This is a genomic window from Streptomyces sp. NPDC059499 (genome assembly GCF_042749285.1).
In the GTDB taxonomy this organism is placed as follows: domain Bacteria; phylum Actinomycetota; class Actinomycetes; order Streptomycetales; family Streptomycetaceae; genus Streptomyces.
Genome location: NZ_JBHYTT010000005.1, coordinates 69,074 through 126,744 on the forward strand (window position 1 = coordinate 69,074; position 57,671 = coordinate 126,744).

Here is a 57,671-nt window from a genome sequence, read left to right on the forward strand (position 1 = left end):
CGCGCGTGTTGTTTTTTTTTTTTAAGCTCCCGGGGTCTATCTCCTCCCCCCCCTCCTGGGGGTCCGCCCCGCGCGCCGAGGGGGGCGCCCCCCCCCCCCCCCCCCCGGCCGGCCCCCCCCCGCCACGGGCCCGGTCGTCCGGTACGCCTTCACCTGCTTACCCGCGGGCCCGCCGCGCACCGCCCAGTCGGTGCGCACCCAGTACAGGACGTCGTCCCGCTGCTCCCGCCGCCCGATCCGCACGGCCTTGGCCCAGAGCCCGGCCCCGGCCCCGGCGAGCAGGAGCCCGCCGGCCCCCGGCACGAGGAAGCCACTGGCCACGGCAGCGACGAACGCGCCCAGCAGCCACCACCGGTGCGCCCGCCGCCAGTTCCGCACGGTCACGGCCCGGTCCTGCAGAAAGTCGCTCCGCCCGGCCCGTGCGGCCCCTTCGGCGAGCTGCGCGTACCGCCCCGTACGCAGCAGAGCCACCACCACGGCGGCCACGAGGAAGAGCACCGCCCCGGCCGGGAGCCCGACCCGCCGCCCGGTGAGCCCCGGTACGAATACCCCGACTGCCGCCGCCAGCAGGCCCGGCCACCACAGAGGTGCCGCCCCGGCCCGCACGATCACGGCCACCCTCGCCAACGACTGCGCTCCGCGCCCCACGTCCGTACCCCTCTCCACGACTCCCTGAGGACCTTCCTGGGCGCGGAGATTAATAGGCACAGATGAGCGACACCTGAGAATCGTCAAAAAATGAGGGCGCCGTCCGAAGACCCCTACTCGACGAACAGCCCCCGCGCCGCCGCCCGCGCGTCGAACTCCTCCAGCCGGGCCTGCGCCTCCGGCAGCCCGTCGCACATCGCCTCCAGCAGCACCCGCCCCAGCAGCATCGGGGCGCAGGCGGTGTCGAAGGCGAGCCCCGTCCCGACGGCGGCCGGAATCAGCACATCGCTGTGCTTGGCCACCGGGGCGAAGGCCGAATCGGCCACGGTCACGACGGTCAGTCCCTGCGCCTGCGCATACGCGAGCGCGTCCACGACCTCTCTCGGATGCCGGGGCAGCGCGAAACACATCAGCGTGGTGGCCCCCGCCCGCCGGGCGGCGTCGATCCGGTCGTGCAGCATGGTGCCGCCCTCGTCGAGCACGCGGACGTCCGGGTGCACCTTGGCGGCGAAGTACCCGAACCCCCGAGCCTGCGACGAGGCCGCCCTCAGCCCCAGCACGGGCAGCGGCCGCGATGCGGCGAGCAGCCGGCCCGCCCGCTCCACCGGGCCCTGATCGGCGAGGAGTCCGGCCAGGTGCTGCAGGTTCTCGATCTCCGCCCGGACGGCCTGCTGGTACTCGTTGAGGGTCTCCTCCACCGCGCCCCCGGCCACCGCTCCGTCCGGTGCGACCTCTCTCAAGTGCTTGCGGAGAGCCGGGTACCCGTCGAAGCCGAGCGCCACCGCGAACCGGGTGACCGACGGCTGGCTGACCCCGGCCAGCTCGGCCAGCTCCACACTGGACAGGAAGGGAGCATCGGCGGCCCGCCGGACCATGGAGTGGGCGATGCGCCGCTGGGTGGGCGTGAGCCGCTGCCCCTCGAAGAGCCGCTGCAACCGCGCAGCCGGGCTGCTCCCGCTCATGCTGGTCCCTCCAGGATCCGTCGCACCGCACGGCGCCGACGGATCCATTCAGCCAGCATGCGGACTGTATGTCCATATACAGTCCCGCCATCCGGGACGGCCACCGCACGAGGGCCATGGCTCCTTGAAGTCCTGCGCGCAGCCTGCGCAGCCGCGTTGTCACGCACGGGGGTCAGAACACGACACGTGCCGCCATGAGCGCCGCCTGCGCGTCGTCGTCGCCGTCCAGCTCCAGCGGCCCGCGCGGAGGGCGGCCCGCCACATGGCGGGCGAAGACGATCGCGTCCGCGCGGAGCCTCGCCGCGGGGTTGCCGATGCCCAGGAGAAGGCAGTTGCCGCCTGCGGGGCCGTGGAGGTCGATCTCCACCGCGGGGCCGGTCCACGCGAGCGCGAGGTCGAGCACCACCTGGTCCACGATCTCGCGGTCGTGCCCGTCCAGGAGCAGCTCGGCTCCCGTCGCGTCGCTGAGGTCCACCCGGTGCATCCAGGTGTCCCTGGCGATGAGGACGCGGTTCAGATAGTCCATCGAGTCGTCGGGAAGGGCCTTGGCCTCCGGGTAGAGCAGGCTGAGCCGCGTCTTCCTGCGGACGGGCACGGGCACGCGGCGCAGGGCGCGCAGGGCCTGGGGGGCGTAGTGGGCGAGAGCGCCGATGAGTTCCCTGCCCGGCACGGCCCGCCTGTCCTCGATCTGACTCTCGTTGTGACCGTCGAGCCGGCCCAGGTGCGGATGCGTCCGCCCCGCCTGCCGGATCCGCCGTACGGAGACCCAGGGCCGGGGCACCTCCTCGTACTGGCCGACGATGTGGGCGAGCATGTCGCGGACCGTCCAGCCCGTGCAGGTCGTCGGACGCTCCCAGTCCTCGTCGGACAGCTCCCGGAAGGTGGACAGGGTGGCGCGGAGCTCTGCCTCGTTGACCTCCCGGGCCCGCTCCTCGGAGGTGCGGGGGATGGTGCGGGCGGAAGGCGTCGCGGTGGTCATGAACCGGCTCCCCTCTTCGCCCGGTCCACGCTACGCCGGTGCGCCCTGCCCCGCCCGGCATGCGACGGGCCGTCCCGCCCGGCACGGAAACGGGCGGAAACTGGGGGGCTAACCCCCCTGACCCGGGCGCCCGCGATTCGTACCGTAGGGGCATGGAAGCCCGTGACTCCGAGCTCAAGCAAGAGCTCGACGCGACCCTGCAGGCCCGCAGCGAGCTGGGACCCGAATACGAGTCCGCACTCATCGACTCGTTCCTGGAGAAGGTCGAGCAACGGCTCGACGGCACCTTGGACCGGCGGGTGCGGCGGCATTTCGCCGAGCAGCAGATGGTGGTCGCCCGGGGCGGTACGCAGCCTGTCCGGACGGGCGGGACCTTCGGGGAGCGCTTCGGCTTCGGGGTCGTCTCGTTGGTTCTGGCCATCCCGCTGTCGGCGATCGGCGTCGCGAATGCCGGGATCGACGGGCTCGTCGTGGCCTGGCTCGGGATCGTCGGCGTGAACGCGGTGCACGCCGCCCGTGGGTTGCCGTGGTTCCGGGACAAACAGCGTGAGAGGACCTCGTCCGACTGGGAGGCCTGAGGCCCCGACGGGCGGGCCGCGGGGGCGGGTGCCGCCGCTCCGCGCGCATCCGCGTGCCACGGACCGCGGCGATCTCCGCGCATAGATATGTCGCGGGGACCGCCGCACCCCCGGTTTCCCGGAGGGCGGGACGACGGCGGTCCCCGCGAGGGACGCGCTCCCGGGTCAGGGCCGGGTATCGCGTCCTGGCGACGGTGGAGGTCCGGGAGCCGCTCCGTAGTCCGTGTCGCCGTATCTGGTGCCGGCGGGGTTTCCCCTGCCGACACCCACTACTGTGCCGGAGCCGTGTTAAGCCGGTGCTGCGCGCACGTGACGCGCTCGTACCGGTTTCGCGAAGCCCGGAAATCCGGCCTACGCCTTCGGGGTCGCGTCCTTCGCGAGGAAGGCCAGCAGGTCCTGCCTGCTCACCACGCCCTTCGGCTTGCCCTCGACCAGCACGATCGCCGCGTCGGAGCCGTCCGCACCGCTGAGCGCGGCCATCAGGTCCTCGACCGGTTCACCGGAGCCGACCTGCGGCAGCGGCGCCGACATGTGCTTGTCCAGCGGGTCGGAGAGCGAGGCGCGCTGCGTGAACAGGGCGTCCAGGAGCTGGCGCTCGACCACGGACCCGATGATCTCGGCGGCCATCACGTCCGGGTGGCCCGCGCCGGGCTTCACGATCGGCATCTGCGAGACGCCGTACTCGCGGAGTACGTCGATGGCCTCGCCGACCGTCTCGTCCGGGTGCATGTGGACGAGAGAGGGGAGCGGGCCCTCCTTGAAGTCGAGCACGGCACCGACCGGGGCGGAGGTGCCGGTGGCCTCCAGGAAGCCGTAGTCGGCCATCCACTCGTCGTTGAAGATCTTGCTCATGTAGCCGCGGCCGCTGTCCGGCAGCAGCACGACCACCACGTCGTCGGGGCCGAGCCGCGCGGCGACCTCCAGAGCCGCGACGACCGCCATGCCGCAGGAGCCGCCGACCAGCAGGCCCTCCTCCTTGGCGAGGCGCCGGGTCATCTGGAAGGAGTCCTTGTCGGAGACCGCGACGATCTCGTCCGTGACCGTACGGTCGTAGGCGCTCGGCCAGAAGTCCTCGCCGACACCCTCGACCAGGTACGGGCGTCCCGATCCGCCGGAGTACACGGAGCCCTCCGGGTCCGCGCCGATGACCTGCACGCGGTTCTCGCTGATCTCCTTGAGATAGCGGCCGGTGCCGGAGATCGTGCCCCCGGTGCCGACGCCCGCGACGAAGTGGGTGATCCTCCCGTCGGTCTGCTCCCAGAGCTCCGGACCCGTGGTCTCGTAGTGCGAGCGCGGGTTGTTCGGGTTGGAGTACTGGTCGGGCTTCCAGGCACCGGGCGTCTCACGGACCAGGCGGTCGGAGACGTTGTAGTACGAGTCCGGGTGCTCCGGGTCGACGGCAGTGGGGCAGACGACGACCTCCGCGCCGTACGCCCGCATGACGTTGATCTTGTCCGTGGACACCTTGTCCGGGCACACGAAGACGCACTTGTAGCCCTTCTGCTGGGCGACGATGGCCAGGCCGACGCCCGTGTTGCCACTGGTCGGCTCGACGATGGTGCCGCCGGGCTTGAGTTCACCGCTCTGTTCGGCAGCCTCGATCATGCGCAGCGCGATGCGGTCCTTCACCGACCCGCCGGGGTTGAAGTACTCGACTTTGGCCAGGACCGTCGCCTGAATGCCTGCCGACACATTGCGCAGCCTCACCAGCGGGGTGTTGCCGACAAGACTGATCATCGAATCGTGGAATTGCACCGTGTACTCCGGGGTCTCCGAGATGGTCAAGCAAGACTATGCGTACGGGGAGGACATTGGACGAAGCGATTGGGCTACGCCCCGTACGGGGCAGGTAGTGCTGTGTACAGCTGCACAGCAAGGAGGAGGTGGACCGGACTGTGTCGAGGGCGAGGGTGGCACGGCGGATCGCAGCGGGCGCGGCCTACGGCGGCGGCAGCGTCGGGCTGATCGGTGCGGCGACGGTGGGCCTGGTGCTGGCGGAGGTACAGCTGGCGAAAAGGCAGGTGGGCGGCGGTACGGCGCCGGTCCCGCCGAGTGCGAACGGACGGTACGGGGTGGCCTTCGCGGGCCCCACCGATCCGTTGCGGTTCGTGATGCTGGGTGACTCCACGGCGGCCGGGCAGGGGGTGCGCAGGGCGGGTCAGACACCGGGGGCGCTGCTCGCGTCCGGGCTGGCGGCGGTGGCCGAGCGGCCGGTGGATCTGCGGAACGTGGCGTTGCCCGGGGCCCGGTCGGACGATCTGGACCGGCAGGTGTCGCTGGTCCTGGCCGATCCGTCGGGGGTGCCGGACGTCTGCGTGATCATGATCGGCGCCAACGACGTGACCCATCGGATGCCGGCGACGCAGTCGGTGCGCTGCCTGAGTACGGCCGTACGGCGGCTGCGCACGGCCGGCGCCGAGGTGGTCGTGGGCACCTGCCCGGACCTGGGCACGATCGAGCCGGTCTACCAGCCGCTGCGGTGGCTGGCGCGGCGGGTGAGCCGCCAGTTGGCGGCGGCCCAGACGATCGGTGCGGTGGAGCAGGGCGGGCGGACGGTGTCGCTGGGCGACCTGCTGGGGCCCGAGTTCGAGGCGAATCCGCGGGAGCTGTTCGGCCCCGACAACTACCACCCTTCGGCGGAGGGGTACGCGACGGCGGCGATGGCGATGCTGCCGACGCTCTGCGCGGTGCTGGGGCTGTGGCCGGAGTCCGACCACCTGGACGGGTCGCGGCGCGAGGACATGCTGCCGGTGGCCAAGGCGGCCTCCCAGGCGGCACGGGAGGCCGGTACGGAGGTCACGGGGGCCCGGGCGCCGTGGGCCCTGCTCAAGCACCGCCGGCGGCGGCGGCTGCCCGCGCACACGGAGCCGGCGAGGCGGCACGGCGTGGACGCCGCGGACGGCGCGGACGGCGGGCCGCCGCCGTCCGGGTCGGGGGCCACGTGGCGGCCGGCGCGGGAGCGGCCCTGACGGACCGGGCGTGAGGGTGGCCCGGCGGTGGCGCGGACCGGCGGTCCCGCACGGGAACAACCCGGGCGACTGAGCGGTTGCTTAGAAAAGAGGTCCGCATCACACAGCCTGTTGGGTGACCTCAGCTATACGTCCGGGTAACTTCCAAGTCAGCCCAGTCTTCCAGCCCTCATGGAGCCGCGTGATGCCCGAAGCCGTGATCGTTTCCGCCGCCCGCTCGCCGATCGGCCGGGCCTTCAAGGGGTCCCTCAAGGACCTGCGCGCGGACGACCTGACCGCCACCATCATCCAGACCGCGCTGGCCAAGGTCCCCGAGCTGGACCCCAGGGACATCGACGACCTGATGCTCGGCTGCGGCCTCCCCGGCGGCGAGCAGGGCAACAACCTGGGCCGCATCATCGCCGTGCAGATGGGGATGGACCACCTCCCCGGCTGTACGGTCACCCGCTACTGCTCGTCCTCGCTGCAGACCAGCCGCATGGCGCTGCACGCCATCAAGGCCGGTGAGGGCGACGTCTTCATCTCCGCCGGTGTCGAGATGGTGTCCCGCTTCGTCAAGGGCAACTCCGACAGCATCCCGGACACGCACAACCCCTTCTTCGCCGAGGCCGAGGCCCGTACCGCCGCCCGCGCCGAGGAGACCGGTGCGAGCTGGACCGACCCGCGCGAGGACGGCATCGTCCCGGACGCGTACATCTCCATGGGGCAGACCGCGGAGAACCTGGCCCGCACCAAGGGCGTCACCCGCCAGGACATGGACGAGTTCGGCGTCCGGTCGCAGAACCTCGCCGAGGCGGCCATCAAGAACGGCTTCTGGGAGCGCGAGATCACCCCGGTGACGACGCCGGACGGCACGGTCGTCTCGCAGGACGACGGCCCGCGCGCGGGCGTCTCCCTGGAGGGCGTGCAGGGCCTGAAGCCGGTGTTCCGCCCCGACGGACTCGTCACCGCGGCCAACTGCTGCCCGCTCAACGACGGCGCCGCCGCACTCGTGATCATGTCCGACACCAAGGCGCGCGAACTGGGCCTGACCCCGCTGGCCCGGATCGTCTCGACGGGCGTCTCCGGCCTGTCCCCCGAGATCATGGGCTACGGACCGGTCGAGGCCAGCAAGCAGGCGCTGAAGCGCGCCGGCCTGACCATCGACGACATCGACCTGGCCGAGATCAACGAGGCGTTCGCCGCCCAGGTCATCCCGTCCTACCGGGACCTCGGCCTGCCGCTGGACAAGGTCAACGTCAACGGTGGCGCGATCGCCGTCGGCCACCCCTTCGGCATGACCGGCGCCCGGATCACCGGCACGCTGATCAACAGCCTGCAGTTCCACGACAAGCAGTTCGGCCTGGAGACCATGTGCGTGGGCGGCGGCCAGGGCATGGCCATGGTCATCGAGCGCCTCAGCTAGGACGGACCCAGGGCCCGGAGAGCGCCTCGCCCTCCCTCGGAGGGGCCGTTTCGAACCCGGCCGAGCCCCGAACGTGACCGAATCTCCCCCAGGATGTGATCTGCGTCCCGGGGGAGAGTCGTTTTCGCAGGTCACACCAGCCACAGGGCTAAACACCAGGCACAAAGACCTGTCCAATTCGTGACGTAATGCACTGACAGCAGGCACGAGTACAGGACAAGCTGATGTAGGAAGTCGGGGGTGTCGATTGAAACCGGGAGTATGTCAGTGAGCGCCATGTCATTTGCCCTGTTGCTGACCACCGCCGCTGCCACGGCTGTCGGCGCCGCTGCTCTGCACGCCGCTCACGGGCTGCGCAAGCAGGTCGCGGCCCTGCGGACGGAGCTGGCGGAGGGACGGAGCCTCAGCGCGTCCGTGCCCGAACAGCAGAACCGGAGTGCCGCCGTCTCCGCCTCCGCCGAGGAGATACGCGCCGCGGTCGCCGACGCACTCGCCGAGGAGCGGGAGCGGGAACTGGCCGAAGCCCGTGCCTTCTGGGCCGCCCAGGAGGCGCGCGACGCCGCCGACGCGCCGTCCCTGCTGGGCGGGCTCGCCGGTCTGGGCGAGGACGCCCCGTTCTTCATGCCCCGCCAGGCCGATTTCGCCGGCCTCGAGGCGATGGACCTCGAAGCCACCGAGGCCATGGAGGAGCTGATCGAGCTGACCGATCTGCCCGAGGTCGCCGAGGTCTCCGAATTCGTGGAGTTCGCCGAGGACTCTCCCGAGCTGGCGGCGGCACGTCGCCGCCACCCCTCACACCCGGACTTCGTCCCGGTGCAGACACCGGTTGTCACTGACCATGAGCGTACCGTGAACCGCCTGGAGCGGCTCGCCGACACCGGTACCGAGCTCACGGACGTCCGCCCCGGCCCGCTCGGCACGCTCGACGTCTACGTCTTCGCCGACGGCACCACGCTCTGTATGACCCCCGGGCACCGCGAGACCGCCGAGCGGCTCTCCGATTCGCTGCGCGCCGGCGAGCAGCCGGTGCTGCTGGGTGGTTCCGGTGTCTCCGGCGCCTACGCGCTGACGTTCTCGTGCGGCAAGGAGAACGTCTACATCCTCGCCGACCGCGTCATCGCGTCGTTCTAGTACGCACACCCGCTCCGGCCCGCGCGGGCTCAGGAAAACGCCCGCGCCGCCGCTGCGTCGACGAATCGCACGGCCTCGTCCAGCTCCGCGGACGAGGCCGTTTCCAGTGCCACGGCCAGATCGCGGCCCGCGACGGCCAGCTGGTCACCGACCGCGAATATCCCGGCGTCCGGCATGATGCGCGGCTCCCGGTCCGGCGCCTCGGCACGCTGGGCCCGTGCGGTCAGCTCCCTGGCCGTGGCCAGGGCCCCGGCCGCGGCACCGCGCTGCAGCCGGCTCTGCGGGGCGCTGCGCAGACGGTCGGCGAATCGGTCCACGGCGGTGATCAGAGGCGTCGTATCGAGCACGCCGTGACCCTACGCGCCCCCGCAGGATGGTTGCCAACGGGCCGACGGTCGGGCACGGTGTCGGGAAGGACCAGCAACGCGCACTGCGTCGGAGGCGCCGATGTCTCAAGTCTTCTCCGAAGAAACCCATCGCAACCTGCTCTCACGGATCCCTCAATGCACCGGTCGTGACATCGCCGACTGGCTTCGCACCGTCGACGACGGCCCCTCTCTCTTCCGTTTCGAGGAGAAGGTCAGCTGGCTGCGGAGCGAACACGACCTCACCTACGGCCACGCCAAAGCGATCATCCACGAGTACGACCTGAGGCGGGCAGCCAGACGGCTCCTGTGACCCCGCAGCACCCCGACAACAGACGGAACGGCCCGCAGGCAGTGCCTGCGGGCCGTTCCGTCTGTTCGATCCCGGAGGGATCCCCGGGGATCCTGCGGGTCAGTCGTCCCCGTTGAGGATGGAGAGCAGACGCAGCATCTCCAGGTAGATCCACACCAGGGTCAGGGTGAGGCCGAAGGCCGCCAGCCAGGACTCCTCGCGCGGCGCTCCGAAGTTGACGCCGTCCTCGACCTGCTTGAAGTCCAGCGCCAGGAAGCACGCGCCGAGGATGATGCCGATGACTCCGAAGAGGATGCCGAGGCCGCCGCTGCGGAAGCCCAGGCCGTCACCGCCGCCGAACACGGAGAACAGCAGGTTGACCATCATCAGGAGCACGAAGCCCACGGCTGCGGCCATCACGAAGCCGTAGAAGCGGCGGGTGACGCGGATCCAGCGCATCTTGTACGCGATGAGCACACCGGCGAAGACACACATGGTGCCCATCACCGCCTGCATCACCGTGCCGGGGCTGATGTAGGTGCTGACCGCGCTGGAGATCACTCCGAGGAAGACACCCTCGAAGGCCGCGTACGCGAGGATCACCGCGGGGGACGGCTTGCGCTTGAAGGACTGGACCATCGCCAGGACGAACGCCACCAGGGCGGCGCCGATGGCGATGCCGTAGGACTTGCCCAGGTTGGCCTCGTCGACCGGCAGAAGGGCCCAGGAGAGCGCGGCGGTGAGCACCACGGTGCCGAGCGTCATCGCCGTGCGCGTGACGACGTCGTCGATCGTCATGGCGCCGGAGCGCGCGGGCGCCTGCGGGGCGCCGTACTGGGTGTCCGGCTGGGCGTAGGGGTTCGTGGCGTACGGGTTGGCGGCGGCGCCCTGCGCGTACGGGTTGGCACCCGCTGCGGGGGCCCCGGCCTGCGGTGCCGCGTTGAAGCCCGCGGAGCCGTTGTCGCGGCTGAAGCCCCGTCGCGAGAAGACCGGGTTGCTGCTCCTCATTTCACTCCTCCATGGCCACCCTGCGTGGCCTTGCCACAAGAGTAATGGGTAGGCAAAACAATGACCCTAGTGCCAGAGGAGGATCTTTGAGAGAAGTTGACCACTGAAGTACTGTGCGCCCGATCGGGCCCCACCCGCTATGCGGTGGTGCCCGGAGCCGGACTCGAACCGGCACGCCCCCGAGGAGGCAGCGAGGTTTAAGCTCGCCGTGTCTGCATTCCACCACCCGGGCGTGGGCGCGCGGCTCCGCGTTGGCACAAGACCCTATCCGGGGGCATCCCTCGAACAGCGGAACACCGGCTCGATGTTGTCTTATTTTATTGACCGTTTGAGGGTCCGTCAGACGGTGCGTACTGCATCAGCACATGCCCGGACGGGGTAACGGGAGCGAAGCCCCGCAAACCGGAATGACGGAAACTCGCCGCACCCCAACGGCCGATCAGCCACGGCCGCGCCACCGATCGCCAGGGCATCGCCACCTCAGGGCGTGACGGTGTCGTTGACGCACCTCAGAACCGGCCCGTGTCCCAGTGCCTCCGGGTCCTTCAGGACCGCCCCCGTGACATGGAACACCGCGCTTTCGCCGGGCAGCAGGGTGACGAGCATGTCGTCCACCTCGGCCGCCGGATCCAGCCGGTCGGGGAAGAGGGCGAGGTCGCGCAGGAGTGTCCGCGCCGTCACCGTGACCCTGTATCCGATGCCCGACTCGTCACCCTGTGTGACCGACACGTCGTACCGCGCCGGCGCAAGCTCGAGCCGGGTGTCCTCCTCGTAGAACTCGACCGCCCTCACCTCGCCCAGCCGCGCCACCAGCACCTCGCGGGTGCTGTCCCCCGGAAGGGCGACGGACGGCGGGAGGGGTACACGGGTGACGCCGCGCGCGGCCGTGCTCACCGCGATCTCCTCCTCGGCCAGGACCGCCCCGTCCAGCCCGTGCCGGGTCAGCCGCAGGTCTCCCTCCCAGACGCGGGCCGAGTCGTTGACCAGGTGCAGGGCGCCGTCCCGTACGGCCAGCAGACGGTCCGCGTACACCTTGCGCAGCGCGTACCAGAGCGGCTTGCGGCGGCCGTCGCCGTCCACGGCGGCCCAGGACACGACCGGCCAGCAGTCGTTGAGCTGCCACACGATCGAGCCCGCGCAGTACGGGGTGTGCGAGCGGAAGTGCGTGATGCCGAAGGCGACGGCACGGGCCTGGTTCAGCTGCGTGAGCCAGTGCCAGTCGTCGAAGCCGGACGGCTGCGGGAGGTGGTCGCCCAGGCCGCGCAGCAGCTTCGCGTCGCCGTCCTGCGCCTTCTGGTGGTGGGCGACCAGCGGGGCGTCCGCGGCGAGGGGGCCGCTGACGGCCCGGCGCAGGGTGGCGTACGCGGGCGGGCCCTGGAAGCCGAACTCGGCGACGAAGCGGTGGGCCGTGTCGGCGTAGTGGCGGTAGTCGACGCGGTTCCAGACCTCCCAGAGGTGGACCGTGCCCAGGGCGGGGTCGTTCGGGGGGAGCTCCGGAGAGCCCGAGTAGGGCGACCCCGGCCAGTACGGGCGGGTGGGGTCGGTCTCGGCGCACAGGGCGGGCAGCAGCTCGTGGTAGTAGCCGTGACCCCAGGTCCGGCCCTGGAGCTCGTCCTGCCAGCCCCAGTCGGCGTGGCCCTCCAGGTTCTCGTTGTTGCCGCACCACAGGACCAGGGAGGGGTGCGGAGCGAGCCGTACGAGGTTCTCGCGGACCTCGGCGGCCACCTCGTCGTACAGCGGCTGCTCCTCGGGGTAGGCGGCGCACGCGAACGGGAAGTCCTGCCAGACCAGCAGCCCCTTCTCGTCGGCCAGCTCGTAGAAGTCGTCGCTCTCGTAGAGTCCGCCGCCCCAGACCCGGACGAGGTTGACGCCCGCCGCGATCGCCTGGTCGAAGCGGTCGGAGATCCGCTGCCGGGTGACGCGGGCCGGGAAGCAGTCGTCGGGGATCCAGTTCACCCCGCGTACGAAGACGGGCTCCTCGTTGACGGAGAGGCGGAACGCCTCGCGTTCCAGGGTCACGCCCCGGAAGCCGGTCCTGCCGGTCCAGGCGTGGCCGCCGAGGCGGACGGTGACGTCGTACAGCGGCTGCTCGCCGTGGCTGTGCGGCCACCATCGCCCCGCCCCGGGGACGGGCAGGGTGACGGCCGCGCGGTCCTCTCCCGCCGCGACGGTGAGCACGGCCCGTTCGCCGGCCACCTCGACCGACGCGTCCAGCGGCCCGTCCCCGGCCCGGTCGACGTCGAGGGTGAGCGCGAGGCGCGGCACCCCGTCGCCGTCCAGGTCGGCGAGCACCTTCACGCCGGCGATGCGCGGGCCCGTCCAGGACTCCAGCGCCACCGGGCGCCAAATGCCGGAGGTGACCAGGGTCGGCCCCCAGTCCCAGCCGAAGTTGCAGGCCATCTTGCGGATGAAGGCGTACGGCTCCGTGTACGCGCCCGGCCGGTCGCCCAGCTTGTCGCGCAGGGCCTCGGCGTACGTGTACGGGGCGGTGAAGCGTACGTCGACGGTGTTGGCGCCCTCGCGCAGCAGCGGCCGGACGGGGAAGCGGTAGCTGCGGTGCTGGTTCGCGGTGCTGCCGGCCTCGGTGCCGTTGACGAGGACGGTGGCGACGGTGTCGAGACCGTCGAAGCACAGGTCGGTGAACGTGTGCTCGTCGGCGGACCAGTCGAAGGTGGTGCGGTACGTCCAGTCGGTGCGGCCGATCCAGCCCAGCCGGGTCTCGTTGTCGTCCAGATAGGGGTCGTCGATCAGTCCGGCGGCCAGCAGGTCGGTGTGGACGCAGCCGGGGACGGCCGCCGGAACGCCTCCTGTGGGGAGCCCCACGGGCACGGGGCCGTCGGCGTGAAGCGTCCAGCCTTCGTGCAGGGGCAGATGGCGCAGGGTCACGTGAGGGTCCTTCCGCAGTCGGGGAGCCCGGCGCAGGCGACGAAGTGGCCCGGTTCGGTCTCGTACAGGTCGTCACCGGACGCCGGGCCCTCGTGGTAGGCGCAGGTCTCCACGGGGACGGCGGCCGTCCAGGGCCGGTCGAGGCGGGGCACGGCGGCCAGGAGGGTGCGGGTGTAGGGGTGCAGCGGGTTGCCGAAGACCTTCTGCGTGTCGCCGCGTTCGACGACACGGCCGTTGCGGAGCACCACGGTCTTCTCCGCGAGGTAGGTGCCGAGCGAGAGGTCGTGGGTGATGTAGAGGACGCCGAGGCCGCGTTCCTTGAGGCCGGCCAAGAGATTGAGCACGTCGATGCGGGTGGAGGCGTCGAGCATGCTGGTGATCTCGTCGGCGACCAGGAAGCGCAGGTCCAGCAGGAGGGCGCGCGCGATGAGCAGGCGCTGCAGCTGGCCGCCGCTGAGCTGGTGCGGGTAGCGGCCGAGGACCTGTCCCGGGTCCAGGCGTACGTCGCGTACCGCGCTCTCGACGCGGTCGGCCCACTCCTTGTCCGAGAGGCCGGGGTGGTAGGAGCGGCGCACGAGCGCGAAGACGCGGTCGGCCTTGAAGACCGGGTTGTAGCAGCTGAAGGGGTCCTGGAACACGCCCTGGACGCGGCGGTAGAAGTCCTTGCCGGGCTTGACCTGTTCGCCGTCGAGGGTGAGGCTGCCGCCGCTGACCCCGGTGAGGCCGAGGACCATCCGGCCGATGGTGGACTTGCCGCTGCCGCTCTCGCCGATGAGGGAGACGAGCTCACCGGGTGCCGCTTCGAAGGACACCCGGTCGACGGCGGTGACGGAACCACCGCCGAAGGCACCGGCCCGGAAGGTCTTGGTGACACGGTCGAGGGTCAGCATCAGGCCGCCTTCCAGCATGCGACGGTGTGGCGGGGGGCTATCTCGACGACGGGCGGCTCCTGCTCGCACCGGCTGTCGGCGAGGGGGCATCGGTCGCGGAAGCGGCAGCCGGCAGGCGGGTTCAGCAGGGAGGGCGGCGATCCCTCGATGCCGCTGAGCGGCTTGTCCTTGTACCGGGCGCCCACCTGGGGCAGCGAGCCGATCAGCATCTTGGTGTACGGGTGGCGGGGCTCGGCCGTGAGGGACTTCGTGGGCGCCTTCTCGGCGAGTTTGCCCGCGTACATCACCATGATCGAGTCGGCGATGTGCGAGGTCAGTCCGAGGTCGTGGGTCACGAAGATCATGCTGGTGACCAGCCCCTTGTCGCGGAGCCCGGTGAGGGCGCCGACGACGGCCTGCTGGTTGGAGACGTCCAGCGCCGAGGTGACCTCGTCGGCTATCAGGACCGAGGGGTCCAGGAGCGTGGAGATCACCATGACGGCGCGCTGCTTCATACCGCCGGAGAGCTCGATCGGGTAGCGGTCCAGGACATCGGGCTCCAGGCCCACGAGGGCCAGCCGGCGGTGCAGTTCGCCGGTGTCCACGCCGACGCCCCGCGAGGCGAGGAGCTCGCGGATCATGCGGCCGATGCGACGGGTCGGGTTCAGCGCGCTCATCGAGTACTGCGGGACGAGCGAGATCTTGTGGAAGCGGTAGGCGTTCATCGCGCGGTCGTCGGACAGCGGCAGTTCGTCGCCGTCCAGGGTGACGGTGCCGCCCGCGTGCCGCATCCGGCCGTCGAGCCGGATCAGGGACTTGCCGAGGGTGGTCTTGCCGCAACCGGACTCGCCGGCCAGGCCCAGGATCTCGCCGTCCGCCAGGTCGAAGCTGACACCGTCCAGGGCCCGGACCTCGCCACGCAGCGTGCGGTAGTGGACCCGCAGGTCGTTGACGGTCAGGGTCATGCGTTCACGACTCCCTCAGCTTCGGGTTGAAGACCTCGTCGAGGCCGACGTTGGCGACGTAGAGCGCGCCGACGATCGCGGTGATCCCGGCGCCCGGCGGAATGAACCACCACCACATGCCGAGTTGGAGCGCGCTCCACTGCTGGGCGCTCTGCAGCATCAGGCCGAGGGAGACGCCCTCGGTCGGACCGAGCCCGATGAAGTCCAGCGAGGAGGCGATGAGGATGGACCCGCCGAAGAGCAGGATGAACATCATGAAGAGGTACGAGCTCATGTTGGGCGCGATCTCGCGGAAGACGATCCGCCAGGTGCCGCTCCCGCTGAGCCGGGCGAGGTCCACGAACTCCCGGGTGCGCAGCGAGAACGTCTGCGCCCGGATCGCCCGGGCCGCCCAGGGCCACGAGGTGAGGCCGATGAACAGGCCCTGCACGGCGACGCTGCGCACCCCCATGTAGGCGTTGATGATCAGCAGGACCGCGAGGGCCGGTATCACCAGGACGACGTTGGTGAGCATGTTCAGGACCTCGTCGACGAGGCCGCCCCGGTAGCCGGCGAGGAAGCCGACGAGCATGGCGATGACGGCGGCTATGGCGCCACCGACGACACCGACCAGGAAGGTGGCGCGGAGCCCGTGCACGAACTGCGCGTACACGTCCTGGCCGAAGGTGGTGGTGCCCATCCAGTACGTGCCGTCGGGTGCGGAGGCCTGGGGGCCGACGTACTCGTTGGGGTTGCCGTTGTCGAGCAGCATCGGGCCGATGACGCCGACGGCGAGCAGGACCGCCACGATGACGGCGCCGATGATCAGCTTCGGGTTGCGCACCGCGTAGTGCAGCCACTCGCTGCCGGGCTCGGCAGCGGGCGGCTGCGCGGTCACGGCGGCCTCGGGTACCGGCTCGGGCAGTGTGCTCATGAGGTGCCTCCTGCCATGCCCGTACGGGTGCGGGGATCGACGACGACGTACACGATGTCGATGAGGAAGTTGGCGACGAGTACGCCGATGACGATGAACAGGAACGCCCCCTGGAGCAGGAAGAAGTCCTGGTTCTGGATGGAGGCGAGGATCAGTGAGCCGAGCCCCGGGTAGGCGAAGACGATCTCGGTGACGAGTGCTCCGGCGACCAGGACCCCCAGTTGGAGTGCGAGACCGGTGACCTGGGGCAGGACCGCGTTGCGGAAGGCGTAGCGGCGGATGAGGCGCTGCGGTGCGCCGAGGGCCGCCAGGTAGGAGGAGTAGTCGGACTCCAGCTCGTAGATGATCATGTTGCGCATGCCGATGGCCCAGCCGCCGAGCGCGACGAGGAAGAGCGAGAGGAACGGCAGCACCCAGTGGTGCAGCGCGTCGAGCACGAAGTCGGCGTTCCAGCCGGGCTGGATGTCGAGGCTGTAGCCGCCCGACAGGGGGAACCAGCCGGCCTTCGCGCCGAGCGCCCAGGCGAGGATGACGGCGATCCACATGTACGGCATCGCGGTCAGCAGATAGCCGGCCGGCAGCACGGTGTTGTCGAGGACCTTGCGGCGGGCGGAGAGCGCGCCGATCCAGTTGCCGACGAACCAGCTGAGCAGCACCGACGGGATCATCAGCGCGAGGGTGTACGGAAGCGCGTCGAGCAGGACGTCGCCGACCGGCGTGGGGAAGACCCAGATGGAGATGCCGAAGTCGCCCTGGAGCAGGGCCCCCCAGAAGTGCAGGTACTGCTGCCACAGCGGCTCGTCGAAGCCGAACAGGTTGTTGTAGTACGTGCGCATCGCCTCCGCGGCCTCGGGCTGCGAGACGCGGGCGCGGGCCACCATGGCCGCCACCGGGTCACCGGGCATGAAGCGCGGGATCATCCAGTTGACGGTGACGGCGACGACGAAGGTCAGTGCGTAGACAAGAAGTTTGCGTGCGAAGTAGCGGCGCAAGGGTGCTCCCCTGGTGGAGAGCCCCGCCGTGCGCTCACCGGTCAGGTGGGCGTGCGCACGGCGGGGCGGTCGTCGAGTCAGAACTGCCGTGTCACTTGGCGGGCTTCAGCTGGGTGAGCGTCTCGAAGCCGCCCAGCTCCAGCCAGTTGCGCCAGAGGGCCGGTGCGGTCTTGGGGGCTCCGGCGGCGTCCGACGGCCAGTTCTTCCAGGTTCCGCTGGTGGACTGCGACCAGAGGCCGTTGTACCAGAGCGGGATGATGGGCATCTCGGTGAGCTGGATGTCCTGGATCCCGGAGATGGCGGTCTTCATGCCCGCGACGTCATCGGTCTTGACCCCGCCCAGCTCCTGCACCAGCTTCCAGGCCTCCGGGTTCTCGTACCGCCCGAAGTTCACCGTGTTCTGCTGCTTCTGGATGGGCATCTGGAAGATGTAGTCGTAGTACGTCCACGGGGTGCTGGACAGCTGACGCTCGTTGTTGATGACGAGGTCGAAGTCGCCCTTGCCGCGCTGCTCGTTGAGCGCGTTCTGGTCGGGGAACTCCGTGCTGACCTTGATGCCCGCCTCCTTGGCGCCGGCAGCGATGACCTTGGCCGCCTCCATCCAGTCGGTCCAGCCGGAGGGCACGGCCAGCTTCAGGCTGAGGGCGGAGCCGTCCTTGTTCTCGACGAGGCCGTCACCGTTCTTGTCCTTGTAGCCGGCGTCGGCGAGTTCCTTCTTCGCCGCGGCGACGTCGTGCGAGAAACCCTTCTCGGCGATGAGGGCCTTGTCCTCGAACTGCTCCCACTGCGGCAGGAGACCGGTCGGGCTGGCGGGCTTGACCAGGTCTCCGTACACCCCCTTGACGATCTTCCCGGTGTCGACGGACGCGGCGAGTGCCCTGCGGAAGGCGGCGTCGTCCATCGGCTTCTTGGTGGTGTTGGGGACCAGCCACGCGGTGTTGGCCGAGAGCATGTACGGCGCCTTGTCGTAGTACGACACGACCTTCTTGCTCTTGATCAGCGAGGACGCTCCGGGCAGGAAGTTGTTGCTGAGGTCCAGCTGGCCCTGGCCCAGCTGGCCGATGACCACTTCGTTGCTCGGGTTGGAGACGTCGACGATGTAGCGGGGCGCGGGCGTCATGCTCAGCGCCTTGGTGCCCCACCAGTCCTCGCGCCGCTCCCACACGACCCGGTCCTGGGACTTGCTCTTGAGCTTGTACGCGCCCGTGCCGACCGGTTTGTCGTTGACGCCGTTGAGGATGTCCTCGTCGGTGCGCGAGCTCCAGACGTGCTCGGGGACGATCGGCTGGCCGTAGAGGGTGAAGTCCCACTCCTGGTAGCGGGCCTCCTTGAAGGTGAAGCGGACGGTCGTCGCGTCCACGGCCTTCGCGTCGGAGAGCCAGCTCCACAGCGAGTGGAAGGAGGAGGCCTCGATCTTGCCGAGGCCGTAGGAGTACGCCACGTCCTCGGCGGTGAGCGGCTTGCCGTCGGCCCAGGTGATGCCCTGGCGCAGCTTCAGGTCGTACGTCTTGTCACCGGTCCAGCTGCCCGACTCCGCGAGCCACGGCGTCAGCTTGCCCTCGTTGGGGTCGAAGTGGAACAGCGTCTCGTAGACCAGGCCCTTGGTGCCGGTCGCGTGGTCCCAGTTGCGCAGCGGGTTGTAGTTGGCCGGCGGCCCCCACTGGGTGCCGGTCGTGTACAGCGTCTCGTTGCGCGGCAGTGCGCCGCCCTTGCCGGTGGGCCCGGTGGAGCCGCCCGACGACGAACCGCCCCCCGTGCACGCGGTCGCAGCGAGTCCGAACACGGCGAGTGCGACGGTGATCCGCACCCGGGTACGCGTACCCATAGCCCCTCCTTTTCCCCGCCGTCCCTGCCGAGCGGAGTTACTGAACCGGGTAAGTGCCGTGAAGGTATGGGGGCCCCAGGGCCGTGTCAAGGGTGCGGGAGCGCTCCCATTCCCCAGTTTTTCCGGGGTACGGGAAGGGGTCTAGACCGGGAAGGGGAAGACACAGGTCAGGGAGCCGTAGCTAAGATGACCACCGAACACGAACCGGTTAAGCGAGGTCGCATGTCCAAGCACCGCCCCACGATCGCCGACATCGCGCGCCGGGCCGGGGTCTCCAAGGTCGCGGTGTCGTACGCGCTCAACGACCGTCCCGGCGTCTCCCCCGCGACCCGTGCCTCCATCAAGGCCATCGCCCAGGAGATCGGCTGGCGGCCCAACAGCGCGGCCCGCGCACTGACCCACGCACGGGCGGACACCGTCGGCCTCGCCCTGTCCCGGCCGGCCAGGATGCTCGGCGTCGAGCCGTTCTTCATGGAGCTGATCAGCGGCATCGAGACCGAGCTGGCCACCCGGGGCTGCGCCCTGCTCCTCCAGGTCGTCACCGACCCCGCGCAGGAACTGGAGATGTACCGGCGCTGGTGGGGCGAGGGCCGGGTGGACGGGGTGTTCCTCGCCGACGTGCGCTCACCGGACCCGCGCATCGAGGGCGTCGCGGAACTGGGCATGCCGGCCGTGGTGATCGGCCATCCCTCGGCGGCCGGCCGGCTCACCCCCGTGTGGTCGGACGACTCCGCGGCGCTGCGGGACACCCTCACGTATCTGAGCGCGCTCGGCCATCGCAGCATCGCCCGGGTCGCCGGGCTGCCCGATCTGATCCACACCCGGATGCGTGACCGGGCCCAGCACGAGATCTCCGCGGAGCTGGGCCTGGACGAACCGGTGGTGGTGCACACCGACTACTCCGGCGAGGAGGGCGCGCACGCGACGCGGCGGCTGATCAGCTCGCCCGGGAGACCGACCGCCGTCATCTACGACAACGACATCATGGCCGTCGCCGGACTCTCCGTCGCCCAGGAGATGGGACTCGACGTGCCCGCCGACCTCTCGCTCGTCGCCTGGGACGACTCCCAGCTGTCCCGGGTCGTCCGGCCGCCGCTGACCGCGCTGAGCCGCGACATCCCCGCGTACGGCACCCATGCGGCGCGCACCCTGCTGGCGATGGTGGCGGAGGGATCGGCACCCGGATTCGAGGATTCCGCGGCCAGGCTGGTGCCCCGCGGATCGACCGCGCCGCCCCGCTGACCGACCGCCCCGTACCGCCCCGTACCGTCCCGTCGTGCCGGGTCTCCGCCCCGCCGAGGACGGACGCCGTCAGGGTCGGTGTCATACCCGAGGAGTACGCCGCGGTCCCGCCGATGCGACTCAAGAGGGCCCCGGGAACCGGCACGGGGGCTGACGTCCGGGCGCGATTCGGCGGCGACGATGGAGGGGTCCCGCGAACCCCGCCGCATCGTCCCCCGAACCAGGAGTACCCCTGTGACCTCCACCACCGTTCACCGCACCACCGCGGTCGCCGCCCGCGCCACGGAGCTGTCGAAGGTCTACGGCCAGGGTGAGACCCAGGTGGTCGCCCTCGACCGGGTGACCGTGGACTTCCCGCAGGGCGAGTTCACCGCGATCATGGGCCCGTCGGGCTCCGGCAAGTCCACGCTCATGCACTGCGTGGCCGGTCTGGACAGTTTCAGCAGCGGATCCGTGCGCATCGGCGACACCGAGCTCGGATCGCTGAAGGACAAGCAGCTGACGCAGCTGCGCCGGGACAAGATCGGCTTCATCTTCCAGGCGTTCAACCTGCTGCCGACGCTGTCGGCACTGGAGAACATCACCCTGCCGATGGACATCGCCGGCCGGAAGCCGGACGCCGCGTGGCTGCAGAAGGTCATCGACATGGTGGGCCTCTCCGACCGGCTGAAGCACCGGCCGACCGAGCTCTCCGGGGGCCAGCAGCAGCGCGTCGCGGTGGCCCGCGCCCTGGCCTCGCAGCCGGCGATCATCTTCGGTGACGAGCCGACCGGAAACCTCGACTCCCGCTCCGGCGCCGAGGTGCTCGGCTTCCTGCGCAACTCGGTGCGCGAGCTCGGCCAGACCGTGGTGATGGTGACCCACGACCCGGTGGCCGCCTCCTACGCGGACCGCGTGATCTTCCTCGCGGACGGCGCGATCGTCGACCAGATGATGCACCCCACGGCGGACGGGGTCCTCGACCGGATGAAGGCGTTCGACGCGAAGGGCCGCACCAGCTGACCCGCTGGTAGCCGGCTGCCCGTCCCCCTCCTCCCGACCTCATCCCAGGACACAACACCATGCTCCGTACCGCCTTGCGCAACGTGCTCGCGCACAAGGCCAGGCTGCTGATGACCGTGCTCGCCGTCATGCTCGGCGTCGCTTTCGTCTCCGGCACCCTGGTCTTCGCCGACACCCTCTCCAACGCCTTCCGCAGCCAGTCCGCGAAGAGCTACGACGACGTCGCCGTCGCCGTCACCTCGTACGGCGACCCGAACGCGGCCGACAAGGAGCCCGGCCTCTCGCAGAAGACCCTCGACGAGATCGCAGGGCTGGACGGCGTCACCGCCGTGCACGGCCGTGTCGACGGCTTCGCCGGGGTCGCCGACCCCGACGGCAAGCTCATCGGCGGCACGTTCGGCAGCCCCAAGGGCTCCAACTTCGCCCCCGGCAAGGACGGCAAGGACGCCGCCTACGTCTTCACCGACGGCTCGGGCCCGCTGAGCGCCGGTCAGATCGCGCTGGACAAGGGCACCGCCGCCAAGGGCAAGTACGCAGTCGGCGACCGGGTCCGGGTCGCGACCAACGGGCCGGTCGAGGAGTTCACCCTCAGCGGCGTCTTCACCACCGAGGACGGCGAGGTGAACGCGGGCGGCAGCCTCGTCCTCTTCGAGACGGCCGTGGCCCAGGAGCAGTACCTGAAGCGGGGCTTCTACCAGGAGCTCACCGTCACCGCCGCCCCGGGCGCCGACGACGCGAAGATCCTCGACGCGGTCGAGCCGCTGCTGCCGGAGGGCGCCGAGGCGAAGACCGGCAAGGCGCTCGCCGACAAGCAGGCGAAGGACATCGAGCAGGGCCTCGGCGCCCTCAAGCAGGTCCTGCTGGGCTTCGCCGGCATCGCGCTCTTCGTCGGCGTCTTCCTGATCTCCAACACCTTCTCGATGCTGGTCGCCCAGCGCACCAAGGAGCTCGCGCTGATGCGCGCCGTCGGCGCCTCGCGCCGGCAGATCACCCGCTCGGTGCTCGTGGAGGCCGCCATCGTCGGCGTGATCGCCTCGGCGATCGGTTTCGCCCTCGGTATCGGTCTGGCGGTCGGACTGCGCTCGGGGATGGCCGCGTTCGGCATGAAGGTGCCCGGGGGACCGCTCGTGCTGTCGGCGACACCGGTGCTCGCCGCGCTCTCCGTCGGCGTGCTGATCACGATGTTCGCCGCCTGGCTGCCCGGCCGCAGGGCCGCGAAGATCCCGCCCGTGGCGGCGATGAGCAGCGTCCACGCGGTGGCCACCACCAAGTCGCTGGTGGTACGGAACTCCATCGGCGCGGTCATCACCGCGATCGGCGCCGTGGGCATCGTGGCGGGCGCCGACCGCGGCGGCGACGCGGGCAGGGTCCTCATCGCAGCGGGCGCGTTCTTCGCGCTGATCGGCATCATCGTCCTGATCCCGCTGCTGTCCCGGCCCGTCATCGCGCTCATCCGCCCGCTGCTCGTCGGCCCCTTCGGGGTCGCCGGCAAGCTGGCGGGACAGAACGCGGTCCGCAACCCGCGCCGCACCGGCGCCACCGCCTCGGCGCTGGCCATCGGCCTCACCCTCGTCACCGGCCTCTCGGTGCTCGGTGTCACGGTCGGCGCGGCCCTCGACAAGATGACCACGGACAACATCAAGGCCGACTACATGGTCTCGATGGCGAGCGGCGGCGACCTGGACCAGTCCGCGCTGACCGCCCTGGAGAAGACCCCGGGTGCCGTCGCGGTCTCGCCGCAGCAGTCCTCCTACCTCGACATCGACGGCAAGTTCGCGTCGGCGTCCGCGGTGACTCCCGGCGCCATCGAGAAGGTCCTGAACGTCCAGGTCGTCAGCGGCGACATCGGCTCGCTCGGCAAGGGACAGATCGCCGTCGCCGAGAAGACGAGCAGGAACAAGGGCTGGAAGGTCGGCGACAGCCTGCCCGTCACCTTCGACGACAAGAGCAAGGGCACCCTGACGGTCGGAGCGGTCTTCAAGGACAGCGAGTTCCTCTCCCCCGTCCTCGTCTCCACGTCGGTCGTGAACCCGCACGAGGTGAAGCCGTACATCCCGCAGATCTTCGTGAAGATGGACGGCGGGCCGACCGAGGCCAACGAGAAGGCGGTGCTCGGCGCCCTCGGTGAGAACCCCGCCATCAGGGTGATGGACCAGCAGGACATCCGCGACGAGTTCGGCGGCACGATCAACCTGATGCTGAACATCCTGTACGGCCTGCTCGCGATGGCGCTCATCATCGCCGTCCTCGGCGTCGTCAACACCCTCGCGATGTCCGTCTTCGAACGGCAGCACGAGATCGGCATGTTGCGCGCGATCGGTCTCGACCGGCGCCGGGTGAAGCGGATGGTACGGCTGGAGGCCGTGGTCATCTCCGTCTTCGGCGCGCTGGTCGGCATCGGCCTCGGCTCGTTCCTCGGCTGGGCCATCGGCGAGTCCATCCGGAGCAGCATCCCGGGCTACGCGCTGGTCCTGCCCTGGGACCGCATCGGGATCTTCCTGGTGCTCGCGGCACTGGTAGGCGTCCTGGCCTCGCTCTGGCCGGCCCGCAGCGCCGCGAAGCTGAACATGCTGACGGCCATCAAGACGGAGTAGCCGCATCATGCGGAGGGGCCGGTATCCACGACTCGGATACCGGCCCCTTTCGTCTTTCCCCGCGGGCCCTCAGCCCGATGCCGTCCACTCGCGGGCGCGCAGCGGCATACCCGCCGGACCGCCCTCCCGCGGGCGTACCGCGAGGATCTGGTTGACGCCTATCCTGTTGTGCTCGAAGGACAGCGCGGAAGCAGCCATGTAGAGCCGCCAGACCCTGGCGCGTCCGGGCGAGGTGACCCGTACCGCCTGCTTCCAGTGCTTCTCCAGATTGGCGACCCACTGACGCAGGGTCAGCGCGTAGTGCTCGCGGATCGCTTCGACGTCACGGGCCTCGAAGCCGGCTTCCTCCAGGGTGGCGACGGTGCGGCCCACCGGGGCGAGCTCCCCGTCGGGGAAGACGTACGCGTCGATGAACTCGTCCACGTGGTACGCGGACTCGTCCTTCTCGGGGCGACGGGCGATCTGGTGGTTGAGCAGCCGGCCGCCGGGCCTGAGGAGTGCGTAGAGGGCTTCGGCGTACTCGCGGTAGCGGACCGAGCCGACGTGCTCGGCCATGCCGATCGACGAGATGGCGTCGTACGGGCCGTCCCTGACGTCCCGGTAGTCCTGGACCCGGATCTCGATCCGGTCGGTGAGGCCCTCCTCGGCGATGCGCTTGCGGGCGAAGGCGGCCTGTTCGGTGGAGAGGGTGATCCCGGTGACCCTCGCGCCGTACTCACGGGCCGCGTGGATGGCCATGGAGCCCCATCCGCAGCCGACGTCGAGCAGGCGGTCGCCCTCCTTCAGCGCGAGCTTGCGGCAGACGAGGTCGAGCTTGTCGCGCTGGGCGTCCTCGAGCGTCCCGCCCTCCTGCCAGTAGGCGCAGGAGTAGACCATGGAAGGGCCGAGGACCAGTTCGTAGAAATCATTGCCGACGTCGTAGTGGTGGCTGATGGCCTCCTTGTCGCGGCGCCTGGTGTGCAGCGCTCCGGAACGGCGGCGGATCTCCTCCACGGGCGGAGGCGGCGGAGGCCAGGGCCCGGCGAGCTGGACGAGGCCGCGGGCGAACGCACGGACTTTCGGGTCACGGACCGGATGGACGGAGTCCTTCGCTTCGGCGCCCCGCTCCCAGAGCAGTCCTGCCAGGTGGTTGAGTGCCGCGTAGAGGTCGCCCTCGATGTCGATCTCACCGGCCACCCAGGCGCGGGCCAGGCCCAGTTCGCCCGGCTTCCAGAGCAGCCGGCGCACGGCACGGCGGTGGCGCAGGACGATGACGGGCGCGCCCGGCGGCCCGGATTCACTGCCGTCCCAGGCCCGGATCCGTACGGGCAGGGGTTCTCCCAGCAACTCTTCGGCGAGAGCGGTCAGCCGCGATGCGGCGTCTGGCATGGCGCACACCTCCGTGGTGGTGTTTCCGACGTGCCTAAATTCGCATATACACGTGCCTGAACCGGGCGGCGACACCTCGGAGTCACCGCCGGGTACACCTGCGTCAACGCAGTCGGCCCGGCATGCCATCCCGCTCCACGGCAACGGAACGGCAAAATACCTGCAGATCCCATCTACTTGACGCGCGGAGACATGCCGAAGGGGCCGTCCGCACCACGGATGGCGGACGACCCCTTCGGTGACGTACAGGTACTAGGAGGCCTTGGCCTTCTCGCCCTCGGCCTTGGCTGCGACCGGGGCGGGATGCGGCTTGGCCGCCTCGTAGAACTCCTCGCGCGGCGTCTCCATGGCGCCGAGCGAGACGACCTCGCGCTTGAGGAACATCGCGAGCGTCCAGTCGGCGAAGATCCGGATCTTGCGGTTCCAGGTCGGCATCGCCATGCCGTGGTAGCCACGGTGCATGTACCAGGCGAGACGGCCCTTGAGCTTGATCTTCACCTTGCCGACGACGATCATCGCGACGCCCTTGTGCAGGCCCAGACCGGCGACCGCACCCTTGTTGGCGTGGCTGTACTCCTTCTGCGGGAAGCCCCGCATGCCGGAGATGACGTTGTCGCCGAGGACCTTGGACTGGCGCAGCGCGTGCTGGGCGTTCGGCGGGCACCAGGCGTTCGGGTTGCCGGCCTTGCGGCCGACCAGGTCCGGAACCTGGGCGTTGTCGCCCGCGGCCCAGATGTAGTCGGTGCCCTGCACCTGGAGCTTCTCGGAGGTGTCGACGTGACCACGCGGACCGAGCGGCAGACCGAAGCGGGCCAGCGCCGGGTTCGGCTTCACGCCGGCCGTCCACACGATCGTGCTGGAGTCGACCTCGAGGCCGTTCTTCAGCACGACGTGACCGTCGACGCACGAGTCCATGGAGGTGGAGAGGTAGATCTCCACGCCGCGGCTCTCGAGGTGCTCCTTGCCGTACGCGCCCAGCTTCGGGCCGACCTCGGGAAGGATCTTGTCGGCGGCGTCGACGAGGATGAAGCGCATGTCCTCGCGCTTCACGCTCGTGTAGTACTTCGCCGCGTCGCGCGCCATGTCCTCGACCTCGCCGATGGTCTCCGCACCGGCGAAGCCGCCGCCCACGAAGACGAACGTCAGCGCCTTGCGGCGGACGTCCTCATCGGTCGTCGAGTCGGCCTTGTCCAGCTGCTCGAGGACGTGGTTGCGCAGACCGATGGACTCCTCGATGCCCTTCATGCCGATGCCCTGCTCGGCGAGGCCGGGGATCGGGAAGGTGCGGGAGACCGCGCCCATCGCGATGACCAGGTAGTCGAAGGGCAGCTCATAGGCCTCGCCGACGAGCGGCGCGATCGTGGCGACCTTGCGGTCCTGGTCGATGGTCGTGACACGGCCGGTGAGAACCTCTGCCTTGGGCAGCACGCGTCGCAGCGGGACGACGACATGCCGAGGCGAGATGCTGCCGGCAGCAGCTTCGGGGAGGAAGGGCTGGTACGTCATGTACGACCGCGGGTCGACGACCGTGACGGTCGCCTCTCCGTATCGCATCTTCTTCAGAATGCGACGAGCTGCGTACAGGCCTACGTACCCACCGCCTACAACGAGGATCCTGGGACGCTCCGTGGTGCTCATGCCATCGAGTATCCACCCCCCTCGGGGGGCACGCTCGTGAGCCCCTTCACAAGGTATGCGCGACCCTCTGCTACACTTCGCCGCCCACGTGACCCAGGTCATGGCTCCGGAGGGGAACCACGGGGCCCCGGCGAACGTTGTTCACCACTTGTGAGCTGGCTCTTGTGCCACCGGGCGGCCCGAACCGCGGCCCCGCTTCACATGCGCGCCACACCCCCGAAACCTCCCCGCAGCCCCGCACCGGGGCCCTGCGGGGCGCGCGCGCGGCCCCTCGGGGGCCCAACTTCACCCAGGGGAGCCGAATTCCTTGTGAAGAAGTTCACGAAGTTCGTCGCGGCGCCCCGCGGAAGGCCTCCGCCGACCGGCCCCATGAGCCCCCGGAAGGCTCAAAGGTGCAGGCCGGAGTGCGCATGAGCGTGATCTCACCGATCGGCCCACGGCGCTGTGATCACGCAGCCGACCAGGCGATTCCGTCGAGAATGTCGTGCTCGCTGACGACGACCTCCCGGGCTCCGGTCCGTTCCATCACGGCGAGCAGGACAAGCGCCCCCGCGGTGATCACATCGACCCGTCCCGGGTGCATCGCGGGGATCGCCGCGCGCTCCTCGTGCGTCGAGGAGAGCAGCCGCCCGGTGATGTCCCGGACCTGGTCGAAGGAGACCCTGGAGTGGTGGATCGCCTCGGAGTCGTACTCCTGCAGACCGAGCGCGATCGCGGCGACGGTGGTGACGGTGCCGGCCAGGCCGACGAGTGTGGCCGCCTCGGCGAGCGGCACGGCCTCCTCGGCCAGGTCGAGGGCCGCGTCGATGTCCGCGCGGATCGCGGCGATCCTGCCGGGCGTGGGCGGGTCGACGACCGAGCCGTCCTCGACGAGGTGGCGCTCGGTCATCCGTACGCAGCCGATGTCCACGGAGCGGGCCGCGCGGACGGAGTCGTCGCCGACGACGAACTCGGTGGAGCCTCCGCCGATGTCCACGACGAGATAGGGCTTCTCCAGATGGTCGCTGCCCGTCAGCTCCTTGGTGGCGCCGTCGAAGGAGAGCTGCGCCTCCTGGTCACCGCTGATGACCTCGGGCTCGACACCGAGGATGTCCAGGACACCCTGGACGAACACGGCACTGTTCTCGGCGTCGCGGGAGGCGGAGGTGGCGACGAAACGGATCCTCTCGGCGCCGAGCTCCTTGATCGCCGCGGCGTACTCGCGGCAGGCGGCGAAGGTGCGCTCCAGGGCTTCCGGAGCCAGCCGCCCGGTGCGGTCGACGCCCTGACCGAGCCGCACGATCCGCATCCGGCGGTCGAGTTCGGTGAAGCTGCCGGACACGGGGTCCGCGTCGGCGACGAGCAGGCGGATGGAGTTGGTACCGCAGTCGATGGCGGCAACACGGGTCATGGGAGCTCCTGTGGTCGTGGTTACGGGGGCTCCGCCCCCGACCCGCTCCTCCGTCGCAGGAGGGCCCGGCCCGTACGACCGAGCCCCTCCTGCCTGTCGAGGACCGGGGTGCGGGGCCGGGCCCCGGGGTGCGGGAGGTCAGGCCTCTTCGGAGCCGCACGGCGACACGCACGGACCCTTCGCCCACCACTGCGGCAGCATCGCGATGGCCTCGTCGCCCAGCGGGTTGACGCCCGGCCCCGCCGCCAGCGAGTGACCGACCAGCACGTGCAGGCACTTCACCCGGTCCGGCATGCCGCCGGCGCTCGGGAAGCCCTCCAGGACCTCGATGGCATCACGGCGCGCGATGTAGTCCTCGTGCGCGGCCCGGTACGCGGCGGCCAGCTCCGGGTCCGTCGTGAGGCGCTCGGTCATCTCCTTCATGACCCCGTTGGCCTCCAGCGTGCCGATCGCGGACGCGGCACGCGGACAGGTCAGGTAGAACGTCGTCGGGAACGGCGTGCCGTCCTCCAGACGGGGCTGCGTCTCCACCACGTCCGGGTTGCCGCACGGGCAGCGGTGCGCAATGGCGCGCAGCCCGCGCGGCGGCCGGCCGAGCTGCTGCTCGAACGCGGCGATGTCCGCCTCGGTGGGCGCGGTGGATTCGGTCTGCGGAGGGGGCGTGTCCATGCCTGCCTTGAATGTCATCGATCGGTCTGTGTGTACGGGAACGGGGTCAGCCGCGGTCGGCACTGTCGACGCCGTCCCAGAGGTTCGTGTGCCAGGGCCGGCCCGTCGCACCCGGTTCGCCGCGGCGCACCTCGGCCGCGTCCGGGTCGATCACCGTATAACCGGTCTCCCCGGGCATGACGTAGTGGAGGTGCTGGCGCGCAAGTCGCCGGATGTACGCGTCGTCCTTGAGCCGCGCCTTCTCGTCGCGCAGCTCCTCGGTCCGCCGGTGCGCCTCCTGCGTGAGCCTCTCCTGATCGGCGATCTCGTCGCGCTGGGAGATGTACTGCCTCATCGGGTAGGCGAGGGCGACGACCAGGGAGCAGACGATCAGGGCCAGGAACGCGGCCCTGCCGGTGAGCCGGGAGCGGCGGGCCTGGCGGCGGTTCTGGGAGCGGTACACGCGGGCCGCGGTCTGCTCCCCGAGCAGCCGCAGCCTGGTCGCGGTGGAGAACCGGTCGCGGTCCTTCCCGGCCATCTCGCCTCCCCATTACGCACGTCCGTCCCCGCACACGGTACGGGACCGAGTGCGGGGACGGACGGAGGCTGGTGCACCGAAGGGAGGCTCAGCTCCTGCTGCCGGGCTCTCAGCCCTCGAAGCGGAACCGCGGGAACGCGGAACGGCCCGCGTACACCGCGGCGTCGTCGAGGATCTCCTCGATGCGCAGCAGCTGGTTGTACTTGGCGACACGGTCCGAGCGGGCCGGGGCGCCGGTCTTGATCTGGCCGCAGTTCACGGCGACGGCGAGGTCGGCGATCGTGACGTCCTCGGTCTCACCGGAGCGGTGGGACATCATGCACTTGAAGCCGTTGCGCTGGGCCAGCTCCACGGCGTCCAGGGTCTCGGTCAGCGAACCGATCTGGTTGACCTTGACGAGCAGGGCGTTGGCCGAGCCCTCCTCGATGCCACGGGCCAGGCGCTCGGGGTTGGTGACGAACAGGTCGTCACCGACGATCTGCACCTTGCCGCCGAGCTTGTCGGTGATGACCTTCCAGCCGGCCCAGTCGTCCTCGTACAGCGGGTCCTCGATGGAGACCAGCGGGTACGCGGAGACGAGCTCCTCGTAGTACTCGGTCATCTCGGCGGCCGAGCGGGACTTGCCCTCGAACTCGTACGCGCCGTCCTTGTAGAACTCGGACGCGGCGACGTCCAGAGCGAGCGCGATGTCGCGGCCCGGAACGTAGCCGGCTTCCTTGACGGCTTCGAGGATCAGGTCCAGGGCGGCACGGTTGGACTCGAGGTTCGGGGCGAAGCCGCCCTCGTCACCGAGACCGGTGGACAGGCCCTTGGTCTTCAGGACCTTCTTCAGCGTGTGGTAGATCTCCGCGCCCCAGCGAAGGGCCTCGGAGAAGGACTCCGCGCCGATCGGCGCGATCATGAACTCCTGGATGTCCACGTTGGAGTCGGCGTGCGAGCCGCCGTTCAGGATGTTCATCATCGGAACGGGCAGCAGGTGCGCGTTCGGGCCGCCGAGGTAGCGGAACAGCGGCAGGTCGGACGCCTCGGACGCGGCGTGGGCCACGGCCAGCGAGACGCCGAGGATGGCGTTGGCGCCGAGGGAGCCCTTGTTCTCGGTGGCGTCGAGGTCGAACATCGCCTGGTCGATGAGGCGCTGCTCGGTGGCGTCGTAACCGACGAGCTCCGGGCCGATCTGCTCGATGACGGCGAGGACGGCCTTCTCGACACCCTTGCCGTGGTAGCGGTTGGGGTCACCGTCGCGAAGCTCGATGGCCTCGAACGCGCCGGTGGAGGCGCCGGACGGAACGGCAGCACGTCCCGTGCTGCCGTCGTCGAGGCCAACCTCGACCTCGACCGTGGGGTTTCCCCGGGAGTCGAGGATTTCCCTGGCTACGACGACGTCGATGGACGGCACGAGGCATCTCCTTCTGGGATATGACGCTGGTTGTGCAGGGTCACTGTGGCCTTGCGCCCCGAGCCTAACCGGCTCGGCCCCCTGCGTCGGCCGACCGCCCGTCCCCTGGGACGAAAAAGGACCCAAGGGCCTGCATTCCGGGCAAAGGTCCAGAAATCTACTGGCCAGTAACCACAATAGTTGAACGATCTCGCACCCGGTGCGCCCCTGCGGCACACCGCGGAAACGACCCCGGCCCGGCGCACACGGGGGTGAGTGCGCCGGGCCGGGAGAGAACGCGTCGGGTGCCGCCGGACACCCTTCCGCGGTCCTGAAGCCTTCGGGGAGGAGAGACCCGGGACTACTTCAGGTGGAGCTGCTGACCCGGGAAGATCAGGTCGGCGTCCTCGACGATGTCGTCGTTGAGCTTGAACAGCTTCTCCCAGCCGCCCTTGACCTTCTTCGCGTCGGCGATCGTGCTCAGGGTGTCGCCGGCCTTCACCTTGTACTCGCCGTCACCCTTCTTGACCTTGTCGCCGGTCGGGGTCGTGACGGTCTTCGACGCCTCGGGGGCGGTGCGCTTCTCGCTGCGCGTGGTGGGCTGCTCGGCCTTGCGCTCCGGCTTGGCGGCCTTCTCGGCGCCCGTCGCGGAGGCGTCGACACCCGGGTCCACGCCGTCGTTGGTCAGGCCGCCGGCACCGGCGCAGGCCCAGGCGCCCGGGCCCTGGAGGTCGAGGAGCTTCTCGGCTGCGGTGATCTGCTGTGCCTTGGTGGCCAGGTCGGCGCGGGCGGCGAACTGCGTACCGCCGGCGGCTGCCCAGCTGGACTGCGAGAACTGCAGACCGCCGTAGTAGCCGTTGCCCGTGTTGATGGACCAGTTGCCACCGGACTCGCACTGCGCGACGGCGTCCCACGTGGCGACGGAGGCGGCGGAGGCGCCGGTCGCACCCATCAGCGGGACGGCGACCGCGGCACCGGCGACGCCGGCCAGGGTGGCGATACGGACGGCCTTGGACGGGCGACGGTGCTTGCCCTTGCTCGAAAGCAGCATGGTTCTCCTCACCGACGCCTACGAGGTGAGCTGTCGGGTTCGGGCCTGTGAGTTGCCCGGTCGCTCGCACTGGCAAGCGACTTCACCCCTAGCCGGCCCTCGCCCGTCTTCCGACGGCCGGGTCCGGCACTTACCTGGGTCCCCCGCTCCTGCCTACGGCGCTTTACGCGTCGAATCCCTTCGGCCGACGGCAGGATTCGGCGTGACGGTCGAAGGTGCCCGCGGTGCGAGCGGTTCCGACCGTAAACATAGGCAACCCCCACATTCAAAGATGGACATCACGGACAATCAGCCCTTACCCGCATCAGCCGAAGGCTCGTTTTCGCAGGTCGGAGGCATCGTCGGCGAATCAGGCGGGCGAGAAGCGTGAGTTGACGCAAAGAGACCCATGTCTCACTTAGACATAAGTGGACATAGGCCTCTGAACTGCCCCCGAATTTGGGGTGTTTTCCCGAATTGGATCAGTTGCCGACAGCGGCTTCCGCACCGGCCCCGGCGGTCTTCTCGTCCGCCTTGGCGCCCAGGTCGAGACCCAGGTCGAGGTTCTGTCCGGGAAGGATCAGGTCCGGGTCGGAACCCAGCTCGTCCTTGTTGGCCTCGTAGAGCGCCGTCCAGCCGCCGGGCAGTTCCTGCGCGTCCGCGATCGCCCAGAGGTTGTCGCCCGTGCGAACGGTGTAGGTTCCGTCGCCGCCGTCGCGCGCGTCGGCGTCACCGCGCGACGCGTGCCGGCCGGACTCGCGCCCGTCCGTCGAGCCCGTACCGGCGCTCGCCTCCGGGGCCGGAGTGCCGCGGTGCTTGCCGCCCGGCGCTTCCGTCGAGCCGTCAGAGGTCTTGGACGCCTCGGGCGAGGGAGAGGAGTCGGACTTGTCGGATCCGTTCGACTTGTCGGCCTTGCCGGTTTCGCCGCCTCGGTTGTCCGTGTTCCTGTTCCCGTTGTCCGACGCATCGGACGAGGGGGTGGCCGACGTGTCGCCGGACGGGGTCGCGGTGTCCGACGGCTCGGTGGTCGGCTCACTGCCCGGGTCGACACCGGGGAGCGTGTTGTCGAGCGCGAGCCCGGAGATCACCGCGCAGCTGGCCCACGCCGTCACCCCCTGGTCGTCGAGCACCTTCTCCGCCACGGATATCTGCTGCGAGCGGCTGGCCAGGTCGGCGCGGGGCGCGAACGCCGTGCCGCCGTAGGCCGACCAGGTGTCCTGCGAGAGCTGCAGGCCGCCGTAGTAGCCGTTGCCGAGGTCGGCGCTCCACATGCCACCGCTCTCGCACTCGGCGACCCGGTCCCAGGTCGAGGCGTCGGCTGCGTGCGCGCCGGTCGCGCCGAGCAGCGGGATGGCGATGGCCGACCCTGTGACGCCTGCGGCGACGACGATGGCGGGTGCCTGCCGAGGGCGACGGTGTCTGCCGTTCGCGGAGCCCATGGGATTGCCTTCCGTGTGACTGACGTGTGACTGGTGAGTCGAACGGTGAACCTAGCCGTACTCGAACGTGTGTCACAAGTCGATGCAGCGGAGATCACGTGAAAGTCACAGAGTTGACAGAGTGTCACTTTTTTCGGAGCGGTGTCCGGGATCGAACTCCACAGGAAGAGTGCGCAGTCCACGCATGATGAGACCGCCCCGCCATCGCAAATCGGTAGGTTCCGCAGCGAGTCGCAGGTCAGGAAGGCGTCGCAGCAGCGTCGCCAACGCCGCCTGACCCTCCAGCCGGGCCAGCGGAGCACCCAGGCAGTAGTGGATGCCGTGCCCGTACCCGAGGTGCTGATTGTCACTCCGTGCGAGATCCAGCGTGTCCGCATCGCGGAATCGCTCCGGGTCCCGGTCGGCGGCGGCCAGCACCACGAGAACGGGGTCCCCGGCCTCGATGCGCTGCCCGCCCAGCGTCACGGGTTCGGTGGCGTACCGCCAGGTGGCGAGCTCCACCGGCCCGTCGTACCGCAGCAACTCCTCGATCCCCGTGGCCAGCAGCTCCGTCTCCCCGGCCTCGATCGAGCGCTGGAGCAGCTCGCGTTGTTCCGGGTTGCGCAGCAGGGCGTAGGTGCCGTTGCCGATGAGGTTGACCGTGGTCTCGAAACCGGCGAACAGCAGGATGAAGGCCATCGCCGCGGCTTCGTTCTCGGTGAGGTGCTCGCCGTGGTCACTTGCCCGGATGAGTCCCGAGATCAGGTCGTCGCCGGGGTTCTCCCGTTTGCGGTGGATGAGTTCGGCGAGGTAGCCGCGCATCTTCTTGACCGACCTGGCCACCCCGCCGCGCGGACCGCCGCCGTGCCTGATCATCATGCCCGCCCAGTCCCGGAAGTCGTCCTGGTCCTCCGGGGGCACCCCCAGCAGGTCGCAGATCGCGTAGATGGGGAGGGGGAAGGCGAAGTCGTGGATGAGGTCCGCCTTCCCCTCCTCGATGAACGTGTCGATGAGGCGGTCCGTCAGCTCCTGCACGCGCGGCGCGAACTCGGCGACCCTGCGCGGGGTGAACGCCTTGGAGACGAGCCGGCGCAGCCGGGTGTGGTCCGGCGGGTCGATGTTCAGGAGGTGCGTCATCAGGTCCGCCTTGCGCTCCCCCGGGATGCCCGTCTTCCCCTTCGCGTTCGCCGACCCGGCGTGGTGTGCCGGGTTCTTGGAGAGCCGGGTGTCGGCGAGGGCCTGCTTCGCATCCGCGTACCGGGTCACCAGCCAGGCCTCGACACCGCTGGGCAGCGCGGTGCGGTGCACGGGGCTGTGCTCGCGGAGCCAGGCGTAGGCGGGGTACGGGTCGGTGGCGAACTCCCACGTGAAGAGTTCGGGCGCTGCGTCCGGTGCTGTGCCGGGCGCGGGGGTGTCGGCGGGGCTGTCGTTCACTCCTCGACGTTATCCGGAGCGCCCCCGTGCCCCTCCACCGCCCGGATCGCGTCCCGGTAGGTACGGGCAGCGGCCCTGAGGGCCGCCTCCGGGTCCGTGCCGTCCTGTTCCGCGCGTACGGCGAGGGCGAGGAGCCGGTAGCCGACCGAGTCGTCCTCCGGGAGCGCGACGTCGAGCCCTGCGGTACGGGCCCGGCTGCCGAGCTTGGCGGCCAGGGCGAGAGCGGGCTGGCCGAGCGGCACCCCTTCGGTGACCGACTCCCGCTGCTTCTCGATCGCCTTGGTCCGCAGCCAGTGCGCGTGGACGTCCTCCGGGGTCTCCGCGGTCTCGTCGCCGAAGACATGCGGATGACGGTGGATCAGCTTGTCCACGATCGTGGCCGCGACATCGTCGACGGCGAAGGGCTCGTCCGGGTCCTCCTGCGCGATCCGGGCGTGGAAGACGACCTGGAGCAGAACGTCCCCGAGCTCCTCGCGCAGTTCCTCGCGATCACCGTCCTCGATGGCCTCGACCAGTTCGTACGCCTCCTCGATGGCGTACTTCGCGAGACCCTTGTGCGTCTTCTGCGAGGTCCACGGGCATTCCCGCCGGATCCGGTCCATGACCTGGACCAGATCGAGGAGCCGGGCGCCCGGCAGGTCGTAGGAGCCGGGCAGCAGTTCCAGGTCCGGCATCTGCACCCGGCCCGAACCGCCGAGCCGGGCCAGGCCGTCGGTGAGCGGCTGATTGCCCTCGCCGCCCACGAGGACTACCACGGTCCGTCCGCCCGCGCAGGCGTCGACGAGCTCCTCGGCGGACGGTGCGACGTGCTCGACCATGACCCCGGCCTCGCGCAGGTACGGCAGTTGCGGATGGTCCCGCTCGGCGCAGAGCACCGCGTCGGCGGCCTGCAGCGTCTGCCAGGCGGGCCAGGACAGCAGGCCGGGCGCGACCCGGTGGCTGGCGGTGAGCAGGACGATACGGCCGGGGGCTTCAGCGTTCACCCTTGGAACCTACCCCGGCCGGGAGCCTCCCGGTCCTGGCCCCCGGTCCTGACCCGGCTCCGGCCCCGGGTCAGGCGCCCGACTGGGGTTCCTGCTCCTGGAACTTGGTGACCTGGTTGATCCACGGAGCCTTGTAGGTGCTCAGCTGGACCTGCTTGTCGTCCCAGGAACCGAAGCGCGGGTTGACGTCGACGTGCAGGGCCTTCGACGCCTTGGTGAGCGCCTCGCCGACGACCTGCTGTCCGGCGGGGGTCTGCAGGTCGGCGCCGAGCGCCTGGGCCAGCTTCGGCAGCTGGACCTCCTTGCGCAGATCGCCCTCGATCTGGTCCGGGGCGACCCAGCGCTGCTCCAGCATCACGCTCTGCAGGCCCTTGTCACCGCCGTACTGCGCGGCGGCCTGCCGGCGGATCTGCTGGATCTCCTTGCGGCTGACGGTCACCCCCGCGTCCTTCGCGGCCCGGTCCAGGACCATCCCGAACACGATGCCGTGCAGCTTGGCCCGGGTGAGCTGCCCGGACTTCTTCACCAGCTGCGCGGCCTGCGGCGAACGCTCCTGCGCCGTGCGTACCTCCGACGCCTGCGCCTGGACCGTGGACATGTCGACCCGGTCCCCGCCGACCACGGCTGCGGCGCCTGGGTGCGCCTCGCTGCCACAGGCGGTCAGGAGGGGCGCCGCGACGAGCGTGGCGACGGATACGGCGAGCGCGGTGCGACGTCGGCGGTGCAAAGGAGCCTCCCGGGGAGAGTTTGTGCATCAGTGCACAAGGCCTTGCGGTGATCGATGTTAGGCAGTGGAAGGGGTTCGGGCCACTGATTCGACCAACGATTCGGGAGGAGTTGGGGATGCGGTGCGGCGGCGGGCCTCTCGGGGCGCCGCCGGGGCCGGATCTCAGCCGCCGCGCACGTCCTGCTGATGGGTGAGCTGTCTACGCAGCTCGACGGGGAGCGGATGGTGCGGGCCGTACGTGCGCTCCGCGTCGTAGAGCAGCCCCTGCAGCTGCCGGCGCCCCGCCGCGTGGTCGCCGACCGCGAGCAGCAGGTGCCCGATGCGGTGCCGGATGTCGAAGGCCCGCGAACGGTCCGGGGGCGGCGCCCCGTAGGCGTTCTCGTAGTACGGGAGGACCGCGCGGTACTCGGTGAGCGCCGCGGCCGCTTCGCCCAGCTGCTCCAGGCACTGCGCCGCGTCGTAGCGGAACTGCAGGGTCTGGGCGTCGGCCGGGCCCGCCTCGGCGGCGCGGTCGTCGGCGAGACGGCGCAGCTCGGGCAGCGCGCGGCGGTACTGACCGTCGTCCATGAGCGTGGCCGCGTACTGCTTGCGCAGGATCCGGACGACCGGGGAGTGCTCCCCGTGCTCGGCCGCGGCCGCCGGGAGGATGCCGCCCAGGATGTCCACGGCCTGGGTGATCCGGCCCTCACCGATGAGCTGTTTCACCTCGTCGACCGCCTGCGCGACATCCCGGCGGGCGGGCGGCGCGTGGGTCGTCGCCGTCTGCTGCGCGGGCAGGGGCACCGGTGCCGGCACGGGCGCGGACGCCGGGGTGGCCGCCCGGTCCGGCCAGGGTGCGTGCGGCCGGAGGAAGGGACGGGTCGGGTCGAGCGGGCCCGCCGGTGCGCCTCCGACGGGCAGCAGCGGGCGCAGCGACTCGTACACCTCCTGGGCGGAGGCAGGCCGGTGCTGCGGGTCCTTGGAGAGGAGCCGCAGGACGAGCGCCTCCAGCGCCTCGGGAACCTCGGGCCTGAGATGGCGGACCGGGAGGGGCGGCTCGTAGAGATGGCGGTGCAGCACACCGAGGGCGGTGGAGCCCGCGAACGGCACATCGCCGCTGAGCAGTTCGTGGAGGAGCACCCCGAGTGCGTACAGATCGGTGTACGGGCCGACCGCGCCGCCCATCGCCTGCTCGGGTGCCATGTAGGCCGGGGAGCCGATCGGTGAGCCCGTGTGCGTCAGGCGGGTGGTGTCGGTGTCCAGGACCGAGGCGACACCGAGGTCGAGCACGATGACGGTGCCGTCGGGCCTGACCATCGCGTTGCGGGGCTTCAGGTCGCGGTGGACGATCGGCACCGCGTGCACCGCGGAGAGCACGGCGCAGAGCTGGGCCGCGATCGCGACGGCCCAGGGCCACGGGTACGGGGCGTGTTCGGCCAGGTGGTCGGCGAGGTCGGCGCCCTCGACGTACTGCATGACGAGGTAGAGGTCGTCGTCGTCGCTGCCCGCGTCGTGGACCGTGACCAGACCGGGGTGATCGACCTGGGCGGTGACCCGGCACTCCCGGACGAACCGGCGGCGCAGTTCGTCGGCCGCGTCGCTTCCGGAGGGGCCCGCCACCCGGTCGGGGCGCAGGAGCTTGACCGCGACCCGGCGGTCCAGGCGCTTGTCGTACGCCGTCCAGACCTGGCCCATGCCGCCCTGGCCGAGGATGGTCGCCAGCTCGTACCGCCCTGCGATGACGCGCCCGTTCACCGGCTGCCGCCCTCCTTGCGGAGGTAGTCGCTCAGCTCGTCGAGCTCGGCGCGCACCTGGTCCAGGCGCTGCGGCGAGGCGGGCGAGGGCCCGGCGGGCGGTGTCGCGGGGGCGGGCGGAGGCGTCGTGGCAGGCGGCTGCGCCGGGGGCGTCGGAGGCGTCGGGACGGGCGGGTAGCCGTAGGTGGGCCTGGGCGCCGCGGGTGCGGACGGCACGGTCTGCGTCGGCACGTAACCGCCGTACGGGAGCGGGGTCGGCCCCGGGCCCGAACCGCCGTACGGTCCGAAGTGGCGTATTTCGGCGTACAGGTAGTAGGTGACCGTGCCCGCGACGACGACGAACAGCCAGCCGATGCCGATGAACGCCTCCGCGTCCGTCATCTCTTCGGCGTCTTCGGGCAACGTCCCGAAGAACACGATGAGTCCGACGTTCAGCGCGAACACGAGGGCGAGCAGATACCAGTCGAGTTTCCTGCGGGTGACGATCGCCAGCCTCAGCATGGCTGCCCAGGCGAGGAAGCCACAGCTCAACATGGTGAGGGCCACGAAGAGCACGCGCAGCGTGACAAGCGTCGCCGGGGACGGGCGGCGCCTCGGTTGCTGCTCCGGCGGATAGCCGTAGCCATGCATGTGCTGCTCCTGGAAGGGCGTGTGTCGGACGGGTGGTGTGAGCGTATACACCGACACGGACAACGGGTCCCGGGTTGTGCACAACCGTTGTGCTTCACATCACTTCGGCGCGACCGTGCCGTCCGTGAGCCCGTCGTACATGCCTTGGACCAGCCGTCCGCCGAGCCGCCCGGCCGTGCGCAGCGCGTCCTCGAAGGCGGCCAGGGCGCGGAACTGCTCGCCGTACCGCTGCTGTTCGGCCAGCGGCAGCCGCGGCAGCTGGAGACGACGGGCGTCGAGGCGCGTGGCGGTGGACGCGTAGCTGCTGGCCTGCCGGTTGTTGGCGGTGCCGCGCAGGAACCCGGCAAGGAACCAGGGGTCGAGCGCGGCCGGATCGGGGCGCAGCAGCTGGAGGTTGCGGCCGAGCGCGGCGCCCGCGGTGGCGTCGTCGATGACCCGGGTGACCGAGCCGCCGCCCAGTACGGGCACGACGACATCACCCGGTTCGAGAAGGAGTGCCTCGTCCTCCGAGGGCGCTGCCGGGGTGGTGGGGGAGCCGCTGGGGGCCGTGCCGGCCAGCACGTCGTGCTCGGTGAGGACGGGTGCGGTACCACTGCCTGAACCGCCGGTACGCAGCTGCAGGGCTCCGGCGCGGGCCAGTTCACCGACCGTGGTGAGGGGCCGCCGGACCAGGTCGGAAGGGGCCGCGGGCGGCGGGGTGAGGCGGGCGGTCAGCTTCAGGGTGTCGTCCAGCCGTTCCCGTACGCGGATCAGCTCGGCCGCGCCGCCGCCGGAGGCCGGGGGCGGCAGGTGGCGGGCGGGGGCCAGGTCGACGTCGTCGTCGAGGAGCTCGATCACGGGGACGGCGCGGCTGACACCGGGGCGGTCGACGCGGTCCGCCCGGCCCTTCCCGTCCGTGCCGTCGCTCCCCTCGGTCCCGCGGTCCTCGGTGAACGCGTTCCACGCCCCGAGGGCCGCGCTCCGGACGGCCGGCCAGTCGATCCGGTCGCGGCCACCGGCTGCCGGTGATCCCGCGGCCGTGGCCGGTTCGGCGCTCTCGGCGGTGTCGACGAGCAGGAGTTCGGGCACGGGGCGGTGCCCTGTGCCCGGCTTGCGCAGGACCCACAGGTGGAGGGGGATCCCGTACGGGGGTGCGGCGCCGGCCGGGAGTGCGATGACGGCACGCAGGGCGCCCCGGCGCAGCAGGTCGGCACGGATCCGGCGGCCCGAACGGCGGGAGGCGGCGGCCGGGGGCATGAGCAGTACGGCGGTCCCGCCGTCGCGGAGTCGGGCCAAGGCGTGCTGGACCCAGGCGAGTTCGGATTCGGTGCGGGCGGGGAAGCCGTACTCCCAGCGGGGATCGTAGGCCAGCTCGTCATGACCCCAGTTGCGCTCGTTGAACGGCGGGTGGCAGAGCACGGTGTCCACGGTCAGCCGGGGGAAGGCATCGGCGCGCAGGGTGTCGCCGGTACGGACCGTGAGCGCTCCCCCGTCCGTCCCCGCGGGGCCTTCGGAGTGCAGCGCGAGCCGGAGCGCGGTGAGCGCCGCGAGCTCGGGGTCCGCCTCCTGCGCGTACAGGGCCGTGGGGCCGCTGACCGCGCGCAGGAGGGCTCCTGTTCCCGCGGCGGGGTCCAGAACGGCGCGGGCGGGCCGCGCTCCGCTCCGCCGGCCGGCGGGTCGGTCCTGCTCGGCCAGCTCGGCCATCAGCTCGGCCAGATCGGGCGGTGTGAGGGTGTACTGGCGCGGGTTGGCGTCGAGCTGCCTGCCGAAGAGGAACTCGAAAGCCTTCCGGACGCCCGTCCCGGCCGCCAGCTCGGCGGCGGCGCGCAGAAGCGGGACCGAGGGCGCCAGGTCGGTGGCGTCAGGGGTGTGAACGGCACGTTCGGATCCGAAGTGCACCGTCAGTACGTCGTCCAGAGCGCCTGGCAGGACACGGGCCATCCGGGCGTCCGAGACGGCGGTGATCTCCAGCCATGCGGTGGGCCTGTCCCGGACGAGCAACAGGGCGCAGCCCGCGTGGATCAGGGCGGTGACGGCGCCTGCCGGATGGCCGGACAGCTGCTGCCAGACCCGCTCGCGGAGCGGGACTTCGGCGAGTTTTCCCTGCTCGCGCAGCCACTGTTCGACCTCGGGCAGGGCAAAGGACGGGCTGGTCTCGGTGCCGCCGACCGGCTTGGGGAAGTCCGCGTGGCGGCGGCGCCAGTTACTCACGGCCGCACGCCCCACCCCCGCGAGCCGTGCGATCCCGGCCGCGGTCACCTCAGTCGAGCTCTCCGGCACTGGCTGTCTCCCCGCTAGATCCGTCCTGCGGGCGAGCATACCGACTTGTTGCCGACCCACCGGTTCACACTGTGGACTAATCCGTCCCGCATGGATTGCTGTTGACTCGGTTCACAAGCTCTGGTCTTATTGACCTGTCGCCGCTCGATGTGGCGCACAGAACCGCTCACACATCCCCGCACGTCGCCGGAGGGCACAGCCATGTCCCAGTTCACGCAGCCGCCGCAGCCCCAGCAGCCGTACAGCCCCGCCCAGGAACCCGGCCTGCGTCCCGCGCGGAACGGCCTCGGCACCGCCGCCCTCGTCCTCGGCATCATCGGTGCCGTCTCCGGCCTGATCCCCTTCATGTTCTGGCTGGCGGGCATCCTCGGCGTCATCGCCCTGATCCTGGGCCTCGCGGGGCGGGGCCGCGCCAAGCGCGGCGAGGCGAACAACAAGGGAGTGACCACGTTCGGTGCCGTGCTCGGCCTGATCGCGCTGATCCTGTCGGTGGTGGGCGCGGTGCTCACCTTCAAGGCCGTGGACGACGTCGTGAACGACATCAACAAGTCCGTCGCGGACAGTTCGGCCTCGGCGAAGCCGGGCGGGGCGGACGACGCGAAGGGCGACGCCGGGGACGGCACGAAGGGCGACACGGCCGACGCCCCGAAGACCGATGACGAGCCCGCCGCCGGCGAGACCCTCGCCGGGCGTGACACCGCCGTCTACGACGACGGTCTCGAGGTCACGGTCAGCGCTGCCGCCGCGTACACACCCGACGCGTACGCCGCGGGGCACACCAAGGGCAATCGGGCCTACAAGGTCTCCGTCGTCATCGAGAACAAGACGAAGGAGAAGTTCGACTCCGCACTCGTGAGCGTCGACGCCCGCGCCGGTGACGACGGCGTCGACGCCGAGCAGATCTTCGACGGGAAGGTCGGGGAGGGCTTCAGCGGCACGGTCCTGCCGGGCAAGAAGATCACCGTGCAGTTCGCCTTCGACGCCCCCGCGGACGCCAAGAACCTGAGCGTCGAGGTCAGCCCCGGCTTCGACTGGGACGCCAGCCAGTGGGAACTGAAGCTCTGACCCACCCCGCCCGGCCAAAGGACGCCCCGGACGCCCCGGTACAGCAACTCCCGGTCCGGCCACTCCCGTACCCACCCCTGACACCCCGGAGCCTCGTCCCGTGCGCTGCCTCTCAGCCCGTATCTCCGCAGCCGCTCTCTGCGCCGCGGCCGCACTCGGCCTCACCGCGTGCGACGCGTTCACCGGCGACCCCGGGGCGCAGGCCCCCTTCTCCGGTCTCACCGGCCCTGAAGTCACCAACAAGGCGGTCGCGGCCACCAGGGCAGCCGCGACCGTACGTCTGACCGTGACCACGGAGACGGCGGACGGCCCGGTCCAGGCCTTCGTCGCGTCGGGTGCCAGGGGCGCGTGCACGGGAACGTTCTCGCTGGGATCGGCCGGAACCCTGGAACTGATCCGGGCGGACGGCGCCGTCTACACGAAGTCCGACAAGGCGATGCTCCGCGCCGCGGACGCCACGGTCCGGGAAGCCGACGTCGACCGGCTCGCCGGGCGCTGGGTGAAGGCCCGCGCGGACGACAGCCGCACGGCCCAGAGCCTGCGCTTCTGCGATCCGAAGGATCTCCTCGACCGGCTCGCCGCGACGAGTGCGACCACCCGCAAGGGCGGGCGGACAACGATCTCCGGCACACCCGGGCTGACCCTGACCGGCGGAACGGACCGGGAGAAGTGGACGGCGAGCGTTGCCACGGAGGGAACGCCCCACCTCCTGAAGATGCGCCTCACCGACGGCGCCGAGAAGCCGCTCACCGTGGAGTTCTCGGAGTTCGGCGCCCCGCTCACCGTGAAGAGACCGACGACCGACTGACCGCCCGCCGTGCGGCCGGCCCCGTCCACGACCGGGGGCCGGCCGCACCGTCACACCCGGTGCCGCACCCACACGTTCGGCTCGACGTACACCGCGTACCCGTGCTCGGTCGAACAGTGCACCGGCACCAGTGCTCCCGGCACCACCACCGGCCCCTCGGCGTCGAAGGGCAGCCCGGTCCAGGCCCGCCACTGCGCGAGGGAACCGCTGACGGTCATGGACGTGGGCGCCACCGCCTCGATCACCCCGCCCGCCCGCACATGGACCCGCAGCCACGGGTCGCAGGGCAGCCCGTCCTCGCCCCTGGTCCGCCTGGCGTACTCCTCCATCGGCGCCGAGGGATCGGTGTGCTTCGCGCTCGGCCGTACCGGGGCCACAAGCTCCCCGAAGCCCAGCCGTCCGGCGTTCTCCCGCATCTCGGCCACCATCCGGCCGGAGATGCCCCGCCCGAGGTGGCCCTCGGCGACCGTGATCTCGATCGCGCTCACCGTGTCGGGGGTGCGCCCGTGCCGCAGGTCGGAGAGCGCCCACAGCAGCACCTGGTCCCACCCGTTCACGGGCAGCCGGCCCCTCCCCGGCGCCTCCAGGGCGAACGGCACGCTGTACCCCCGCGCGACGACGGCACCGTGCGGGTCGGTGGCGACGAGCACGTACTCGGGGAACTCCACGGCGATCCGCGGGAAATTCGCCCAGCCGACGAGGTCCTCGAGTACGAACTCGGGCCAGGTGTCCGGCATCTCGTCCATCGCCCGGGCCAGTTCGGGCCGTGCGGCGAGGGTGGTGATCATCAGGTCCATCCGGCCACGCTAGACACGCCGCCCCCGCCCGCCAACCCAATTCCCGGGCCCCACGGGCTCGGGAGCAGACGCCGAGGGGACCGGCCGCGTCACACGGAGCCGGCGACGATGAGCGCGAGCGTGGGCACAAGCGTCAGCAGGACACCGGCCGGCCAGTACAGGCGGGGGTCGAGCCGCACTCTCCGCCGCACCGGGCCGTTGGCGAGCCACCACACGAGCCCGAACACCACCACGACCGGCACGATGATCACCAGCCACAGCAGCATGCCGTCGTTCTCGGTCGGCTCACGCACGGTGTAGCCCATCTCCGCGAGCGGGCCGTTCGACAGGTAGTACCAGAGGAGCCACACCGGGACGATTCCGGGTATGCCGAGCAACAGGTTCACGCCCACGGCCGCCAGACGCCATTTCCACATGCGCCCAGTGTCCACATCGGGCCGTACCCGGAGCGCGTCGCCGGTCAACGCCCGGCCGCCTCGGTCGGGTTGCCGCCCGCCGGAAGCTTCTGATCCGGGCAGGCCGCCAGCACCTTCGTCATCGCGTCCCGCTCGGCCCGCGTCACCCACAGCCCGTACTTCTTCTTGACCGAGACCTGCCCCGCCACGTACGTACACCGGTACGCCTTGTTGGGAGGCAGCCAGGTGGCGGTGTCACCGTCCCCCTTGCGGCGATTGGCCGAGGAGTCCGCGGCGACGAGATTGAGCGGATCGTTCGCGAAGGCGCGCCGCTTGCTGTCGTTCCACTGCTGCGCGCCCTTCTGCCAGGCGTCGGACAGGGCGACGAGATGGTCTATGTCGACCTTGCTGCGCCCTCGTTCGAACGTGACGCGCGTCCCCGTGTACGGATCGGGGTCGAGCACCCCGCGCAGCACCTTGCACCCGTCGGCCGCACGGGAGACATCGCGCAGCTGGTCCGCGAGGATGTCGTCCCGGGTCCCGCAGCCGTTCCGGTCGGTGTCCAGCCAGGCGGAGCCGAACTCGTCCCGGTCGTAACCGGTCCTGGGGGCCCGTCCCTTCACGGTGAGGCCCTCGACGGCCTGCATCGCCGATCCGCCCGCGGCGGGCGCGGTCCGGGACGGAGGATCGGGAGACAGGCTCCCGGCGTCACACCCGGCCAGGGCGAGCGAGCCCGTGAGTGTCACCGCCGCGAGGGGGAGCAGGCGGATTCGGCGGCTTGCTGCGCGATGAGATGTCACAGCGGTCCAGAGTAGGCGCCCGGCGCGGTCTCAGGCCTCCCCTATGCCCACCGTCGTCTCAGACCTTCCCGATGCCCAGCGTCGTCTCGGAGGGCAGCAGCCCCGAGCCGAGCACCTCCACCCACGGCGGCCCCAGCAGCTCCACGAGCCGCTCCCGCTCCTCGGCTCCGAGCACCTCCCAGGGCCTCGACGCCAGCTCGTCCGTGCGCCGTTCGACCCGTGCGCGCAGGGCCCGCCCGGCCTCCGTGGCCGTCCCGTCCGCCTCCAGCAGCCCGCGCTCCACCAGCCGTCGCCGTCCCGCCGCCCACTCCGCCCCGCTCCATCCCCGGCTCGTGAACACCTCGGGGCGGGCGGCGCCGACGGCCGCGAAGGAGACCAGCGACTCGACCGGGTCGAGGCCGGCCTCGACGAGCGCCACGAGGTGACCGTCCCCCCGGTGCTCACGCAGGACCGTCGCGGCCTGCCAGAGCGCCAGGTGGGGCTCGTCCGGCCAGGGCAGAGCGGCGTTGGCCTCGGCCAGCGGGCGGCCCGTGACATCCGCGGCCAGGGCCGCCCGCCGCGCCAGCGCGGCCGCCTCGGCGAACTCCGGGCCGTGCACCCGGTCGCCGAACAGGCCCCGGTACGCCCGGTCGACCGCCCTGGTGCGGGCCGCGAGGACCGCTTCGGGGGCGGCCACGGACCAGCCGTCCGGGACGTACTTCCCGGTCATCGCGGGGCTGAAGCTGTAGAACGTGGCGGTCACCCGGTCCGCGCCCACCGCCCCCAGCGGCGCCGCGCGCCAGGCGAAGTAGCTCGGCCAGCGCTCGTCGACCGCGTGACCGAGCGCGGCGGCCTCCTCGAAGGACTCCGGCGCGTAGTAGAGGACGGCGTGCAGGGGCTCCAGCAGGTGCCACATCTGGCGTACGCGACCCAGCTCGTCGGACATGTCTCCGCCTTCCGCAGAACGGCTCATCTTGTCACTGACTAGATTCCAGCGTGCTCCTCGTCGAAGAACTTGTCAATGACTAGATACGGCGTACCGTGCTGACCATGACCAGTGAGCGCACCTACCACCACGGCGACCTGCGGCGCGCCGTCCTGACCGCCGCCCTCGACGTCGTCGCCACCGAAGGCCCCGACGCCCTGAGCCTGCGCGATCTGGCCCGCCGGGCCGGTGTCTCGCACGCCGCACCGGCCCATCACTTCAAGGACCGGACGGGCCTGCTCACCGCCATCGCCGCCGAGGGCTACACCCTGTTCGCCGACGCCCTCACCGCCGCGCCGGACCTACGGGAACGGGGCGTGGCCTACGTACGGTTCGCGGCCGGGCACCCCGCGCACTTCCAGGTGATGTTCCGCCCCGAGCTGCACCACGCCGACGACCCGGAGCTGCTCGCCGCGAAGGCGCGCGCCACCGAAGCGCTCCGCACGGGGATCAGCGGCCTTCCCGAATCCGGGCGCGGCTCCGACGACCGGCTCGCGGGCATCGCGGCCTGGTCCCTCGCCCACGGCTTCGCCACCTTGCTGCTCAGCGGCAACCTGGAAGGGCCGGTGGACGGCCGGAACCCCGAGGAGGTGTTCCGGACGCTCACCGGCCTGCTCTTCAACCGGGAGACCCCGGACGGGACGTCGGCCACGGCCGGGACATCCGCTACGACCCCAGAATCGTCGTGAGGAACTCCCCGGTCCACGACAGGAGTTCACGCCCCACCACCGGCTTGCCGCCGATCCGGCCCGCGGTCGGGCGCGGCACCAGGATCTGGTGCGCGGCCGGCTTGATGACCGTCTTCGGGTGCAGCCGCTTCAGCCGCAGCTCCTGCGACTCGCGCAGCTCCACCGGGGCGAAGCGGATGTTCGCACCCTGCAGCACGATCTCGCCCACCCCGCACGCGCGGGCCAGCATGCGCAGACCCGCGACCAGCAGGAGGTTCTCCACCGGCTCGGGAAGCTTCCCGTAGCGGTCGGTGAGCTCCTCGCGGACCGCCCTGATGTCGTCCTCGGTGTTCGCGGAGGCGATGGCCCGGTACGCCTGGAGGCGCAGCCGCTCCCCCGGGGCGTAGTCGTGCGGGACGTGCGCGTCGACCGGGAGCTCGATCTTGACCTCCAGCGGCGGCTCCTCCTCGACCCCGCCGTCCACGGCCGCCCGGTAGTCGGCCACCGCCTCGCCGACCATCCGGATGTACAGGTCGAACCCGACGCCCGCGATATGACCGGACTGCTCACCGCCCAGCAGGTTTCCCGCGCCACGGATCTCGAGGTCCTTCATGGCCACGTACATGCCCGCGCCCATCTCGGTGTGCTGGGCGATCGTCGCCAGCCGCTCGTGGGCGGTCTCGGTGAGGGGCTTCTCCGGCGGGTACAGGAAGTAGGAGTAGCCCCGGTCCCGGCCCCGCCCGACCCGGCCGCGCAGCTGGTGCAGCTGGGACAGGCCGAAGTTGTCGCCACGCTCCACGATCAGCGTGTTCGCGTTGGAGATGTCGATGCCGGACTCGACGATCGTCGTGGAGACGAGCACGTCGAACTTCTTCTCCCAGAAGTCGACGACGACCTGCTCCAGCGCGCTCTCGCCCATCTGGCCGTGCGCCGTGGCGATCCGGGCCTCCGGCACGATCTCGCGCAGCCTGGCCGCCGCACGGTCGATGGACTCGACCCGGTTGTGGATGTAGAAGACCTGTCCCTCACGCAGCAGTTCACGCCGTACGGCCGCGCCGATCTGCTTCTCCTCGTACGGTCCGACGAAGGTGAGGACGGGATGCCGCTCCTCCGGAGGCGTCGTGATCGTCGACATCTCGCGGATGCCGGTGACGGCCATTTCGAGCGTACGGGGGATGGGCGTCGCGGACATGGTGAGGACGTCGACGTTGGCGCGGAGCTTCTTCAGCTGCTCCTTGTGCTCGACGCCGAAGCGCTGCTCCTCGTCGACGATGACCAGACCCAGGTCCTTGAACTTCGTCTCGGACGAGAACAGCCGGTGCGTGCCGATGACCAGGTCCACGGAGCCCTCGCGCAGCCCCTCCAGCGTCGCCTTCGACTCGGTGTCCGACTGGAAGCGGCTCAGCGCCCGCACGTTGACGGGGAACTGGGCGTACCGCTCGGTGAACGTCCCGAAGTGCTGCTGGACCAGCAGCGTCGTCGGTACGAGGACGGCGACCTGCTTGCCGTCCTGGACCGCCTTGAACGCCGCGCGGACCGCGATCTCCGTCTTGCCGTAGCCGACGTCGCCGCAGACCAGCCGGTCCATGGGGACGGACTTCTCCATGTCCTCCTTGACCTCGGCGATCGTGGACAGCTGGTCGGGCGTCTCCGCGTACGGGAAGGCGTCCTCCAGCTCGCGCTGCCAGGGGGTGTCCGGGCCGAAGGCGTGCCCCGGGGCCGCCATCCGCGCGGAGTACAGCTTGATCAGGTCGGCGGCGATCTCCTTGACCGCCTTCTTGGCCCGCTGCTTGGTCTTGGTCCAGTCGGCGCCGCCGAGCCGGTGGAGGGTGGGCGCCTCGCCACCGACGTACTTCGTGACCTGCTCCAGCTGGTCGGTGGGGATGTAGAGGCGGTCGCCGGGCTGGCCGCGCTTGGCGGGGGCGTACTCGACGAGGAGGTACTCGCGGGTCGCGCCCTGCACGGTGCGCTGCACCATCTCGATGTAGCGGCCCACGCCGTGCTGCTCGTGGACGATGTAGTCGCCCGCCTGGAGGGTCAGCGGGTCGACGGACTTGCGGCGCCTGGCCGGCATCCGGCCCAGGTCCTTGGTGGCCGTGCGCTGCCCGGTCAGGTCCGTCTCCGTCAGCACGGCCAGCTTCAGGCCCGCGTCGATGAAGCCGTAGTCGATGGCCCCGCAGGAGACGTGGACGAGCGACGGCGTGATCTCTCCCAGATTCTGGTCGAGGCGGGCCGCGATGCCCTCGCCGCCGAGCACCTCGACGGTGCGCGAGGCGGGCCCCTGCCCCTCGGTGACGTACACCGTGCGCCAGCCGTCGGCGAGCCAGCCCTTGGTGTCGGCGAGCGCACGGGCGGTGTCGCCCCGGTATGCCTCCGGGGCGCGCATCCCGAGCTTCAGGGTGTCCTCGTCCAGCTCGTCGTCCGCCGCGAACGGGGCGACCGACCACCACATCATGCCCAGCTCCCGGGCGTGGTCACGGACATCGGCGATGCCCCGCAGCGAGGCCGCGCCGACATCGATCGGCGCCTCGCCGCCACCCGCGGTGGCCGCCCAGGACGCCTGGAGGAACTCCTGGCTGGTGGCGACCAGATCGGTCGCCCGGGTCCGCACCCGCTCCGGGTCGCAGACCACGGCCATCGACCCCTTGGGCAGGACGTCCAGGAGCAGCTCCATCTCGTCGACGAGCACCGGAGCGAGGGATTCCATGCCCTCGACGGCGATCCCCTCGGCGATCTTGCCCAGCAGCTCCCCCAGCTCGGGATGGGCCTCCGCGAGGAGGGCGGCCCTGCTCCGTACGTCCTCGGTGAGCAGCAGCTCGCGGCAGGGAGGCGCCCACAGCCCGTGCTCGGCGACCTCCAGGGACCGCTGGTCGGCGATCTTGAAGTAGCGGATCTCCTCGACGTCGTCGCCCCAGAACTCCACCCGAAGGGGGTGCTCCTCGGTCGGCGGGAAGACGTCCAGGATGCCGCCGCGTACGGCGAATTCGCCACGCTTCTCGACCAGTTCGACGCGGGAGTACGCGGCGGCGGCTAGCGCGTCCACGACCTCGCCCAGATCGGCGGTCTGCCCGCCGGTCAGCGCCACGGGTTCCAGGTCCCCGAGCCCCTTGACCTGCGGCTGGAGCACCGAGCGGATCGGCGCGACCACCACAGCGACCGGTCCGGTCTCCGGGTCGTCCTGCCGCGGGTGGGCCAGGCGCCGCAGGACGGCGAGGCGGCGGCCCACGGTGTCCGAGCGGGGCGAGAGCCGTTCGTGGGGCAGGGTCTCCCAGGACGGGAACTCCGCGACGGTGTCCGGGGGCAGCAGGGTGCGCAGCGCCGCTGCCAGGTCCTCGGCCTCGCGTCCCGTCGCGGTGACGGCGAGGACCGTCCGTCCCGCCTCACGGGCGAGCGCCGCCACCGCGAAGGGGCGGGCGGCGGGCGGGCCGACCAGGTCGACATGGGTCCGGTGGCCGTCGGTGGCGGCCTTCACCGCTTCGGAGAGCGCCGGATCGGTGATGACTACATCCAGCAGACCGTGCAGGCTCATGAAGGCATTCCGTCCGGTGGGGCGAGGAGTGAGCAACGCGAAGGGCCCGACACGTAGGACGGGCCGGGGGCTTCCAGCGTACGACTCCGGTGTGACAGCCGCTCCCGCAACAGGAGGTCCGGGCCGCCGTCACGGGGAACGGAACCGGCCCGGGGCGTTTGGAGGAACGCCCCGGGCCGGTTCGGTCATCCTACGACGGGCAGGCTCACCCGTCGGTGGCGATCGCGTTCAGGACGTTCATCCGGCCGGCCCGGAAAGCGGGGACCAGCGCGGCGAACAGTCCGACGAACGCCGAGGCGACGAACACCGTGAGGATCGTCGGCCACGGGATCTCCAGGACACCGAGACCCTCCAGGGCCAGCAGCTTCTGGGCCGAGGTGCCCCAGCCCATGCCCAGGCCGAGTCCGAGCAGGGCACCGAACAGGGCGATGACCACGGACTCCAGCCGGATCATGCGGCGCAGCTGGCGGCGGGAGAGGCCGATCGCCCGCATCAGGCCGATCTCACGGGTCCGCTCGACCACCGACAGGGCCAGGGTGTTCACCACGCCGAGCACCGCGACGATGATCGCCAGGGCGAGCAGGCCGTACACGATGTTCAGCAGCTGGCCGATCTGGTCCTTCAGGTCCTGCTTGAAGTCGGCCTGGTTCTGCACCTTGTACTGCGGGTACTCGGCGAGCGCGCTCTTGAGGGCCGTGTACGCCTCCTTCTCCTTGCCGTCCTTCGCCTTGGCGAACATGATCATGTTCTCGGGCATCCGGTCGGCGGGGACGTACTGCTCGACGGTCGTGATGTTGGTGTACATCGCGCCCTTGTCCACGTTCGTCTCGTCCGAGGTGATCGCGGCGACCTTCAGCTTCGCCGTCTCGCCGGCCTTGAACGCGACCGTGATCTCGTCCCCGACCTCGATCCCGTGCCGGACGGCGTAGTCGTCGCCGACCGACATGGCGTTCTTGCCGTACGCGTCACCGAGGTCACCGGCGACCGTCGTGCGCCGCAGGTCCTCCTGGTACGTCGGGTCGGCGGCGACGACGCCCTCGTCCTCCGTCTTTCCGTCGGGGGAGGTGAGCTTCGCGCCGACGGACCTGTAGTCGGTGACGTGCTCGATGCCGGGCACCTTCTTGATGGCCTCCGCCGCCTGCGGCACGACCAGCTGGCCGGTGCTCGACTGGACGATGAAGTCCGTGCCGACCGACTTGTCCAGTTCCTCGGTGGCCGAGGCGACCATGGACGAGCCCACGACCGAGAGGCAGGCCACCAGGGCCAGGCCGATCATGAGCGCCGCACCGGTCGCTCCCGTACGCCGCGGGTTGCGCAGCGCGTTGCGCTCGGCCAGCCGGCCGACCGGGCCGAAGAGCCGCAGTACGACGACGCTGAGCGCCCGCACCACCACGCCGGCCAGCAGCGGGCCGATCACGATGAAACCGATGAGGGTGAGGACCACGCCCAGGCCGAGGAAGAGCGACCCCTCGCTCGCCTTGTCCGCCTGCGTCGTCGCCCACAGGGCCGCCGCACCCGCACCGGTGAGGACCAGGCCGATTCCGGCCCGGATCCAGCCGGACTTGGCGTCCGCCGGGGTACCCGCGTCACGCAGGGCCGCCATCGGGGAGACCTTGCCGGCCCGGCGGGCCGGGATGTAGGCGGCGAGGACGGTCACGATGACGCCGAGCGCGAGGCCGATGACCGGAGTCGTCCAGGCGATGGTGAGGTCCCTCGTGGACAGCTCCATGCCCATGGCGCTCATGAGCTTCATCAGCCCGACGGCCAGGCCGACCCCCGCGCCCACGCCGAGGACCGAGCCGACGATGCCGAGGAGTACCGCTTCGATCAGTACGGACCGGTTGACCTGCTTGCGGCTGGAACCGATGGCCCGCATCAGGCCGATCTCGCGGGTGCGCTGGGCGACCAGCATCGAGAAGGTGTTGACGATCAGGAAGATGCCGACGAGGAAGGCGATCCCGGCGAAGCCGAGCATCGCGTACTTCATGACGTCCAGGAAGGAGCCCATGGAGTCCTTGTTGGCCGCGGCGGCCTCGTCCTGGGTCTGCAGCTTGTACGTGCCCGTGCCCAGGGCGGAGGCGACGTTCTTCTTCAGCTGCTTGTCGTCGACGCCGGGTTCGGCCTCGACGGAGATGTGGGTGAAGACACCGGGCCTGCCGAGGAGCTTCTGCTGGGCGGTGGCCGTGTCGAAGTAGACGACGGCCGCACCCGGGTTCGTCACGGTGAAGGCGGTGATCCCGCTGATCCTCGCCTCGATGTCACCGGTGACGGCGACGGTCCGCAGCTCGTCACCGATCTTCAGGTGGTGCTTCTCGGCGGTGTCGGCGTCGACCATGACCTCGGTCGGGCCGCGCGGTGCGTGACCGGAGGTGATCTCCATGGAACGCAGGTCGTTGCGCGTCCAGTTGCCGGCGATCGTCGGGGCTCCGGTCTCGGAGCCCATGTTCTTGTTGTGGCTGTCGACGACCGTGACGGACATGCTCATCACTCCGCCCTCGGCCTCCTTCACCCCGTCGGCCTTCTCGACCTGGGCGAGGACGGAGGCGGGCAGCGCCTCGGGGCGGCCGTTCTCCGGCAGGTCGTCCGCTCCCTCGGCGGTCTTCGGGCTGACGGTGACATCGGCCGACGACGCCGCGAACAGCTTGTCGAACGTGGTGTTCATCGTGTCGGTGAAGACGAGCGTGCCGCACACGAACGCCACCGACAGCAGGACCGCGACCGCGGAGAGCGCCATCCGTCCCTTGTGCGCGAAGAAGTTGCGCATCGAGGTCTTCCAGACGGTCATGAGGTCCGCCCGCGCGCGTCGAAGTCCTTCATCCGGTCCAGGACCTGATCGGCCGTCGGGTTCTGCATCTCGTCGACGATGGAACCGTCCGCGAGGTACAGCACCCGGTCCGCGTAGGACGCGGCCACCGGGTCGTGGGTGACCATGACGATGGTCTGGCCCAGCTCGTCCACCGACCTGCGCAGGAACGACAGCACCTCGGCGCCGGCCCGCGAGTCCAGGTTCCCGGTGGGCTCGTCTCCGAAGATGATGTCGGGGCGGGCGGCCAGGGCACGGGCCACCGCCACGCGCTGCTGCTGACCGCCGGAGAGCTGCGTCGGCCGGTGCTTCAGCCGGTCGGCGAGACCGACGGTCTCCACGACCTGCTGCAGCCAGGCCGCGTCGGGCTTGCGGCCCGCGATGTCCATCGGCAGCGTGATGTTCTCGATCGCGTTGAGTGTCGGCAGCAGGTTGAACGCCTGGAAGATGAAACCGATCCGGTCCCGGCGCAGCTGGGTGAGCTTCTTGTCCTTGAGCTTGGTGATCTCGATGTCGGCGAGGTGGATCTCGCCCGAGGTCACGGTGTCCAGACCGGCCAGGCAGTGCATCAGGGTCGACTTGCCGGAGCCGGACGGACCCATGATCGCCGTGAACTGCCCGCGTGCGATGTCCACGTCGACATGGTCGAGCGCGACGACCCGGGTCTCCCCCGCGCCGTACGCCTTGACGACCTGCCGCGCCCGCGCAGCGACGGCCGTACGCCCTCCAGTGCCCCCGTGCCTGGGAATGGTTACAGCCGTTGTCACGGTTTTTCTCCTATGTCGTCGATGCCCGGACGTCTCTGTGTACGTTCAAAGTCTCGTGTGTGCAGGGGGTCCGGCGCGCTGGTGCCCAGCGCAGTCTTCAGGTGGGGTTTTCCCCACCCCGCCCTCTGCGGTCAGCCGCACTCGCGGCGTAAGAACACCGTAAGGAACGGGGCCCTCGGGGCACGTCCTCCGCCGGGAGGAACGACCCCTGGCCAGAAGTACGGAGCTCCCCCTAGGGGTCTCCGACCCCGGACGTAGACCTGGGTAGGGGATCTCATCCCTCGGCCGCATGCTGCCGCCCGGCCCCCCACGGTGAGACAGTGTCCCCAGAATTTAGATGCATAGGGAAAGGAAACCCTGTGGGCGGCACGGGCGGCGCGGGCGGGACGGACAGCGGTTCCGCGGCAGCATCCGGACCTCCCGGGCCGGGAGCCGGACCGGGAACAGGGCCGGTGACCGGACCGGGAACAGGGACGCCGGCGGGGCCCGGAGCCGGGTACGGAGGCACCGGCACGGCCGCCTCCGACCGCAGCAGGCGCCCCGTGGTGGCCGCGCTCATGCTCGGTATGGCGCTCGCCGCGATCGACGGCACCATCGTCGCCACGGCCGTCCCGCAGATCGTCGGCGACCTCGGCGGCTTCGCCGTGTTCTCCTGGCTCTTCTCCGGCTACCTGCTCGCCGTCACCGTCACCCTGCCGGTGTACGGGAAGCTCTCCGACACCTTCGGCCGCAAGCCCGTCCTGATCGCGGGCATCATCCTCTTCCTGGCCGGCTCCGTACTCTGCGCCGCGGCCTGGAACATGGCCGCCCTCATCGCCTTCCGGGTCGTGCAGGGCCTCGGCGGCGGCGCCCTCCAGGGCACGGTGCAGACCATCGCCGCCGACCTCTACCCGCTCAAGGAACGCCCGAAGATCCAGGCCAGGCTGTCCACGGTCTGGGCCACATCCGCCGTCGCGGGCCCGGCGATCGGCGGGCTGCTCGCCGCGTACGCCGACTGGCGCTGGATCTTCCTCATCAATCTGCCGGTCGGCGCGATCGCCCTCTGGCTGGTGGTCCGCCACCTCCACGAGCCGGCCCGGCCACGCCCCGCCACCCGCCCCCGTATCGACTGGGCGGGCGCCCTCGCGGTCTTCGCCACCGGCGCGCTCCTGCTGACCGCGCTCGTGCAGGGCGGGGTCGCCTGGCCGTGGCTCTCCGCCCCCTCGCTCGGACTGCTCGGCGCGAGCGCGGCCATGGGCGCGCTGACCGTCTTCATCGAACGACGCGCCGCCGAACCCGTCATCCCCGGCTGGGTCTGGCGGCGCCGCACCATCGCCTCGGTCAACCTGGCCCTGGGCGCGATGGGCCTGCTGATGGTCGCACCGACCGTGTTCCTGCCGACGTACGCCCAGTCGGTCCTCGGACTCGGCCCGATCGCCGCCGGGTTCGTCCTCTCCGTCATGACACTGAGCTGGCCGGTGGCCGCCGCGTTCTCCGACCGCGTCTACAACCGCATCGGCTTCCGCCGCACCGCGATCACCGGGATGACCGGCGCCCTGCTGATCCTGCTCGCCTTCCCGCTGCTGCCCTTCCCGGGCTCCCCGTGGCAGCCCGCCCTGATCATGCTGCTGCTCGGCGCGGCACTCGGCCTCTTCCAACTGCCCCTGATCGTCGGGGTCCAGTCGACGGTCGGCTGGTCCGAGCGCGGCACGACAACGGCGTCGGTCCTGTTCTGCCGCCAGGTCGGCCAGAGCCTGGGCGCCGCGCTCTTCGGCGCCGTCGCCAACGGAGTGCTCGCCTCCCGGCTGGCCGCCGCACCCGTCCCCGGACTGCCCGGCGACCTGGACGCGGTCTCGCACGCGCTGGAGGATCCGGCAGCGCTCTCGGCCGCCGCGACGGAGTACCTGCGCCGGGCCGTCGACACCGCCGTCGACTACGTTTTCGTCGGCGCCGCGGGGGCCGCCGCACTCGCCCTGCTGGTGCTCGTCGTCGTCGCCCCACGGCGTTTTCCGGTCATCGAGGAGCGCGAAAGCCCCTCCCTCGAGTCCAAGGACTAGACAACTGGAGAGTTACCGAAGGTAGTTCGGCCGTAACCCTCCCCAGCGGCCATACCCGCGAGTAACGTTCGCGCTCCCTACAGCGCACCCGCGCTCCTGCCTTGCAGTCCGTCCCCGGACCCGAGCCATGCAAGGAGCAGCACCCGATGTCGTACGACCACCCGCACCAACCCCCTTACCCACCGCGGCGGCAACCCCCGCTCCCGCCGCAACCCGCCTTTCCGCCACCCCGCATGCGCCCTCCCCGGCCACCGCGACAGCGCCCGCAGCCGCCCCCGTACCCGGGCGAGTACCTCCTGCCCTGGCAGAGTTCGTCACCGCAGCCGCCACCGCGCTGGCCCGCCCCCGCCGCCGTCCCCGTCCCCGCGCCCGGCCACCACGGCGACCTGCGCCGGCTTCGCACGGCCTACCGGGTACTGCGCCGCGTCGCGACACTGACCGCACTCGGCTACTTCACCCTGTTCCTCCTGCTGTCCGGATACGCACCCGGCCTGATGACCGACCCCGTGGGCGACGGCGGCCTCACCACGGGCCTCCTCCTCGGCCTGTGCCAGCTCCCCGTCACCCTCGCGGCCATCGCCGTGTACGAGTGGACCGCCCGGCGCACCGTCGACCCGCTCAGCGCCGGACTGCGCGACCGGGGCGCCCACCACGACAGGGGCGACGGGCCGGACGAACGCCGCCGCACCGGAGCACGCCGATGAACGGATTCGACGAGTCCGCCCAGACCATGTCCCTCACCGCGTTCATCGCCGTCGCCAGCGTCACCCTGCTGCTCTGCGTCATGACCGGCCCCGACCGCGACGACCTCGACGAGTTCTACACCGGCTACCGCTCGCTCTCCCCGCTGCGCAACGGCCTCGCCATCGCCGGCGACTACTTCTCCGCCGCCACCGTCCTCGGCACCACCGGCGTCATCGCCCTCACCGGTCACGACGGCCTCGTCCTCGCCCTCAGCACCATGCTCTCGCTCGTCCTGCTGATGTTCCTGCTCGCCGAACCCCTGCGCAACGCAGGCCGGTTCACCATGGGCGACATGCTCACCCGCCGGGCCCCCGGCCGGGCCGCACGCATCGCCTCCTGCGCGGTCACCCTCGCCGCCCTGCTCCCGCTGATGGTCGTCCAGCTCGCAGGCAGCGGCAATCTGCTCTCCTTCATCCTCGGCTTCGACAGCTCCGGATTCCGCACCGGCTCCATCATCACTCTGGGCGTCGTGATGATCGGCTACGCAGCCATCGGCGGAATGAAGGGCACCGCACTCATCCAGATCATCAAGACCGTGGTGCTCCTCGGCGCGGGACTCCTCGTCTCCGTACTCGTCATGAACCGCTTCGACTGGGACACCGGTGCCCTCCTGGCCGCCGCCCAGCGCGGCAGCGGCGCGGGTGCCGCCTACCTGCACTCCGGCCTGCAGTTCGGCGGCAACGACCTCGACATGATCAGCTCCGAACTGACCGTCGTCCTCGGCGGCGCCTGCCTGCCCCACATCACCATGCGGATGACGAGCGTCCGCAGCGCACAGGCCGTCCGCCGCTCCCTGTCCTGGGCGGTCTGCGTCGTCGTCGGACTCTGCCTGCTGCTCGCGATCATCGGCTTCGGCGCCGCGGCACTCGTCGGACACGACCTCATCACCGCCGCCGGCGCCCAGGGCAACAGCGCGATCCTCCAGGTCGCCGGAGCCGTCGCCGGCGGCGGCGCGGCCGGGGCACTCGTCGTCACCACCATGACCACAGCGATCTTCCTGACCCTGCTCGCCTCCGTCGCCGGAATGATCCTGGCCTGCGCCAACTCCCTGGCCCACGACCTGTTCGCCCACGGACTGCACGGCATACGCGACCGGAGCAGGGAACCCGTCACCGGCAGGATCGAGATGGGCACGGCGCAGGCCGCCGCCGTCGCGGTCGGGGCGACGGCCGTCGCCCTCGCCGTACTCGCCCGGCACTGGAACGTCCAGGCCCTCGTCGCGCTCTCGTTCTGCATCGGCGCATCGGCGATCGCCCCCGCACTCGTCTACAGCATGTTCTGGCGGCGCTTCACCCGCACCGGACTGCTCTGCACACTCCTGGGCGGCACCGCCTGCGTCCTCGTCCTCATCACCGGCACCAACCTCGTCTCCGGATCACCCGGTTCGGTGTTCCCCGGACGCGACTTCAACTGGTACCCGCTCACCACGACCGGGCTCGTCTCCATCCCGTTCGGATTCCTCGCAGGCTGGCTGGGCACCGTACTCGGCCGGGGCACGG

General features: G+C 70.7%; 47 protein-coding genes, 1 tRNA gene and 1 riboswitch (1 of these 49 cut by a window edge). Of the genes, 14 read left to right on the forward strand and 34 right to left on the reverse strand.

The features are described 5' to 3' along the window. Positions 1–36 precede the first annotated feature (36 nt). The 3 genes from ACFW9O_RS14440 to ACFW9O_RS14450 all read right to left on the reverse strand — a co-directional run bounded on the left by ACFW9O_RS14440 (position 37) and on the right by ACFW9O_RS14450 (position 2,589). On the reverse strand, positions 37–618 hold the full coding sequence (locus ACFW9O_RS14440) for a hypothetical protein (protein WP_384609622.1): 582 nt from the start codon (positions 616–618) through the stop codon (positions 37–39). A 143-nt stretch (positions 619–761) separates the two neighbouring features. Beyond that, on the reverse strand, positions 762–1,610 hold the full coding sequence (locus ACFW9O_RS14445) for a MurR/RpiR family transcriptional regulator (protein WP_351171902.1): 849 nt from the start codon (positions 1,608–1,610) through the stop codon (positions 762–764). 172 nt (positions 1,611–1,782) lie between these two features. Continuing rightward, positions 1,783–2,589: a maleylpyruvate isomerase family mycothiol-dependent enzyme gene (locus ACFW9O_RS14450; RefSeq protein WP_384609058.1), complete on the reverse strand. Its 807-nt coding sequence runs from the start codon at positions 2,587–2,589 to the stop codon at positions 1,783–1,785. A 152-nt stretch (positions 2,590–2,741) separates the two neighbouring features. Between ACFW9O_RS14450 and ACFW9O_RS14455 the strand changes: the two genes are divergently transcribed. Continuing rightward, positions 2,742–3,167: a hypothetical protein gene (locus ACFW9O_RS14455; protein WP_384609060.1), complete on the forward strand. Its 426-nt coding sequence runs from the start codon at positions 2,742–2,744 to the stop codon at positions 3,165–3,167. A gap of 351 nt (positions 3,168–3,518) precedes the next feature. On the opposite strand, the gene ACFW9O_RS14460 is transcribed toward ACFW9O_RS14455, so the two are convergent. Further along, positions 3,519–4,922: a cystathionine beta-synthase gene (locus tag ACFW9O_RS14460; RefSeq protein ID WP_351171893.1), complete on the reverse strand. Its 1,404-nt coding sequence runs from the start codon at positions 4,920–4,922 to the stop codon at positions 3,519–3,521. 155 nt (positions 4,923–5,077) lie between these two features. Here ACFW9O_RS14460 and ACFW9O_RS14465 point away from each other — a divergent pair, with 155 nt between their 5' ends. From ACFW9O_RS14465 to ACFW9O_RS14475, 3 genes are all read left to right on the forward strand, one after another. Next, positions 5,078–6,136, forward strand: a complete 1,059-nt coding sequence (locus ACFW9O_RS14465) for an SGNH/GDSL hydrolase family protein (RefSeq protein ID WP_384609625.1) — start codon at positions 5,078–5,080, stop codon at positions 6,134–6,136. Positions 6,137–6,320: 184 nt separating this feature from the next. Continuing rightward, a complete protein-coding gene (locus ACFW9O_RS14470) occupies positions 6,321–7,541 on the forward strand; it encodes an acetyl-CoA C-acetyltransferase (protein ID WP_351171890.1) in 1,221 nt (406 codons plus the stop codon). Positions 7,542–7,817: 276 nt separating this feature from the next. Next, positions 7,818–8,672: a hypothetical protein gene (locus ACFW9O_RS14475; RefSeq protein WP_351171887.1), complete on the forward strand. Its 855-nt coding sequence runs from the start codon at positions 7,818–7,820 to the stop codon at positions 8,670–8,672. 29 nt (positions 8,673–8,701) lie between these two features. Here the strand turns inward: ACFW9O_RS14475 and ACFW9O_RS14480 are convergent, their stop codons facing one another. Continuing rightward, the gene (locus tag ACFW9O_RS14480) at positions 8,702–9,019 is read right to left on the reverse strand and encodes a hypothetical protein (protein WP_384609064.1); all 318 of its coding nucleotides are present in this window, start codon (positions 9,017–9,019) and stop codon (positions 8,702–8,704) included. A 100-nt stretch (positions 9,020–9,119) separates the two neighbouring features. Here ACFW9O_RS14480 and ACFW9O_RS14485 point away from each other — a divergent pair, with 100 nt between their 5' ends. Further along, the gene (locus ACFW9O_RS14485; RefSeq protein ID WP_329210289.1) at positions 9,120–9,350 is read left to right on the forward strand and encodes a DUF4287 domain-containing protein; all 231 of its coding nucleotides are present in this window, start codon (positions 9,120–9,122) and stop codon (positions 9,348–9,350) included. A 99-nt stretch (positions 9,351–9,449) separates the two neighbouring features. On the opposite strand, the gene ACFW9O_RS14490 is transcribed toward ACFW9O_RS14485, so the two are convergent. From ACFW9O_RS14490 to ACFW9O_RS14525, 8 genes are all read right to left on the reverse strand, one after another. Continuing rightward, complete coding sequence (locus ACFW9O_RS14490; RefSeq protein WP_351177877.1) at positions 9,450–10,337, reverse strand: Bax inhibitor-1/YccA family protein; 888 nt, start codon at positions 10,335–10,337, stop codon at positions 9,450–9,452. A 145-nt stretch (positions 10,338–10,482) separates the two neighbouring features. Further along, positions 10,483–10,569 (reverse strand) — tRNA-Leu (locus ACFW9O_RS14495). 248 nt (positions 10,570–10,817) lie between these two features. Continuing rightward, entirely contained in the window at positions 10,818–13,223 is a 2,406-nt protein-coding gene (locus tag ACFW9O_RS14500) for a glycoside hydrolase family 2 protein (RefSeq protein ID WP_384609068.1), read from the reverse strand. Beyond that, positions 13,220–14,113: an ATP-binding cassette domain-containing protein gene (locus tag ACFW9O_RS14505; protein WP_351177871.1), complete on the reverse strand. Its 894-nt coding sequence runs from the start codon at positions 14,111–14,113 to the stop codon at positions 13,220–13,222. Before ACFW9O_RS14505 ends, ACFW9O_RS14500 begins: the two co-directional genes overlap by 4 nt. Then, the gene (locus ACFW9O_RS14510) at positions 14,113–15,057 is read right to left on the reverse strand and encodes an ABC transporter ATP-binding protein (protein ID WP_351177868.1); all 945 of its coding nucleotides are present in this window, start codon (positions 15,055–15,057) and stop codon (positions 14,113–14,115) included. The genes ACFW9O_RS14505 and ACFW9O_RS14510 overlap by 1 nt, the downstream gene beginning before the upstream one ends. A gap of 4 nt (positions 15,058–15,061) precedes the next feature. Further along, positions 15,062–15,970: an ABC transporter permease gene (locus ACFW9O_RS14515; protein WP_384609071.1), complete on the reverse strand. Its 909-nt coding sequence runs from the start codon at positions 15,968–15,970 to the stop codon at positions 15,062–15,064. Next, positions 15,967–16,962, reverse strand: a complete 996-nt coding sequence (locus ACFW9O_RS14520; RefSeq protein ID WP_351177862.1) for an ABC transporter permease — start codon at positions 16,960–16,962, stop codon at positions 15,967–15,969. The genes ACFW9O_RS14515 and ACFW9O_RS14520 overlap by 4 nt, the downstream gene beginning before the upstream one ends. Before the next feature lie 91 nt (positions 16,963–17,053). Continuing rightward, positions 17,054–18,787: an ABC transporter substrate-binding protein gene (locus tag ACFW9O_RS14525; protein ID WP_384609073.1), complete on the reverse strand. Its 1,734-nt coding sequence runs from the start codon at positions 18,785–18,787 to the stop codon at positions 17,054–17,056. 222 nt (positions 18,788–19,009) lie between these two features. Here ACFW9O_RS14525 and ACFW9O_RS14530 point away from each other — a divergent pair, with 222 nt between their 5' ends. The 3 genes from ACFW9O_RS14530 (at position 19,010) to ACFW9O_RS14540 (ending at position 23,625) form a co-directional block, all read left to right on the forward strand. Further along, positions 19,010–20,029: a LacI family DNA-binding transcriptional regulator gene (locus tag ACFW9O_RS14530; RefSeq protein ID WP_351177856.1), complete on the forward strand. Its 1,020-nt coding sequence runs from the start codon at positions 19,010–19,012 to the stop codon at positions 20,027–20,029. Between the two features lie 180 nt (positions 20,030–20,209). Further along, a complete protein-coding gene (locus ACFW9O_RS14535) occupies positions 20,210–21,031 on the forward strand; it encodes an ABC transporter ATP-binding protein (protein WP_384609077.1) in 822 nt (273 codons plus the stop codon). A gap of 59 nt (positions 21,032–21,090) precedes the next feature. After that, positions 21,091–23,625 (forward strand): ABC transporter permease, encoded by a 2,535-nt coding sequence (locus ACFW9O_RS14540; protein WP_384609080.1) that lies wholly within the window; start codon positions 21,091–21,093, stop codon positions 23,623–23,625. 69 nt (positions 23,626–23,694) lie between these two features. On the opposite strand, the gene ACFW9O_RS14545 is transcribed toward ACFW9O_RS14540, so the two are convergent. The 14 genes from ACFW9O_RS14545 to ACFW9O_RS14610 form a co-directional block, all read right to left on the reverse strand. After that, the gene (locus tag ACFW9O_RS14545) at positions 23,695–24,993 is read right to left on the reverse strand and encodes a class I SAM-dependent methyltransferase (RefSeq protein WP_384609082.1); all 1,299 of its coding nucleotides are present in this window, start codon (positions 24,991–24,993) and stop codon (positions 23,695–23,697) included. Between the two features lie 252 nt (positions 24,994–25,245). Further along, entirely contained in the window at positions 25,246–26,631 is a 1,386-nt protein-coding gene (locus ACFW9O_RS14550; protein WP_329210266.1) for an NAD(P)/FAD-dependent oxidoreductase, read from the reverse strand. Between the two features lie 448 nt (positions 26,632–27,079). Next, positions 27,080–28,021: an exopolyphosphatase gene (locus ACFW9O_RS14555; protein ID WP_384609085.1), complete on the reverse strand. Its 942-nt coding sequence runs from the start codon at positions 28,019–28,021 to the stop codon at positions 27,080–27,082. Positions 28,022–28,159: 138 nt separating this feature from the next. Further along, a complete protein-coding gene (locus tag ACFW9O_RS14560) occupies positions 28,160–28,690 on the reverse strand; it encodes a DUF501 domain-containing protein (protein WP_351177880.1) in 531 nt (176 codons plus the stop codon). A 46-nt stretch (positions 28,691–28,736) separates the two neighbouring features. Next, the gene (locus tag ACFW9O_RS14565) at positions 28,737–29,207 is read right to left on the reverse strand and encodes a septum formation initiator family protein (protein WP_351177840.1); all 471 of its coding nucleotides are present in this window, start codon (positions 29,205–29,207) and stop codon (positions 28,737–28,739) included. A 109-nt stretch (positions 29,208–29,316) separates the two neighbouring features. After that, positions 29,317–30,603, reverse strand: coding sequence for a phosphopyruvate hydratase (gene eno, locus ACFW9O_RS14570; protein ID WP_384609088.1), 1,287 nt, complete (start codon positions 30,601–30,603; stop codon positions 29,317–29,319). A gap of 340 nt (positions 30,604–30,943) precedes the next feature. Then, positions 30,944–31,633 carry a transglycosylase family protein gene (locus ACFW9O_RS14575; protein ID WP_351174378.1) on the reverse strand — a complete coding sequence of 230 codons (690 nt, stop codon included), beginning with the start codon at positions 31,631–31,633 and terminating at the stop codon, positions 30,944–30,946. Then, a riboswitch (cyclic di-AMP (ydaO/yuaA leader) is annotated at positions 31,634–31,804 on the reverse strand. A 290-nt stretch (positions 31,805–32,094) separates the two neighbouring features. After that, positions 32,095–33,051, reverse strand: coding sequence for a transglycosylase family protein (locus ACFW9O_RS14580; protein ID WP_384609091.1), 957 nt, complete (start codon positions 33,049–33,051; stop codon positions 32,095–32,097). Positions 33,052–33,156: 105 nt separating this feature from the next. Next, on the reverse strand, positions 33,157–34,464 hold the full coding sequence (locus ACFW9O_RS14585) for a cytochrome P450 (RefSeq protein ID WP_384609094.1): 1,308 nt from the start codon (positions 34,462–34,464) through the stop codon (positions 33,157–33,159). Beyond that, positions 34,461–35,447, reverse strand: a complete 987-nt coding sequence (locus ACFW9O_RS14590) for a nucleoside triphosphate pyrophosphohydrolase (RefSeq protein WP_384609097.1) — start codon at positions 35,445–35,447, stop codon at positions 34,461–34,463. Before ACFW9O_RS14590 ends, ACFW9O_RS14585 begins: the two co-directional genes overlap by 4 nt. A 70-nt stretch (positions 35,448–35,517) precedes the next feature. Continuing rightward, a complete protein-coding gene (locus ACFW9O_RS14595) occupies positions 35,518–36,174 on the reverse strand; it encodes a SurA N-terminal domain-containing protein (RefSeq protein WP_351174370.1) in 657 nt (218 codons plus the stop codon). Between the two features lie 162 nt (positions 36,175–36,336). Further along, on the reverse strand, positions 36,337–37,908 hold the full coding sequence (locus ACFW9O_RS14600; RefSeq protein WP_351174368.1) for a serine/threonine-protein kinase: 1,572 nt from the start codon (positions 37,906–37,908) through the stop codon (positions 36,337–36,339). Next, on the reverse strand, positions 37,905–38,537 hold the full coding sequence (locus ACFW9O_RS14605) for a hypothetical protein (RefSeq protein ID WP_384609100.1): 633 nt from the start codon (positions 38,535–38,537) through the stop codon (positions 37,905–37,907). The genes ACFW9O_RS14600 and ACFW9O_RS14605 overlap by 4 nt, the downstream gene beginning before the upstream one ends. 99 nt (positions 38,538–38,636) lie before the next feature. Further along, complete coding sequence (locus tag ACFW9O_RS14610) at positions 38,637–40,796, reverse strand: N-6 DNA methylase (RefSeq protein WP_384609103.1); 2,160 nt, start codon at positions 40,794–40,796, stop codon at positions 38,637–38,639. 201 nt (positions 40,797–40,997) lie between these two features. Here ACFW9O_RS14610 and ACFW9O_RS14615 point away from each other — a divergent pair, with 201 nt between their 5' ends. Together ACFW9O_RS14615 and ACFW9O_RS14620 are read left to right on the forward strand one after the other, a co-directional pair. Beyond that, entirely contained in the window at positions 40,998–41,861 is an 864-nt protein-coding gene (locus ACFW9O_RS14615; protein WP_384609105.1) for a DUF4190 domain-containing protein, read from the forward strand. Between the two features lie 100 nt (positions 41,862–41,961). Further along, on the forward strand, positions 41,962–42,669 hold the full coding sequence (locus ACFW9O_RS14620; protein WP_384609108.1) for a hypothetical protein: 708 nt from the start codon (positions 41,962–41,964) through the stop codon (positions 42,667–42,669). Positions 42,670–42,719: 50 nt separating this feature from the next. Here the strand turns inward: ACFW9O_RS14620 and ACFW9O_RS14625 are convergent, their stop codons facing one another. From ACFW9O_RS14625 to ACFW9O_RS14640, 4 genes are all read right to left on the reverse strand, one after another. Further along, complete coding sequence (locus ACFW9O_RS14625; protein ID WP_384609110.1) at positions 42,720–43,466, reverse strand: N-acetyltransferase; 747 nt, start codon at positions 43,464–43,466, stop codon at positions 42,720–42,722. 89 nt (positions 43,467–43,555) lie between these two features. Next, positions 43,556–43,882, reverse strand: coding sequence for a hypothetical protein (locus ACFW9O_RS14630; RefSeq protein WP_384609113.1), 327 nt, complete (start codon positions 43,880–43,882; stop codon positions 43,556–43,558). Between the two features lie 44 nt (positions 43,883–43,926). Then, on the reverse strand, positions 43,927–44,607 hold the full coding sequence (locus tag ACFW9O_RS14635; RefSeq protein WP_351174354.1) for an HNH endonuclease family protein: 681 nt from the start codon (positions 44,605–44,607) through the stop codon (positions 43,927–43,929). A gap of 112 nt (positions 44,608–44,719) precedes the next feature. Beyond that, positions 44,720–45,586 carry a hypothetical protein gene (locus ACFW9O_RS14640; protein ID WP_384609115.1) on the reverse strand — a complete coding sequence of 289 codons (867 nt, stop codon included), beginning with the start codon at positions 45,584–45,586 and terminating at the stop codon, positions 44,720–44,722. Positions 45,587–45,690: 104 nt separating this feature from the next. Between ACFW9O_RS14640 and ACFW9O_RS14645 the strand changes: the two genes are divergently transcribed. Continuing rightward, positions 45,691–46,314 carry a TetR/AcrR family transcriptional regulator gene (locus ACFW9O_RS14645; protein ID WP_384609118.1) on the forward strand — a complete coding sequence of 208 codons (624 nt, stop codon included), beginning with the start codon at positions 45,691–45,693 and terminating at the stop codon, positions 46,312–46,314. Here ACFW9O_RS14645 and mfd read toward each other — a convergent pair. The 3 genes from mfd to ACFW9O_RS14660 all read right to left on the reverse strand — a co-directional run bounded on the left by mfd (position 46,292) and on the right by ACFW9O_RS14660 (position 53,392). Continuing rightward, positions 46,292–49,822, reverse strand: a complete 3,531-nt coding sequence (gene mfd, locus ACFW9O_RS14650) for a transcription-repair coupling factor (RefSeq protein ID WP_384609121.1) — start codon at positions 49,820–49,822, stop codon at positions 46,292–46,294. The genes ACFW9O_RS14645 and mfd overlap by 23 nt on opposite strands. A 205-nt stretch (positions 49,823–50,027) precedes the next feature. Beyond that, the gene (locus tag ACFW9O_RS14655) at positions 50,028–52,607 is read right to left on the reverse strand and encodes an ABC transporter permease (protein WP_384609123.1); all 2,580 of its coding nucleotides are present in this window, start codon (positions 52,605–52,607) and stop codon (positions 50,028–50,030) included. After that, on the reverse strand, positions 52,604–53,392 hold the full coding sequence (locus tag ACFW9O_RS14660; RefSeq protein ID WP_329210230.1) for an ABC transporter ATP-binding protein: 789 nt from the start codon (positions 53,390–53,392) through the stop codon (positions 52,604–52,606). The genes ACFW9O_RS14655 and ACFW9O_RS14660 overlap by 4 nt, the downstream gene beginning before the upstream one ends. Before the next feature lie 359 nt (positions 53,393–53,751). On the opposite strand from ACFW9O_RS14660, the gene ACFW9O_RS14665 reads away from it, so the two are divergent. From ACFW9O_RS14665 to ACFW9O_RS14675, 3 genes are all read left to right on the forward strand, one after another. Further along, positions 53,752–55,428, forward strand: a complete 1,677-nt coding sequence (locus ACFW9O_RS14665; protein WP_384609125.1) for an MFS transporter — start codon at positions 53,752–53,754, stop codon at positions 55,426–55,428. 233 nt (positions 55,429–55,661) lie between these two features. Continuing rightward, complete coding sequence (locus ACFW9O_RS14670; protein ID WP_351174341.1) at positions 55,662–56,132, forward strand: DUF485 domain-containing protein; 471 nt, start codon at positions 55,662–55,664, stop codon at positions 56,130–56,132. Then, positions 56,129–57,671, forward strand: the 5' portion of a protein-coding gene (locus ACFW9O_RS14675) for a cation acetate symporter (RefSeq protein WP_384609128.1). The gene runs 107 nt beyond the window's last position; 1,543 of the gene's 1,650 nt are visible here — the first part of the coding sequence; it begins with the start codon at positions 56,129–56,131; its stop codon lies beyond the right edge, outside the window. The genes ACFW9O_RS14670 and ACFW9O_RS14675 overlap by 4 nt, the downstream gene beginning before the upstream one ends.

Coding starts and splice junctions, on each gene's coding strand:
- ACFW9O_RS14445 (WP_351171902.1), bottom strand. CDS start 1,610: ATGAGCGGGAGCAGCCCGGCTGCGCGGTTGCAGCGGCTCTTCGAGGGG.
- ACFW9O_RS14450 (WP_384609058.1), bottom strand. CDS start 2,589: ATGACCACCGCGACGCCTTCCGCCCGCACCATCCCCCGCACCTCCGAG.
- ACFW9O_RS14455 (WP_384609060.1), top strand. CDS start 2,742: ATGGAAGCCCGTGACTCCGAGCTCAAGCAAGAGCTCGACGCGACCCTG.
- ACFW9O_RS14470 (WP_351171890.1), top strand. CDS start 6,321: ATGCCCGAAGCCGTGATCGTTTCCGCCGCCCGCTCGCCGATCGGCCGG.
- ACFW9O_RS14475 (WP_351171887.1), top strand. CDS start 7,818: ATGTCATTTGCCCTGTTGCTGACCACCGCCGCTGCCACGGCTGTCGGC.
- ACFW9O_RS14485 (WP_329210289.1), top strand. CDS start 9,120: ATGTCTCAAGTCTTCTCCGAAGAAACCCATCGCAACCTGCTCTCACGG.
- ACFW9O_RS14490 (WP_351177877.1), bottom strand. CDS start 10,337: ATGAGGAGCAGCAACCCGGTCTTCTCGCGACGGGGCTTCAGCCGCGAC.
- ACFW9O_RS14505 (WP_351177871.1), bottom strand. CDS start 14,113: ATGCTGACCCTCGACCGTGTCACCAAGACCTTCCGGGCCGGTGCCTTC.
- ACFW9O_RS14510 (WP_351177868.1), bottom strand. CDS start 15,057: ATGACCCTGACCGTCAACGACCTGCGGGTCCACTACCGCACGCTGCGT.
- ACFW9O_RS14515 (WP_384609071.1), bottom strand. CDS start 15,970: ATGAGCACACTGCCCGAGCCGGTACCCGAGGCCGCCGTGACCGCGCAG.
- ACFW9O_RS14525 (WP_384609073.1), bottom strand. CDS start 18,787: ATGGGTACGCGTACCCGGGTGCGGATCACCGTCGCACTCGCCGTGTTC.
- ACFW9O_RS14530 (WP_351177856.1), top strand. CDS start 19,010: ATGTCCAAGCACCGCCCCACGATCGCCGACATCGCGCGCCGGGCCGGG.
- ACFW9O_RS14535 (WP_384609077.1), top strand. CDS start 20,210: ATGGAGGGGTCCCGCGAACCCCGCCGCATCGTCCCCCGAACCAGGAGT.
- ACFW9O_RS14540 (WP_384609080.1), top strand. CDS start 21,091: ATGCTCCGTACCGCCTTGCGCAACGTGCTCGCGCACAAGGCCAGGCTG.
- ACFW9O_RS14545 (WP_384609082.1), bottom strand. CDS start 24,993: ATGCCAGACGCCGCATCGCGGCTGACCGCTCTCGCCGAAGAGTTGCTG.
- ACFW9O_RS14550 (WP_329210266.1), bottom strand. CDS start 26,631: ATGAGCACCACGGAGCGTCCCAGGATCCTCGTTGTAGGCGGTGGGTAC.
- ACFW9O_RS14555 (WP_384609085.1), bottom strand. CDS start 28,021: ATGACCCGTGTTGCCGCCATCGACTGCGGTACCAACTCCATCCGCCTG.
- ACFW9O_RS14560 (WP_351177880.1), bottom strand. CDS start 28,690: ATGGACACGCCCCCTCCGCAGACCGAATCCACCGCGCCCACCGAGGCG.
- ACFW9O_RS14565 (WP_351177840.1), bottom strand. CDS start 29,207: ATGGCCGGGAAGGACCGCGACCGGTTCTCCACCGCGACCAGGCTGCGG.
- ACFW9O_RS14575 (WP_351174378.1), bottom strand. CDS start 31,633: ATGCTGCTTTCGAGCAAGGGCAAGCACCGTCGCCCGTCCAAGGCCGTC.
- ACFW9O_RS14580 (WP_384609091.1), bottom strand. CDS start 33,051: ATGGGCTCCGCGAACGGCAGACACCGTCGCCCTCGGCAGGCACCCGCC.
- ACFW9O_RS14605 (WP_384609100.1), bottom strand. CDS start 38,537: ATGCATGGCTACGGCTATCCGCCGGAGCAGCAACCGAGGCGCCGCCCG.
- ACFW9O_RS14615 (WP_384609105.1), top strand. CDS start 40,998: ATGTCCCAGTTCACGCAGCCGCCGCAGCCCCAGCAGCCGTACAGCCCC.
- ACFW9O_RS14625 (WP_384609110.1), bottom strand. CDS start 43,466: ATGGACCTGATGATCACCACCCTCGCCGCACGGCCCGAACTGGCCCGG.
- ACFW9O_RS14630 (WP_384609113.1), bottom strand. CDS start 43,882: ATGTGGAAATGGCGTCTGGCGGCCGTGGGCGTGAACCTGTTGCTCGGC.
- ACFW9O_RS14640 (WP_384609115.1), bottom strand. CDS start 45,586: ATGTCCGACGAGCTGGGTCGCGTACGCCAGATGTGGCACCTGCTGGAG.
- ACFW9O_RS14645 (WP_384609118.1), top strand. CDS start 45,691: ATGACCAGTGAGCGCACCTACCACCACGGCGACCTGCGGCGCGCCGTC.
- mfd (WP_384609121.1), bottom strand. CDS start 49,822: ATGAGCCTGCACGGTCTGCTGGATGTAGTCATCACCGATCCGGCGCTC.
- ACFW9O_RS14655 (WP_384609123.1), bottom strand. CDS start 52,607: ATGACCGTCTGGAAGACCTCGATGCGCAACTTCTTCGCGCACAAGGGA.
- ACFW9O_RS14670 (WP_351174341.1), top strand. CDS start 55,662: ATGCGCCCTCCCCGGCCACCGCGACAGCGCCCGCAGCCGCCCCCGTAC.